The sequence below is a fragment of the Helicobacter cynogastricus genome, from assembly GCF_900197855.1.
Taxonomy (GTDB): Bacteria; Campylobacterota; Campylobacteria; order Campylobacterales; family Helicobacteraceae; genus Helicobacter; species Helicobacter cynogastricus.
On sequence record NZ_FZMQ01000004.1, the window covers coordinates 127,316 to 174,688 of the forward strand.

At 43.9% G+C, this 47,373-nt stretch carries 43 protein-coding genes, 2 tRNA genes, 1 rRNA gene and 2 pseudogenes (1 of these 48 running past the window's edge); 20 read left to right on the plus strand and 28 right to left on the minus strand.

Annotation, left to right across the window (positions count from 1 at the left end; all coding sequences use genetic code 11):
* Positions 1-607, plus strand: the 3' portion of a protein-coding gene (gene gmd, locus C6H00_RS00975) for a GDP-mannose 4,6-dehydratase (protein WP_104749189.1). It extends 491 nt beyond the left edge of the window; only the last 607 of its 1,098 coding nucleotides appear in the window; its start codon lies off the left edge, out of view; its stop codon occupies positions 605-607.
* On the opposite strand, the gene C6H00_RS00980 is transcribed toward gmd, so the two are convergent.
* The 3 genes from C6H00_RS00980 to C6H00_RS00990 form a co-directional block, all read right to left on the minus strand.
* On the minus strand, positions 604-1,923 hold the full coding sequence (locus C6H00_RS00980) for an MATE family efflux transporter (protein ID WP_104749190.1): 1,320 nt from the start codon (positions 1,921-1,923) through the stop codon (positions 604-606). The genes gmd and C6H00_RS00980 overlap by 4 nt on opposite strands.
* A gap of 71 nt (positions 1,924-1,994) precedes the next feature.
* Complete coding sequence (locus C6H00_RS00985; protein WP_041303382.1) at positions 1,995-2,198, minus strand: hypothetical protein; 204 nt, start codon at positions 2,196-2,198, stop codon at positions 1,995-1,997.
* An 80-nt stretch (positions 2,199-2,278) separates the two neighbouring features.
* Positions 2,279-3,736: a catalase gene (locus C6H00_RS00990; RefSeq protein WP_104749191.1), complete on the minus strand. Its 1,458-nt coding sequence runs from the start codon at positions 3,734-3,736 to the stop codon at positions 2,279-2,281.
* A 316-nt stretch (positions 3,737-4,052) separates the two neighbouring features.
* On the opposite strand from C6H00_RS00990, the gene C6H00_RS00995 reads away from it, so the two are divergent.
* The 4 genes and pseudogenes from C6H00_RS00995 to C6H00_RS01005 all read left to right on the plus strand — a co-directional run bounded on the left by C6H00_RS00995 (position 4,053) and on the right by C6H00_RS01005 (position 7,938).
* Complete coding sequence (locus tag C6H00_RS00995; RefSeq protein ID WP_104749192.1) at positions 4,053-5,411, plus strand: outer membrane family protein; 1,359 nt, start codon at positions 4,053-4,055, stop codon at positions 5,409-5,411.
* 604 nt (positions 5,412-6,015) lie between these two features.
* Positions 6,016-6,255, plus strand: a pseudogene (locus tag C6H00_RS09105) (methyl-accepting chemotaxis protein); the annotation flags it as partial.
* Positions 6,256-6,822 carry a CZB domain-containing protein gene (locus tag C6H00_RS09110; RefSeq protein ID WP_233702421.1) on the plus strand — a complete coding sequence of 189 codons (567 nt, stop codon included), beginning with the start codon at positions 6,256-6,258 and terminating at the stop codon, positions 6,820-6,822. It abuts the pseudogene before it with no gap.
* Entirely contained in the window at positions 6,823-7,938 is a 1,116-nt protein-coding gene (locus C6H00_RS01005) for an aminotransferase class I/II-fold pyridoxal phosphate-dependent enzyme (protein ID WP_104749194.1), read from the plus strand. It begins immediately after the preceding gene.
* Between the two features lie 174 nt (positions 7,939-8,112).
* Here the strand turns inward: C6H00_RS01005 and C6H00_RS01010 are convergent, their stop codons facing one another.
* From C6H00_RS01010 to C6H00_RS01020, 4 genes are read right to left on the minus strand one after another with little or no spacing between them, the layout of a single operon-like run.
* Positions 8,113-8,337: a hypothetical protein gene (locus C6H00_RS01010; protein WP_104749195.1), complete on the minus strand. Its 225-nt coding sequence runs from the start codon at positions 8,335-8,337 to the stop codon at positions 8,113-8,115.
* An 8-nt stretch (positions 8,338-8,345) separates the two neighbouring features.
* On the minus strand, positions 8,346-8,474 hold the full coding sequence (locus C6H00_RS08935; protein WP_267891071.1) for a hypothetical protein: 129 nt from the start codon (positions 8,472-8,474) through the stop codon (positions 8,346-8,348).
* 9 nt (positions 8,475-8,483) lie between these two features.
* Entirely contained in the window at positions 8,484-8,870 is a 387-nt protein-coding gene (locus C6H00_RS01015; RefSeq protein ID WP_104682783.1) for a molecular chaperone DnaJ, read from the minus strand.
* Between the two features lie 38 nt (positions 8,871-8,908).
* Entirely contained in the window at positions 8,909-9,211 is a 303-nt protein-coding gene (locus tag C6H00_RS01020; protein WP_104749196.1) for a hypothetical protein, read from the minus strand.
* Positions 9,212-9,359: 148 nt separating this feature from the next.
* Between C6H00_RS01020 and C6H00_RS01025 the strand changes: the two genes are divergently transcribed.
* On the plus strand, positions 9,360-10,115 hold the full coding sequence (locus tag C6H00_RS01025) for an SDR family oxidoreductase (RefSeq protein WP_104749237.1): 756 nt from the start codon (positions 9,360-9,362) through the stop codon (positions 10,113-10,115).
* A gap of 1,500 nt (positions 10,116-11,615) precedes the next feature.
* Positions 11,616-13,115 (plus strand): 16S ribosomal RNA (locus tag C6H00_RS01040).
* A 271-nt stretch (positions 13,116-13,386) separates the two neighbouring features.
* On the opposite strand, the gene C6H00_RS01045 is transcribed toward C6H00_RS01040, so the two are convergent.
* From C6H00_RS01045 to C6H00_RS01070, 6 genes are all read right to left on the minus strand, one after another.
* Positions 13,387-14,331: a tetratricopeptide repeat protein gene (locus C6H00_RS01045; RefSeq protein ID WP_104749199.1), complete on the minus strand. Its 945-nt coding sequence runs from the start codon at positions 14,329-14,331 to the stop codon at positions 13,387-13,389.
* 11 nt (positions 14,332-14,342) lie between these two features.
* On the minus strand, positions 14,343-14,816 hold the full coding sequence (locus C6H00_RS01050; protein ID WP_104749200.1) for a tetratricopeptide repeat protein: 474 nt from the start codon (positions 14,814-14,816) through the stop codon (positions 14,343-14,345).
* A gap of 390 nt (positions 14,817-15,206) precedes the next feature.
* Positions 15,207-16,055: a hypothetical protein gene (locus C6H00_RS01055; protein WP_104749201.1), complete on the minus strand. Its 849-nt coding sequence runs from the start codon at positions 16,053-16,055 to the stop codon at positions 15,207-15,209.
* Between the two features lie 8 nt (positions 16,056-16,063).
* Positions 16,064-17,086, minus strand: coding sequence for a uroporphyrinogen decarboxylase (gene hemE / locus C6H00_RS01060; protein WP_104749202.1), 1,023 nt, complete (start codon positions 17,084-17,086; stop codon positions 16,064-16,066).
* Entirely contained in the window at positions 17,073-17,738 is a 666-nt protein-coding gene (locus C6H00_RS01065; RefSeq protein ID WP_104749203.1) for a 3-methyladenine DNA glycosylase, read from the minus strand. The genes hemE and C6H00_RS01065 overlap by 14 nt, the downstream gene beginning before the upstream one ends.
* Positions 17,735-19,045: a M99 family carboxypeptidase catalytic domain-containing protein gene (locus C6H00_RS01070; RefSeq protein ID WP_104749204.1), complete on the minus strand. Its 1,311-nt coding sequence runs from the start codon at positions 19,043-19,045 to the stop codon at positions 17,735-17,737. The genes C6H00_RS01065 and C6H00_RS01070 overlap by 4 nt, the downstream gene beginning before the upstream one ends.
* Before the next feature lie 104 nt (positions 19,046-19,149).
* Between C6H00_RS01070 and C6H00_RS01075 the strand changes: the two genes are divergently transcribed.
* Complete coding sequence (locus C6H00_RS01075) at positions 19,150-19,665, plus strand: flagellar FLiS export co-chaperone (protein WP_199769134.1); 516 nt, start codon at positions 19,150-19,152, stop codon at positions 19,663-19,665.
* 8 nt (positions 19,666-19,673) lie between these two features.
* Positions 19,674-21,791, plus strand: a complete 2,118-nt coding sequence (locus C6H00_RS01080) for an AAA family ATPase (RefSeq protein ID WP_104749206.1) — start codon at positions 19,674-19,676, stop codon at positions 21,789-21,791.
* 231 nt (positions 21,792-22,022) lie between these two features.
* Here the strand turns inward: C6H00_RS01080 and C6H00_RS08690 are convergent, their stop codons facing one another.
* From C6H00_RS08690 to C6H00_RS01095, 4 genes are all read right to left on the minus strand, one after another.
* The gene (locus C6H00_RS08690) at positions 22,023-22,277 is read right to left on the minus strand and encodes a hypothetical protein (RefSeq protein WP_233704341.1); all 255 of its coding nucleotides are present in this window, start codon (positions 22,275-22,277) and stop codon (positions 22,023-22,025) included.
* Complete coding sequence (locus tag C6H00_RS08940) at positions 22,277-22,405, minus strand: hypothetical protein (RefSeq protein WP_267891966.1); 129 nt, start codon at positions 22,403-22,405, stop codon at positions 22,277-22,279. Before C6H00_RS08940 ends, C6H00_RS08690 begins: the two co-directional genes overlap by 1 nt.
* Positions 22,406-22,415: 10 nt before the next feature.
* Complete coding sequence (locus tag C6H00_RS01090) at positions 22,416-22,739, minus strand: hypothetical protein (RefSeq protein WP_233704342.1); 324 nt, start codon at positions 22,737-22,739, stop codon at positions 22,416-22,418.
* A gap of 772 nt (positions 22,740-23,511) precedes the next feature.
* The gene (locus C6H00_RS01095; protein ID WP_104749208.1) at positions 23,512-23,835 is read right to left on the minus strand and encodes a hypothetical protein; all 324 of its coding nucleotides are present in this window, start codon (positions 23,833-23,835) and stop codon (positions 23,512-23,514) included.
* 1,197 nt (positions 23,836-25,032) lie between these two features.
* Between C6H00_RS01095 and C6H00_RS01100 the strand changes: the two genes are divergently transcribed.
* From C6H00_RS01100 to C6H00_RS01150, 9 genes are all read left to right on the plus strand, one after another.
* A complete protein-coding gene (locus C6H00_RS01100) occupies positions 25,033-25,767 on the plus strand; it encodes a hypothetical protein (RefSeq protein ID WP_104749209.1) in 735 nt (244 codons plus the stop codon).
* Complete coding sequence (locus C6H00_RS08610) at positions 25,767-29,378, plus strand: tetratricopeptide repeat protein (protein WP_199769135.1); 3,612 nt, start codon at positions 25,767-25,769, stop codon at positions 29,376-29,378. Before C6H00_RS01100 ends, C6H00_RS08610 begins: the two co-directional genes overlap by 1 nt.
* Before the next feature lie 36 nt (positions 29,379-29,414).
* On the plus strand, positions 29,415-30,377 hold the full coding sequence (locus C6H00_RS01110; protein WP_104749210.1) for an HrgA protein: 963 nt from the start codon (positions 29,415-29,417) through the stop codon (positions 30,375-30,377).
* Positions 30,378-30,505: 128 nt separating this feature from the next.
* Positions 30,506-30,709 carry a hypothetical protein gene (locus C6H00_RS01115; RefSeq protein ID WP_104749211.1) on the plus strand — a complete coding sequence of 68 codons (204 nt, stop codon included), beginning with the start codon at positions 30,506-30,508 and terminating at the stop codon, positions 30,707-30,709.
* A 1,877-nt stretch (positions 30,710-32,586) separates the two neighbouring features.
* Entirely contained in the window at positions 32,587-33,096 is a 510-nt protein-coding gene (locus tag C6H00_RS01125) for a hypothetical protein (protein WP_104749213.1), read from the plus strand.
* Positions 33,097-33,169: 73 nt separating this feature from the next.
* Positions 33,170-33,418: a hypothetical protein gene (locus C6H00_RS01130; RefSeq protein ID WP_104749214.1), complete on the plus strand. Its 249-nt coding sequence runs from the start codon at positions 33,170-33,172 to the stop codon at positions 33,416-33,418.
* A gap of 90 nt (positions 33,419-33,508) precedes the next feature.
* Positions 33,509-33,811: a hypothetical protein gene (locus C6H00_RS01135; protein WP_233704343.1), complete on the plus strand. Its 303-nt coding sequence runs from the start codon at positions 33,509-33,511 to the stop codon at positions 33,809-33,811.
* A 165-nt stretch (positions 33,812-33,976) separates the two neighbouring features.
* On the plus strand, positions 33,977-34,795 hold the full coding sequence (locus tag C6H00_RS01140) for a hypothetical protein (RefSeq protein ID WP_104749216.1): 819 nt from the start codon (positions 33,977-33,979) through the stop codon (positions 34,793-34,795).
* Positions 34,796-35,593: 798 nt separating this feature from the next.
* The gene (locus C6H00_RS01150; protein WP_104749218.1) at positions 35,594-36,883 is read left to right on the plus strand and encodes a hypothetical protein; all 1,290 of its coding nucleotides are present in this window, start codon (positions 35,594-35,596) and stop codon (positions 36,881-36,883) included.
* On the opposite strand, the gene gltX is transcribed toward C6H00_RS01150, so the two are convergent.
* A complete protein-coding gene (gltX, locus tag C6H00_RS01155; RefSeq protein WP_199769143.1) occupies positions 36,880-38,262 on the minus strand; it encodes a glutamate--tRNA ligase in 1,383 nt (460 codons plus the stop codon). The genes C6H00_RS01150 and gltX overlap by 4 nt on opposite strands.
* 61 nt (positions 38,263-38,323) lie before the next feature.
* Between gltX and C6H00_RS01160 the strand changes: the two genes are divergently transcribed.
* On the plus strand, positions 38,324-39,124 hold the full coding sequence (locus C6H00_RS01160) for a 3'-5' exonuclease (RefSeq protein ID WP_104749220.1): 801 nt from the start codon (positions 38,324-38,326) through the stop codon (positions 39,122-39,124).
* On the opposite strand, the gene C6H00_RS01165 is transcribed toward C6H00_RS01160, so the two are convergent.
* The 3 genes from C6H00_RS01165 to guaA are packed head-to-tail and all read right to left on the minus strand — an operon-like array spanning position 39,121 to position 42,006.
* Positions 39,121-39,876: a tetratricopeptide repeat protein gene (locus tag C6H00_RS01165; protein WP_104749221.1), complete on the minus strand. Its 756-nt coding sequence runs from the start codon at positions 39,874-39,876 to the stop codon at positions 39,121-39,123. The genes C6H00_RS01160 and C6H00_RS01165 overlap by 4 nt on opposite strands.
* Positions 39,866-40,480: a thiamine phosphate synthase gene (thiE, locus tag C6H00_RS01170; protein ID WP_104749222.1), complete on the minus strand. Its 615-nt coding sequence runs from the start codon at positions 40,478-40,480 to the stop codon at positions 39,866-39,868. Before thiE ends, C6H00_RS01165 begins: the two co-directional genes overlap by 11 nt.
* Positions 40,471-42,006 carry a glutamine-hydrolyzing GMP synthase gene (guaA, locus tag C6H00_RS01175; protein ID WP_104749223.1) on the minus strand — a complete coding sequence of 512 codons (1,536 nt, stop codon included), beginning with the start codon at positions 42,004-42,006 and terminating at the stop codon, positions 40,471-40,473. Before guaA ends, thiE begins: the two co-directional genes overlap by 10 nt.
* 71 nt (positions 42,007-42,077) lie before the next feature.
* Here guaA and ccoG point away from each other — a divergent pair, with 71 nt between their 5' ends.
* Complete coding sequence (gene ccoG / locus C6H00_RS01180; protein ID WP_407645511.1) at positions 42,078-43,496, plus strand: cytochrome c oxidase accessory protein CcoG; 1,419 nt, start codon at positions 42,078-42,080, stop codon at positions 43,494-43,496.
* Between the two features lie 95 nt (positions 43,497-43,591).
* Here the strand turns inward: ccoG and C6H00_RS01185 are convergent.
* The 7 genes and pseudogenes from C6H00_RS01185 to C6H00_RS01210 all read right to left on the minus strand — a co-directional run.
* Positions 43,592-43,668 (minus strand) — tRNA-Met (locus tag C6H00_RS01185).
* 3 nt (positions 43,669-43,671) lie between these two features.
* Positions 43,672-43,746: transfer RNA gene (locus tag C6H00_RS01190), tRNA-Gln, on the minus strand.
* A gap of 16 nt (positions 43,747-43,762) precedes the next feature.
* On the minus strand, positions 43,763-44,884 hold the full coding sequence (hypD, locus tag C6H00_RS01195) for a hydrogenase formation protein HypD (protein ID WP_104749225.1): 1,122 nt from the start codon (positions 44,882-44,884) through the stop codon (positions 43,763-43,765).
* Positions 44,877-45,110 carry a HypC/HybG/HupF family hydrogenase formation chaperone gene (locus C6H00_RS01200; RefSeq protein ID WP_013469991.1) on the minus strand — a complete coding sequence of 78 codons (234 nt, stop codon included), beginning with the start codon at positions 45,108-45,110 and terminating at the stop codon, positions 44,877-44,879. Before C6H00_RS01200 ends, hypD begins: the two co-directional genes overlap by 8 nt.
* Entirely contained in the window at positions 45,110-45,844 is a 735-nt protein-coding gene (gene hypB, locus C6H00_RS01205) for a hydrogenase nickel incorporation protein HypB (RefSeq protein WP_104749226.1), read from the minus strand. The genes C6H00_RS01200 and hypB overlap by 1 nt, the downstream gene beginning before the upstream one ends.
* A gap of 301 nt (positions 45,845-46,145) precedes the next feature.
* Positions 46,146-46,280 carry a hypothetical protein gene (locus C6H00_RS08945; protein WP_267891967.1) on the minus strand — a complete coding sequence of 45 codons (135 nt, stop codon included), beginning with the start codon at positions 46,278-46,280 and terminating at the stop codon, positions 46,146-46,148.
* A pseudogene (locus C6H00_RS01210) lies at positions 46,258-47,373 on the minus strand (Eco57I restriction-modification methylase domain-containing protein); the annotation flags it as partial. The gene C6H00_RS08945 and the pseudogene C6H00_RS01210, both read right to left, overlap by 23 nt.

Consider the following 47,373-nt stretch of genomic DNA (forward strand, 5'->3'; position numbering starts at 1 on the left):
TTACATCACCAAAAACTATCGCGAAGCTTATGGGTTCTTTGCCGTCAATGGGATTTTGTTTAATCATGAAAGCCCCGTTAGAGGAGAAACTTTTGTAACCCGCAAGATTACCATGGCCATTAGTCGTATGCTCTTGGGCTTACAAGATTGCTTGTATTTGGGTAATTTAGATGCCAAACGCGACTATGGACATGCAAAAGACTATGTAAAGGCGATGCATTTGATTTTACAACACAAAGAGCCAGTAGATTTTGTGGTCGCTAGTGGGGAGACGATGAGTATTCGGGAATTTACCCGGCGTTGTTTTGCGCGTGTAGGAGTGATCTTAGAATTTAGAGGAGAGGGGTTAGAAGAGGTGGGGGTGATTCGTGGATTTGAATCTAGCGATCTGTGCGCTGATCTCAAGCATTCTCTCAAAAAAGATCAAATTGTGGTGCGTGTAGATGCCCGCTATTTCCGCCCCACAGAAGTGGATTTACTCCTAGGCGATCCTTCCAAGATCGAGCGTGAATTAGGCTGGAAGCGTGAGTTTAGTGTAGACGATCTCATTACAGATATGTTGAGAAGCGATTTGGTTTTGGCCAAGAAAGAGGCGTTAGTGCGCTAGGGTGCAAAACGCCCGGGTTTTTTCCACCACCCTTGTCTATAAGCCCAATAAAAAATCCCTGAACGGATATAGGTTTCTACACAGATAACCACAAAGAGCCATTTAATATCCATGCCACTTTTGAGCAAAACATACATGGGGGCAATGCGCAATAGCCACAGGCTAGCCGTGTTGATATACAAAGAAACCTTAGCCATCCCCGCCCCCCTAAAAACCCCATCCAGCACAAAGAGAAAAATCAAAGGCATTTGAGAGATTCCTACAGCGGTCAGATACCACGCAGCCACCTCGATCACCTTAGGGTTTTTTGAGAAAATCTCTGCGAAAGGTTTAGCAAAAACCACCATGAGTATCCCTAAAAACCCTAAGAGAGACCCTGCCACCTTTAAAGTCGTGCGCACATAATCTTGCGCTACCTCTACACGATTAGCTCCTAAATTCTGCCCAACCAACACCATGCAAGCAATGGTAAAACCTAGTCCGGGCATAAAGCTAAAGGTTTCCACGCGCAAACCCACCTGCATCCCTGCCAAAATGACATCACCATAACTTGCAACAAATTTAGACACCAACACCATAGAAAAGAGACTTAAAAGCCGCTCAAATCCAGAAGGCCAGCCCACATGCCAAGCGCGCTTAAAAAATTGCCAATCAAATTTCCAGCGGAATTTAAGAGGGGTGTTTTTGATGGTAATCACTCCAAACAAGATTGCCAATTCTAAAAACGCCACAATCACATTAGCTAAAGCCGCACCAGCAATGTCTAAGCGCATAAAACCATACTTGCCAAAGATAAGCGCATCGTTTAAGAATAAACAGAGCACGCTCATGGCCGTTTTGATAAGCAGGGGAGTTAGAGTATCAGAGAGGCTAGCCAGAGCGGCCACCATGACATTTTTGACAAAAATGGCGGGCATGGCAAAAATAAAAATGCGCAAATATTCTTGAGCTAGGAGGTTCGCCTCTCCACCCACACCCATCCAATGCACAAAGGGGGCGATCCCCAAAAATCCCAGCGCACAAGCTAGCGCACAAATGCCCATCGCCCCTATAAGGATACTTGAATAACCCACTGCCAAGTTTTCCATATCTTGCGCCCCCACTAGACGACTCAAAATAGCATTTGTGCCAATGAAAAAAATCGAGTTGATACAATAAAAGAGCAAGATATACTGCAACCCCACTCCCAACCCTACAATATGGGTGTCTGAGAGTCGTCCCATAAACACAGTAGAAATAGCAATGACAAAAATTTCCAAAAAATTATTACTTGCTGAGGGGAGGGCTAACATCAGAATTTTTTTAAGCTTTTCCATAAGTATATGCTACCATAAATGCGTTTTAGCCACCACAAAGTAGTTTATAGCTAAAAAGAATTCGAGGAATATTAGTCCTGTTTGCGGAAAATAAACTTGTCAATCTTAAAAAAGATGATTGCACCGATTGTTTGACCAATAAAGAGATTGAGCCAAAGGGGTGTGTGCAACCACTCAAACAAGAGCATAAAGGGTAGCATCACCACCGCTGAAACCATCCAACGCACCCAATAAATGAAAAACAAGCGAGTTTTATATTCCTCAAAAAATTTCATTAACTCTCCTAAGATAATTTCACACAAGGATAGCAAAACTAGGCGTATGGTTGGTTACCCCCTCCCTTAAAGGCTAAAGGCTAATGTTTTTGCAGCAACTCTTGGATGCGCTGGCCGTAGTGGCTGTCCGCCTTTTTAAAGTGTTCTAGCTGGCGTTTGATGATGTCTTCAGGCACACCTTGCATCGCATCGGCGATATTTTGACAAGTGCGCTCCTGCTCATCTTTGGGCATCAGGCGGAAGAGATTGCCTGCCTGCGTGTAGTAATCCGTGTCATAATCGCGGAAGTTGTAGGCATAAGCTGCCATTTCATCCTCAAGCTTGCCAAGATCGAGTTTGGGCTCGCGCGCATGAGGAGCTTCTTTGTAGCCGGGCAGAGAGCTAGGTTCATAGTTGCGCATCGCGCCGTCATGCCCATTATTCATAAAGCCATCGCGTGAAGAGGTCGCAAAAGGACAACGGGGCGCATTTACTGGTAGCTGACTATGGTTAATCCCTAACCTATAGCGGTGGGTGTCTCCATAAGCAAAGAGTCGCCCTTGTAGCATGCGATCAGGGCTATAACCCACACCGGGCACCACATGGGCAGGGTTGAAAGCGGATTGTTCCACCTCAGCAAAATAATTTTCGGGGTTTTTATTGAGCTCTAAAATGCCCACTTCGATCAAGGGGTAGTCTTTATGACTCCACACTTTGGTAACATCAAAGGGGTGGAATTTGTAGTTCTTGGCATCGCTCTCAGGCATCACCTGCACACAAAAACGCCATTTGGGATAATCTTTTTTCTCAATGGCTTCAAACAGATCGCGTTGGTGCGAATCCATGTCGTGCATGCGAATCTTAGCCGCTTCTTCGCTAGTGAAGTTTTGGATACCCTGCAAAGTTTTAAAGTGGAATTTCACCCAAAAGCGTTCGTTTTTTTCATTAATAAGACTAAAAGTGTGGCTACCATAGCCATTCATATGGCGGTAGCTCTTAGGAATCCCTCGATCGCTCATCAAAATAGTGACTTGGTGCAAACTCTCAGGCACTAAGCTCCAAAAATCCCAAACCATCGTGGCATCTTTTAAATTGGTCTTGGGGTGGCGTTTTTGGGTGTGGATAAAATCAGGAAATTTGAGAGGATCGCGGATGAAAAACACGGGGGTATTATTGCCCACAATGTCCCAGTTACCCTCTTCTGTGTAGAGCTTGAGCGCAAAGCCCCTAGGATCGCGCTCGGCATCTGCTGATCCCTTTTCACCCGCCACGGTGGAAAAGCGCAAAAAGCAAGGGGTTTTTTTACCCACCTGATTAAAAAGTTTGGCTTTGCTGTATTTGGTGATTTCTGTGTTAGTGATGGTCAATGTCCCATAAGCTCCACTCCCCTTAGCGTGCACCACGCGCTCAGGAATGCGCTCGCGATCAAAATGGGCGAGTTTTTCTAAAAACCAAGTGCTTTGGAGTAAAACAGGTCCTCTAGGTCCTGCTGTCAGGACATCTTGATTATTGCCAACAGGCGCGCCAACGGCATTGGTAAGAACAACATCTTTATCCATGAAAATCCTTTCAAAATAGATTTTTCTTTGGGGAAACCCCGTTAAAATTATAACGCAGGATAGATAAACGCGTCTATTTTGGGCAGGAAAAATACGCTAGCTTATTTAATAAATCGTTACTCATTGTAATCTTTAGCAATTACCACCCCTGCTTTTGACAAAAAATTAAACTCGGTTGCCCTTGTTGGCATTGTGCGCATATTTAAGTCGCTATTACTAAAGTAATGGGCAAAAAAGTAATAAAAAAATAATTAAAGAATTAATTTTATCCGTTGTAGTTTTATCTTCACATTTTTAGTGTAAAATCGCTCCGATTATGTACAAGGTTGATATTTTGAATCTTAAGACCGCCTTGTTCTTTTTTCCTCTATGCCTTTTAGCTTTCGACTATAAGATCAGCGGGCGTGTGGGGTCATTTTCTCGTGTTGGCTTCAATAATTCAGCGATCAATTCAGATAAAGGGATTTACCCTACAGGTACTTATGTTACTGCTGTGGGGGCACTACAAATTGATGTTAACTTGTTGCCTAAGTCTGTAAGCGCACACAAACTAAGCGCAGGACTTGGGGGTGAGTTGGGCGGATTGGCTTTTGACTCCACTAAAACACTCATTGATCAAAGTAAGCCGAATGCAGGATTTCAGCCGGCTAACTGGTATTACATTGGGCGTTGGCAGGGCTATTTGATGGATGCCCCATGGCATCGCTCTTTTTATGGCAATAGTGTCAATACACATGATTATATTCTCTACAATGCCTACATTAGTTATTCCTACAAAGATATTGTAGGTTGTCAAGCGGGGCGTTATCGTAGCCACGCGCTTTTTTTAAGCGGTTATAATCAAGGGTTTGAATGCTTTGCACGGAAGGGGGCTTGGCAGATGGAATGGTTTAGCACTTATGGGCGGGGGCGGGCGAGTTTGCAATATATCCGCGATTTTTACGCTCCCGTGCAATACCGCTACGCAAATGGGGCGCGCACTAATTACGGGATGCATACCATAGACTTGCGTTGGCATCAAAAATCTTGGGATGTTCGAGCCTTTTTGTGGTTTTACCCTAAAAATTTTATCGCCCCCGGAGGGCAGATTTCTTATGACACCCAGAATAAGTTAGGAAATTGGCGTATCCAAACCCACCTTTACTGGTGGCTGCCCATCTATAGCCGTGCTTTATCCCATGTATATTGGCGCGGTAGCCTCATTGACCATGTGAGTGCTTCTTTGCTGATTCAGCAGAATTTTTTGATTCATGATTACCACTTTGGTTGGAGTGTTTATAAAAATTTTGGGAACGCTAATGCCCAAGTAGCGCGCTTTGGCACTCCTATTAAATACGATACCAAAGACGACACATCCTATGAAGGCCGTTTGGACAATCTTTATAATAGCAATGCGCTAACTTTGGTCGCTCGGGGTGGGGGAGCTTATGCTAAGTTTTCTTGGGAGCTTTTGGGGAGACTTACCTATTCTCCTAGGGCCAATGAAGAAAGTTTGGGCTTGACTTGTTTTTATAACATGAATAAACATGTCCGCATGATGCTCAGATTTAATTACTATGAAGTGTTCATGCATCGAGGCTACAAGGTGGCTGACTTTGGCGCGCCTAATCTAAGCTTTGCTCCCACTACTCAAGACCGCTCTTACATGATGACTTCCATTCGTTACCAATTGTGAAAGAAATTAGACAACAACTTCGCCTTTTTAAGTTTAACCGCTATGTGCCATAATATAATAAACAAAAATAAAAGGCAGTGCCATGTTTGACTTTTTCTCTAAAGAGCGTACGCATCAGATGAGTGACAAGGACGCGCAAATCCGCTCACTACAGAAAAAGCTAGATGTTTACAAGCAACTTGTAGATTTGTGCGCTCATGAAGGCCTTATTGGGATCAAGGATGACAAGATCGTGTTTAAGAGTGGAAACATCGCAGAAATAGCAGGTTTAGAGCAAAAAGCAAGCGAGTTGGCCCATGCCAATCAGACTTTTAGCTTTAATGATCGCACTTACACGCTCACGAGTAGGCGTATTGATGATGTGCTTTACTACTCTTTTACACAAAATACGGAATGTTTAGAACAACTAGGCAAGAGCAGTATTTTTAACCTCTATTATGAGAACATGAAAGATGGAGTAGAGGGTATCCAACAAACTTTGCAAAATATTCTTACAGACTCTAATGCCTTAGTAGAAGCGGCTACTAATGGCAGTAAACATGCTCAAGGGGCTTTAGACCAAATTGCCAATACAGGCCAAAGAATTGACACTCTTTACACGAAGATGCAAAATGCAATCGTGCTTGCCGATTCTCTTAACCAGCGCAGTAGCGAAATCACTCAAGTTATTTCCCTTATCGATGACATTGCCGAACAAACCAATCTATTAGCACTCAATGCTGCTATTGAAGCCGCACGCGCAGGCGAACATGGAAGAGGTTTTGCAGTGGTGGCTGATGAGGTCAGAAAGCTGGCCGAAAAAACCCAAAAAGCCACCAAAGAGATTGCTGTAGTGGTCAAATCTATGCAACAAGAAGCTAGCGACATCCAAAGCAATACAAACGAGACTAATACTATTGTTGGGGACATCAAGGATGATGTGAGCAATATCCAAGTTTTTGCATACAACAATGGACTCGTGGCCGATGCAGCTCTCTTTTCCATTGAGAATTTAAATAATAGAGCTTTTTGCGGATTAGCTAAAGTGGATCACCTTGTTTACAAAAGCAATCTTTATGGTTTGGTTTTCAACGCTCCAAATTCCTTTAAAGTTATCAATGGCCATGAGTGTCGCTTAGGCAAATGGTATCATGAGGGCAAGGGCAAAGAGCAGTTCTCTGACACGCCCAGTTACCGCAATTTAGAATCTTGCCATAATGGTATCCATGATGAAGCTAATGCGTTGGCCAATTTGCTTAAAGAGCCCAGCAGGGCAACCTCTCATGCCATTGAGCAAGGAATCCGCACAGTAGAACAACATGCTAGAAGTGTGCGCGACACCATTGATAAGATGTTTCATGAAAAACAGGATCAGCTTAATAAAAAGGTCGCCGACATGCTTGCAACCCTGAAAGAAGTCCCAGAGAATTAATTGTTTTCCTTTTTACCTGAATTGCGCGCACTCAAACACGCCCGCTTGTATCGCGAGCGTGTCCTTTATCCCGATCATTTGGCTGATTTTGCCTCTAATGATTATTTGGGCTTGAGCAGTTATACCCCTCTTTTAGATCAAGCCTTTGAAAAGTTGCGTGCATTTCCTAGCCACGCCCCTAAAGCCTCCATGTTGCTCAATGGCTACCACCCACTCCATGCAGAGCTAGAAGAGTTTTTAAGCATGCACTTGGGATATGAAGCCTGCTTGTTGCTAGGAAGTGGCTTTTTGGGCAATGTGGCTCTGATCGATTCTTTAGTGCGCAAACAAGACAAACTCTTTATGGACGCGCATTATCACGCTAGCGGGCAATTCTTGGCTAAAAAATTATCCAACGCCTGCTTTTTTGCCCATAACAGCGTGCAAGAGTTAACCCAAAAACTCCAACAACACCGCGCGCACAACACTAAGGGACGGATTTTTATCGCCATTGAGGGCGTGTATTCAATGGATGGGCATGTGGCCCCCAAAGAGTTTTATCATCTAGCCCAAGAATACGAGGCCTATTTGATTTTAGATGAAGCCCACAGCTTGGGCGTGCTAGGGCGGGATTTAGGGGGGTACTTGAGTTATTACCACCTAAAGCCCATGTCTAATTTGATTGTTTTAGGCACTCTTTCTAAAGCTTATGGAAGTTATGGGGCTTTTATTGGCGCGAGCGCGCAGGTGATAGATTTTTTATGCAACCGCGCTAAGAGTGTGATCTACACCACAAGTCCCTCTTTACTTGAGAGTGCCCTAGCTTTAGCCCACCTAGAATATCTTTATGATCATCTGCCCAATTATGTTGCCATGTTAGATCGCATGCGCGCGCTGTGTGCGCAAGAGCTAGGTTTTAGCACCCCTAGCAACATCTTAACACTTCCTTTTCCCAACATACAGACTCTATTAGAGGCGCACCAAAGCCTACTCCAACAAGATTTATTATGCGCCCCCATCCGCCCCCCCACCACACCCAAACCCCTTTTAAGAGTGTCTTTAAATATCCAGCCTCAAAACACATTAGAGAGATTGAAAAGATTATGCGGAGCGGTCGGGGTTCTCTTGCAGAGATAAAAGGCTCGGTAATCCAAGTATATTTCAGGAGATTTATAAAGTCTTGCTTAGGAGAGCTGGTTAAAATCCAGCCCATCAAACAAAACAAGTGTAGCTTGCAACTCACCTAAAATAGCTCCACACCTCAAGCTCCCTTAGAAATGGGCTTTAAATCAGAGAGGAAACTTTTTAAATTCACTTGCCTTTTATTTTATCCCGAATCTCTAAGCCAACTCCAGTTGCCATCGCGCCAATAGCGAGCGCAGTTCCTACAACGGGCACTCCGGCCAACAAAAGACCCCCAATTACACCACAGGATGCTTTGGGAGCCATGTCAAAAACCTTGTTAACCGATTCCTGCAAGCCATCTCTAGCTTCATTGTAGCGTTTTCGATCTTCTGGTGTCATTTCTTTTGCCATTTTTTCTCCTAATTTTTCTTAGAACTAGCGACCGCTGCACCGACTGCGCCCGCCGCAAGGGCTGCACCCGCTAAAGGTGCCATGGCGGCTAGAGCCCCTACTCCAACAACACCCGTCAAAACTTTAAGCACTGCCATTTTTTCCTCCTAATCTAACAATTTGACCGCTTCTTGATAAAGCATAAAATTTTTCACCACCCAGTCCTTAAACTGATCCACCTTTTGGGTAGACACGCCCATCTCTTTGGCATAGGAGTAAATGACATCCCTTTCATTGTCATGCCAGCGACTATCGGCGAGCGCAACAGAAACCAATTCTAGCAATGCGGCGTGTTTGGCGTGGTTGGTGATAAAAATTTGCCCTAGAGAGCTTACGGGCACTTCCTTTTCACTAATGCCATATTCGCATTGTTTTTTGATCACATCCAACGCGCCTAGTTGCAATTCGTGCAACACCCCATCAGCCTCAATGACTTTTCTTGCTAAATACAAGAACACTTGTTGTTGTTCTACGCTTAAATCTTGTATAAACATGTTTGCTCCTTATTGTTTGTTTGATATTGCCGTGCCGACTACCCGTTTTCAGGGTCTTTTACAGCGCGTGTGCCTTTTTTGACATTAATCTCCTCATTAGTGCGAGGGTTGTCGCTAGAGCACATAGGGACAATCCAAATCCCCCTACGCCCTCTAATTTCCACATGTGCCCCCAAACTTGCAGAATTAGAACAACCAAACTGCGCACATTTCGGGCTAGAAAGATTGGATTTATCTTTATAATATTCGATCCAAGAACTATAACCCGATGGAAGACTAAAACCACTGCTACCCACATAATGCGCGAGTATCTGCTCATCAAGCTCAATATAATTAGCCAAACTAACTCCTTTCAAAAAATCTAAAAACACAAAAAGCATTTTAGCGAGAGAGAGAGAGTCAAGGCGTAGAATAAAAAAGGGGTGGCGTGTTCATTTGTCTAAACACGATCTTTTTGCGCTACGCTATGAGTATTTAGCAGAGGTGCGTATGAAAAATATCTTAGTAACGGGGGCGACATCCGGATTTGGTCGCGCGATCGCGCTAGCCTTTATCAAGGCAAATTATTTTGTCATAGGGCTTGGCAGACGCAAAGAGCGCTTAGAAGAGCTAGAAAAGGCGTATCCTACGCAGTTTAAGCCCCTTTGCTTAGACATACAAAACAAGCAAGAGCTAGAGGCGGGGATACAAAATATTTTGCAAGAAAAGCCCATTCATTTATTAGTGAATAATGCGGGCTTGGCTTTAGGGCTGGACAAGGCATTTTGTGCGCATTTGCAGGATTGGGAGACCATGATAGAGACCAATATTAAGGGCTTAGTGCGTGTCACGCGCTTAGTTTTGCCCTTTATGGTGGAGCGCAATGAGGGGCATATTATTAATATTGGCTCGATTGCGGGAGCTTACCCCTATCCGGGCGGGAATGTTTATGGCGCGACTAAGGCATTTGTCAAGCAGTTTAGCCTGAATTTGCGCGCAGATTTAGCCGATACAAAGATCCGTGTCAGCAATGTGGAGCCCGGATTATGCGGGGGGACGGAGTTTAGCCATGTGCGCTTTAAGGGCGATATACAAAGAGCAGAGGAGCTATACGCCCATGTGCCCTATGTGAGTCCAGAGGATATTGCCAATGTAGTGCTGTGGATCTTTGAGCAACCCGCGCATGTCAATATCAACCGCATCGAAGTGATGCCCGTAGCCCAAACCTTTTCCCCGCTGTATGTCTCTAGGACGCTAGAGGATTAAGCCCTGAAGCTTTTACCCCATAGCCGCTTTGGGATTTAAACTTTATGGAGAGTTTGATCCTAACTTAGAGTGAGTGCTGGCAGCGTGCCTAATGCATGCAAGTTGAATGATGAAGCCTAGCTTGCTAGGTGGATTAGTGGCGCATTGGTTTAATTGTGAAAATGTGTTTGAAACTATTTTGCTGGAGCGTTTAATGTAAAATTAAGATTAAATATTTATAATGGTGGGTTCCTTGCAACATGTCTAGTGTCGCAAGTGTTCTTTGACTTTCCAAACATCTAACGGGAGGATAAGATGGAAAAAATTCGTTACAAGCGATACCACCAAGAAGGGTATCATCACACCAAGCGTAGATCGCCTCGATCAAAGCTAACCAAAATGTTACGCAAGCGTGGTGTCATTAAGCGGCAGAAGTCAACTAAGCTCGACAATGTCTTAGATTTCATTGATAAAGGTTATGCCATCTATAAGGTCATAAAACCCTTTATCAATATACGGACATCTAAGGAGCAACGAGCAATCGAGTCTTGTCTTGACTTTGTGTGTGGCTTAAGGAATCGGCATTAATCATGCCCTGGCCACCAATGAGTCTATCTTGGTGGCCACAAAGTTATAAAAATTATAACAAAGGAAAAAAATGAAAAAAGGTTATCAACAAAAGAGAAGAAGTTATCGTTTATACAAATGATAACAATAAACGCTGTAAATCAGCCCATCGCCCAAATCGGGCTCCAAGTTGGGCAGATAAACAGGTTTCCTACTATAGGGGGGAGGTGCTCAAGGGGTTTAAGAGGGATCTTAGGAATCAGTCTCTTCGAAACGAGATAGAGAGATTCTCGACTCGACTCGAAATTGAGAGTAAAATTGGGGAGCGTACTAGGGACTTCCACAAGGCTCTTGAATCTCTTGTAGGTTCTAAGAGGGCTTTAAGAGAGGCTAAAAACTTAGATATCAAACTTAGGTTTCTTAGTAGAAGTAGGGGCATTGAGGTCGGAAGAGAGGATGCGCATTGGGGTATATTGGAAGGTTTACGCGCTCTCCGGAAAGTTTTTTAATAGACTCCTAGGCAAACTCTAATATCCTTTGTTGCACTCTCCTTGAGAGTGTCTTTAACCCCCCTGCTTTGGGGGGTTTCCCTCGTGATTCGTTCTTAGCTGTTGTTTTCTCGATTCAGGTTGCGGGATTCACTCACGACTTAAAACACACCTTTTATTTAAGCCCCCCTTAAGCTTTAAAATCCTATAATCGCGTTTTGCCAAAGTTAAAGCGGTTGAAAAATCCAAAGGTTGAAAAGCCAAAGCGGTTTTAAAAAGCTTCAAACAAACGCAACGATCTTTGACATTTAAGCAAGAGAGTCTTGTAGCCAAAATTTGTTTTTTGATTTTTGTTTTTGGCTAAAGAACTCTAGTTATTGACACAACTTGTCTAATACAGAGTAACTTAATTTTGTGGCGTGGAGAAATCCACAACACAAGAGCCAGTTTAGGATTTAAACTTAACTTTATGGAGAGTTTGATCCTGGCTCAGAGTGAACGCTGGCGGCGTGCCTAATACATGCAAGTCGAACGATGAAGCCTAGCTTGCTAGGTGGATTAGTGGCGCACGGGTGAGTAACGCATAGATGACATGCCCTTTAGTTTGGGATAGCCACTAGAAATGGTGATTAATACCAAATACTACCCTATGGGGGAAAGATTTATCGCTAAAGGATTGGTCTATGTCCTATCAGCTTGTTGGTGAGGTAAAGGCTCACCAAGGCAATGACGGGTATCCGGCCTGAGAGGGTGAACGGACACACTGGAACTGAGACACGGTCCAGACTCCTACGGGAGGCAGCAGTAGGGAATATTGCTCAATGGGCGCAAGCCTGAAGCAGCAACGCCGCGTGGAGGATGAAGGTTTTAGGATTGTAAACTCCTTTTGTCAGAGAAGATAATGACGGTATCTGACGAATAAGCACCGGCTAACTCCGTGCCAGCAGCCGCGGTAATACGGAGGGTGCAAGCGTTACTCGGAATCACTGGGCGTAAAGAGTGCGTAGGCGGGGTTGTAAGTCAGATGTGAAATCCTATGGCTTAACCATAGAACTGCATTTGAAACTACAACTCTGGAGTGTGGGAGAGGTAGGTGGAATTCTTGGTGTAGGGGTAAAATCCGTAGAGATCAAGAGGAATACTCATTGCGAAGGCGACCTGCTGGAACAATACTGACGCTGATTGCACGAAAGCGTGGGGAGCAAACAGGATTAGATACCCTGGTAGTCCACGCCCTAAACGATGGATGCTAGTTGTTGGGGGGCTTTGTCCTCCCAGTAATGCAGCTAACGCCTTAAGCATCCCGCCTGGGGAGTACGGTCGCAAGATTAAAACTCAAAGGAATAGACGGGGACCCGCACAAGCGGTGGAGCATGTGGTTTAATTCGAAGATACACGAAGAACCTTACCTAGGCTTGACATTGAAGGAATTTGCTAGAAATAGCGAAGTGTCTAGCTTGCTAGACCCTGAAAACAGGTGCTGCACGGCTGTCGTCAGCTCGTGTCGTGAGATGTTGGGTTAAGTCCCGCAACGAGCGCAACCCTCTTTCTTAGTTGCTAACAGATCATGCTGAGCTCTCTAAGAATACTGCCTGCGTAAGCAGGAGGAAGGTGAGGACGACGTCAAGTCATCATGGCCCTTACGCCTAGGGCTACACACGTGCTACAATGGGGTGCACAAAGAGATGCAATGCCGCGAGGCTGAGCCAATCTTAAAAACGCCTCTCAGTTCGGATTGCAGGCTGCAACTCGCCTGCATGAAGCTGGAATCGCTAGTAATCGCAAATCAGCCATGTTGCGGTGAATACGTTCCCGGGTCTTGTACTCACCGCCCGTCACACCATGGGAGTTGTGTTTGCCTTAAGTCAGGATGCTAAAGTAGCTACTGCCCACGGCACACACAGCGACTGGGGTGAAGTCGTAACAAGGTAACCGTAGGTGAACCTGCGGTTGGATCACCTCCTTTCTTAGAGAATTGCCCTTGGCATTTGCTTGTCTAGGGAAAAGGCACAGGACTCTCTTGCTTAGGTGTTGGAGATGTTTTAAAATCTTTCTAAATTTTTCACATTTTTCGCTGAATTTGATAGGATAGGGTAGGATAGGTTTCAAGGGTACAGGCTAGGTGAGATTTTCCAAAGACATTTAGATAGTTTTAAAATTTCACAGGATTGTAAAATCATGATACATGTAGTCCTTTATCCCCCAGCAGGTAAGATTCCGTCCTTACTGTGAGGTCCCTAGTATATACGGGCATAGCCATCAGAATCGCCCGCATCAGCAGCTTCTTGGTAAAGATGAATGGCGTTATTATAACTTTGCGCCACCACCCCCTCTCCATTTTGGTATGCCTTAGCCGCAGCATTGAGAAGTCTAATGAAGTTTTTTTTGGCCTCCTTATCCCCCGCTTCAGCCCCTTCTTTGTAATAGGTGGCGGCTTTTTCACCATCTCGTTTGACCCCATAGCCCCCATTTTCGTAAATAGAGCCCAATATGCGGTTTGCTTCTCCAGCAAAATCTCCCGTCGTAACTACATTCAAATATTCTACAGCCTTCGCATAGTCCTTTTCAACCCCCAAGCCATTAAAATACAAACGCCCTATGCTCCAGTATGCCCCCACTACAGCGCCTCCATCTTTGCCTTTTTTGCCTTTTTGATAATATTCCATCGCCTTAGCATAGTCTTGTTTCACCCCCCACCCATTTTCATACATAAATCCTAATTCAAGAAGTCCTGCAACATTTCCCTTTAGCGAAGCTTTTTCAAAGTATTTAAACGCCTTGTGGTAGTCTTTGGCAATCCCCAATCCACTGCTATACATAGTCCCCAATTGAATCATCGCGGCATCATCGCCCTTATCTACGCCTTTTTGGTAGGCCTCTAGGGCTTTTTTGTATTGTTTGGCTTCTTCGTACAATTCTCCTAAGTTGGCGTAGGCTGTGGGAACTCCTGCCTGTGCAGCCGCTTTAAAACACGCGATGGCGTCTTCCTTGCGAAACCCTAATTGTTCCAACCTCGCAGACTCAGCATTGCGTACAGCACTGACCATCATCTCGTAAGCCACATAACCCACATCAGGCACCTCAACACCGCATTGTTTGGGATCATCAGCAGAATTTCTTGCCCCTAAAACACTCGCCCCCAACACCAACGCACACACTGCCACTTTCATTTTTGTTTTCATCAATTCTCCTTTTATTGACCTATTTCATCCAAAATTTGGCAAGCCTGTTTGATATTAGCCTTACAGGCAAGAGTGAAATGTTCCCTGGCTTTGTTCCCATCTTCGGGCACACCAATCCCATTAATATACATAGACGCTAAAATAAGATGAGCGAGCATGTACTTTCCTTGAATAGCTAGGTTGGCATACTCTAGGGCCTTTTTGCTATCTTGTTTTGTGCCTAAAGCAGAAGCATACATGTCTGCTAGTTTGCCATATGCTGCGGCTACTTTCTTATTGGTTGCTTGGGTGTAATAGTCAAGAGCTTTAACATTATCTTCTTTTACACCTTGAGCATTAAAATACATATCGCCCAAAGCCACAAGCGCATCAGCATTGCCAGCCTCTGCAGCCCTTTGGAAGCCCGCTAGAGCTGCTCCATACTCTTTGTATTCCAATCTTTTTAAGGCAGCTTCGTATTCCTGTCGACTTCGTTCTTCCCGCATTTTTTGTTGTAAGTTATTTTCTGCGACCTATTTTCTTTCTTGTTGTTGTTTTTGTGGGTGTTGCGCTAGCATCGCTTGAGATTTTGAATTCCCAAACAATTCACCCAAACACCCACTAAGCAAAGGGGCTAACAAGCATCCACTAAGAATTAAAGCATGCGATTTAGAGAGTTTCATAAGAGCCCTCCTAGAATGAGGACTAAAGAAGAAGTAATAGAATTAGAGAGAGTTACCCTCCCCCCTCCCCCCCCTCCCCCCGCAAGGCGCACAAAACTAAGTATAGCAATCCTTAGGGGATAAAAATAAAGAGGAGCTTAAGGGTCGCACAATTTAGCCCTATGGAAGGGCTTTGAGAAACTTGCTCTAGATCGCGCTTAAGAGGGCGGGGGTTTAGCCCAAATTGTGAATATTGGTGAGTAAATTGTATAAAAACCAGCTATCCCCATTGTAAAAGACTTGGGGTTTAGCACTCGCACCCTCTTTGTGCACACTGACCCCATCCTCATAGGGCGCAATGGAGATGAATTTAGCAAGCGGAAGGCGGACACTCTTAGCCTTCCCGCCAAAATATAAATTCTTGGTAGTGATGGCCAATATCCCCGTGTCAATATATTGTAATTGATCCTCTTGGATTCTGTGCCCCTTGAACGCTCCCACGCGGTAATACACCCCCTTCATAATGCGCACACTCATCCCCTGCGACCCTCCCACATAGCGACTCGTGGTTTTAGTTTCATAATATGCCACACCCTGCTCGACCCAAATGAGTTTTTCGCTCTTTTGGAACACGAAAGGAAGGGGCGCACCTGTCAAGTTGAGAGACTGAGGAATCACCCCCTCCATCACTTGGCGTAAGATATGGGCTTGTGTGAGCCGTGTATAATACCTCCATTTGTCTAAAAGCTCTTGTGAGAGCTGGAAAAAGGCAATCAGGACTCTAATTCTCTCCTCCTCATCCACGCTTAATAGACCATCTTCTAAGGCTTTTTCAATGGCGCACCCCACCCCTTGAGCGATCAAATCCTGTTGTAAAGGGGGGTTCACAAACGCATTTGTGGCCAGTTGATTGAGATAATTCTGTAAAACTTCCAACTCTTGGGGCGCGATTTTATTTTGTTGATACGCCTCTTGAATGGCATACTTGATCTGCTCTTGTGCTTCTGTGTGTCTTTGCAAACATTCCTTATGTTGTTTGCGCAAAAAACCCGCGGGGCGGTTGCAAAATTGACAATCTCCCATATTGCCTCCTAACGCCGACTTTTTTGACGCACCAAGCGCACTAATTCGATCGCTTGGGCGCGGGGTAGATCGGGCAACATTCCATGCCCTAGATTAAAAATAAAGCCCGGAGTTTTGCCCATCACTTCTAAAATGCGATCCACGCCCTCTAGCATCGCCTCTGGGCTATATAGGCGTGCGGGTTCCAAATTCCCCTGCAAGACATAGCGATCCCCTAAAATTTCTTGTGCCATTTTCAAAGGCGTGCCCCAATCACAGCCAAAGACCTCAAAATCTCCATTCAAATGCGCCAAATACGCCCCCACACCCTTAGGGAAAATAATTAGGGGGGTTTTAGGGTGTTTGGCTTTGAGCGCGCGCGCGAGCTTTTGAATATAATTCCAGCCAAATTCTAAATAAGCCTCTAACTCCAACGCGCCCGCCCAAGAATCAAAGATCATCAGCGCATCTGCGCCCGCCTCCACTTGCGCGCTCAAATAGGCAATAATCTCTGTGGTGAGCTTTTCTAGCAGAGCGTGCACAATGGTAGGTTGGGTGTAGAGCAGTCTTTTGGAATTTTGATAGGTTTTGCTCCCCTGCCCTTCGATCATATAGGTCGCCAAAGTCCATGGCGCGCCACTAAAACCGATTAAAGCCTTAGAGCTGTCCAACTTGGAGCGCACGCTAGAGACAATTGTATAGACATAGCTTAGCTGTTGGTGTGCGCCTGTGTGCAGGGCGTGGATGTCCTCTAGGTTGGCGATGGTGCGGGTGAATTTGGGGCCTATGCTTGGGAGAAACTCTAAAGGTAAGCCCATCGCGTGAGGTAAGAGTAAAATATCGCTAAAGAGAATAGCCGCGTCCACATCTAAAATTTCTATGGGTTGCAAGGTTACCTCTGTGGCGAGTTTGACATTGGCGCACAAGTCTAAAAAGTTTTTGGCTTGTTGGCGCACCTCTTGGTATTCGCGCAGATAACGCCCCGCTTGGCGCATCATCCAAATAGGGGTGTAGGGGGTTTGCTTTCTAAAACACGCGTCAATAAAGATCATAGCAATCCTTTAAATGGGGTTTAAGGTCGATTTTAGCGCGCATGCACTCTACAATTTTGCCATGCAAACGCGCGTAAATGCTGGCTAAAGGCAGTTTGTGGTTGTAGAGGGCTAGGGTGGCCTCTAAATTTTCTTGCAGGGCGTGGGTAAAAAATTCTTGCAGGGCGTGGTAGTCCTCTAATTCTATACCCAACGAGGCGAGCAACTTATAGGTATAAGCATCCACCACCAACACGGGGCGCAAACAGGCGTAATTGAGAATGCTATCCGCGCTCTCAAAACCGATCCCCTTTTGGCCCAAAAGCCAATCTCGACTCACTTCTGCTTGGAAAGTCTCAAAATCTTTAAAATCCTCTAGGATGTGTTGGCTCAAAGCGATCAAATAGCGCGCTTTTTGTTGGTAAAACCCGCTAGGGGCAATGAGGGGGACTAAATCTTGAGGCCTACACTGGGTTAATTTCTCTAAGTTTAAAAGTTGGGCTTTTTGTAGATTGTCTAAACTCACCTGCACCCTCTCCCAACGTGTGCGCTGGGTCAAGATAGCCCCTATCACCACCTCAAAACTCCCCGCATTGGGCCACCACAGGGGTGGAGAATTAGTGAGTAGGTTTAAACTTTTGAGGGCTTTAAGTAGGCAAAAGGGCCAATTCACAAGAAACGCACCAACACCATGCCACAAAAGGCATTGCCCTTATACACTTCTACGCGGTACATTTTGCCCTTTTTGTCAATGGAGAAACGATGACTAAGATCTTTGTAGGCGATCTTAAATCCAGCTTCATTGGGTTGCTCACCTTCATGGGGGAGCGCAAAGCCAATCACATTCACGCGATAGCCCTCTAGGGGGTGGACTTTAAAGGCGTGCTCGATATTGACAATACTCCCCAAAGCCACCTTTTGTGTCTGCCCATCAATTTCTAATTCTAAAGTTTCAAGACTGGAGTCAAAGTCCATGTATTCAGGCACAAAACGCGTCATCACTTTATTGCCATATTTGAGCCAAACTTGCCCTTTTTGGGGCAGTAGACCTAAAATATAACTTTGGGATTCTAAAGGAATGCTATCTAGGCTGGTGTTTTTGGGGAAGGGGAAGAAATTAAGATAGGGGCGCAGACCATAGAGGGGCAAAATCGTGTTGTGATTGAGGATTAGAGTGAGCTTGGAGTCGTTAATCAGACGATAGATGGCCAGTGGGGTCAGGGTGAAGTCTTTAGAATAGGTGATTCCTAGCTGTTGTAATAGTCCTTCCACACTCAAGAGGTGGTAGTAAACCCGTGTGGCTAGATTGAGCTCTTTGCTGGCTTCATTGGCAAAGGCGGGTTTTTGATGTTTGATAGCAAAGTAGGTCAACGCCTTTTCCATTTCCTTATCCCCTTTAGCCGTGTGGGTGTTGTGGATATGGTAGCGGTGCAGGGGTTTTAATAAAAAGGAGTTGGTGTGTGCAGTGGTCTTTTCTGAAATATTTTTCAAATGCCCAAAGGGGACATTGGGTAGTTCCTTTTGATCGATGATGAAAGAATTGCCCCAACGCTTGGGATTGCGCAAAGGGGTTTCATAAGTGGGGCGGTAAAATCCGCTCCCATCGTGCAGGTGCAAGATCGCGTTCACTTGAGGAGCAGTGATGGCCGCTTTGATGGATTGAATGAGGGGGTATTCGGGGTCTTTAGGACTCAAATAAGCAAATTTGCGATTCAAATCTCCATAAATCCCGCGATGATTGCGTAGCATTGAGTAGCGATTGAGCACAGGCACGACCCACACAGAGCCAGATAAAACTTTATAATGGGTTAAAAAAATATTAGTAGTGTTAAAGCCTCCGGGCTCATCGCCTTGAATGCCTCCAATCAAAAGTAAAGTAGGGCCTTTCTTTTCTCCGTCTTTATGCACCACATGCACGGCTTGATCGACTTGAGCCAAACAGGGCAATAACAATGACAAGCATAGAAAAACAGCTTTCATAATGTTCTTTCTTGGTGATTTAGCCCGCCATTATATCCAAAAACCACGACCTTTTAAGGAATAAAAAATGCTTGTAAACTATATCTTTTTAGCAAAGGATCAAAATGTCAACACAAGCAATGTTGCAGGCTTTTCAAAAACATTTAGGGAACATTGACACCCAATCCCTAGAAATGTTAGACACACAAGGTAAGGCGCACAAGATCGAGAGATTTAACCATGAGATCAAAAGCATCAATGAGAGTATCGGGGCGTTGCAAATCTTACAGATCGCTTGTCAAAAGCTCCTTAAATTAGAATCTGAAGATCGAGCCAGCATGCAAGAAGCGATCAATAAGGCGCGTTTTAAAGAGCAGGCACTCTTTGGGGTGTGTTTGCGCATTGCCCTAGATTCTCAAGAGCCTTTGGAAGTGCAAGTGCCCAACCCCCTAGAGGTGTTTGAATCGCAAGGTTTTAACGCTATGCGCGCCAGCTTAGAACAGGGTTTGAGCAACATCAAAGGGGCTTTAACCTCCATTCAAGAGAATATCGCTACTAAGCAGGTGTTCCAAAAAACTCCTACTCTCAATACACCTAGCTTTAGCAAAGACGCATTGCTGGCCATGATGAAAAGCTCTTAGGGGGCATTATGAGTGTGGTTGGTACGCGTAAAATTGTCTTTGAAAACTTTAGGAATTTGGGGGTTTATGGCTCAGAACAGGCAGAGACTAGACTCGATCTAGGCGTAATCAGGACTGATGGACTGGGTGGACTGCTTTGTCTGATTGGGGCAAACAATGAGGGCAAAAGCAATGTATTGGAGGGGATTGCAGAATGGGGAGAGGGTAAACTTGCTGATAGGGATCGCCCAGATTTTGGAGTGGAAACCGGCGAGCCAAAAGTGCGGCTAGAATATTCCATTAAAACCAAAAATCCCACCAAAGAAGAAATTCAAAAGGCTAGGGAGGAACTTTTTAAGAAGACTTTTATCTTTACTTTTTCTCCCCATGCAAAAGAAATGGCCCATGATAGGCTTAAGTTTGTTACGCATGATAGTGATAAAGCCTATCAAGAGGCTTTTTGTGAACCCGTTGAGGTGGTTTATGGTGCAAATGATAAGGGCGAGGCGATCTTTATTCAGCTGTCGGAAAAATTTGGCGGTCTCATTTTTACATGCATTATTGATAAATCTTTCTGTGTCCGTGTTAATAACAAAGATGTCAACGATAAAAATGATAAAAAAAGAGAAATTGTTACTGAACATATCCGTCAAACTGGTATTAAAGTTAAGGTTATTGAACCTCATGATCGCTACCAATACCAAGACTCTGGGGACTATGGCGATCTCTCCGATTTAAGGAAATTGCTAGAATTGCTTGGGTCATTTGCTTTAGAAGAAGAGCAATCCTTGCCAAAGGAAAAAATGGCTATCTTTAAAAAAGAATTAAGCTTGAGCGGGTGGACACAAGCAGATAAAATTCCTCAAGGGATTGGCACAGATTTTCCTAAAGTTTTCTTTTATCGCGAACAAAAACTTAAAGATCAAGACCTCAAGATCACCTATCGAGAAATGGAGCAGTCTGCATTTTTCCAAATGCTGTTTAAAATTTTGGATACACAATTGCTTGAAAAAGTGAAAACGGCCTATGAAAAGAGCAAAGAGGGGAGTAAGAACGCTCTAAAACAAATAAAAATGGATATCCGTAAACTTGTCAGCAAAAAGATCAACGACCCGTTTAACAAGCTTTATCGATTCTACGAGCAAGAACAAACCTATACTTTTGATGTAGACTTAGAGAGCAGTGGCTACATGGAGTTTTGCATTTACAAAGATGAAACCATTGTTTCTTTGAGTCATCAAAGTACAGGATTTCAAAAATTCTTCCACTTCTTTTTTAATTTTCTTTACAAAGATGAAATTGGAGAGGGCGACATCGTACTTATAGACGAGCCAGAAAATAGTCTTAGTGTTCCCGCTCAAAGAGAGTTTAGAAGTTTTCTTAGAGACTTTGGGAGAAAACAGGGCATTATTTTTATTGTTAGCACACATTCGCCCTTTATGCTTGACATGGATCATTTAGATGAAGTGCGGATGATAGTTAGGAATACAAAAAGGGAATCTAAAGGCTCATGGATTGCCAATAATTTTTCTACCCTCAATTACGGCCAAGTTGACACCTTGAAAAAACTCTGTGAGGCTTTGGGCATCTCTAAAATCAGCCTCAAAGATGAGCAGGTGATCTTTGTAGAGGGAATTATGGATTATAATATTTTTAGTGCCTACCAACAAACTTACACGAAAGACAAGCCTTTCACATTTTTGCCCATTGGCGGACTTGGTCAAGATGATGGTAAAGAACGAGAAGTCAAAATTAAAGCTTTGGTCCACTTCATTAAAGAGATGGACATTCATCACCCTCTCTTATTAGTAGATGGCGATCAGGCTGGCGAAGAGATCAAAAAAGAGGCACAAAAACAGGGGGTAGTCGCGATTACGCTTAAAGAAGCTCTAGGGAGATCGGAGCAGAAAATCACTCTAGAATCTCTATTTGACCTAGAAGATCGCCAAAAATTCGGCTTTCAGGATTGCAAAAAACTAGGGGTTGCAGGGGTTGTCTCTAGTGCGTTTAAAAGCGTGCTTGAACTCCAGCTTGAGAGCATGCCCAAAAATTTAGACACCCTGCTTGCCAAGGACACACAAGACAATCTAAACGCCCTTTTTACTTTTTTAGAAGATAGATTAAATTCTCCTCTGGCCAAGTCTTAATGTGCTTAACCCCCAACTTGGGAGCGCGCTTTTAATCTCTCAAAAACCCGTATTGCCAAACTTTGGGAGTGATGTGGGCGCGCAAGAGCTCCAAGCTCTCTTGCAAGCGCGCGTATAAAATTCTCTATAGCGCGCATCTGTAGCTTTACTTGGGGGGTTGAGCTTGCCCTTAGAATCCCTCCCGCTAAAAAACTCTTTGATGTCATACAGACTAGCGTTGGGGTTAGAGTTTTAAAAAGTGTGGTAGTAGGCATAGAGATCGCGCCCTGCTTGAAGCACACCTAAAGCAGGAGGGCCAAAGGTGGGCAAAAGAGACTTAGTGGGGGCAAAGAGCGCGCTTGTTTCTGACTCTAATTTGCCCTCTAGAAAGTCTAATGGAGTGTGGTGGGTGTAGCGCGCTTTGGGTTGGACTTCTTTTTCTGTAAAGGGGATGAAGTGATTAGTCCCGTGCTGGCAAGAAACGCGGTTTTGATTGTGAAAGAGCATCAAATTAAATAATCGTCCAAAAACTCTATATCTTCTTGCCAACTTTCATTATAGGAGGAGTAAAACTGATCGCGGTCATTGATCCAAGTGGGTTTAATGCAGTGTTGCGCACTGAAATATACGCTCATGGCGTGTAAGTTAGTGGCGTTGATATAAAGGGCGGGTGTATATTTTGGGTGCGGTATTGGACAAGTTAATATAGCTTGTGTGTTGTACATCACCTCTGCCCTGCTCCACATAACCCCAACCCTCCTTAATTTTACTAAAACCTCGCACCCACTCATTGATACTAGGCACGCCCTCTAACGCGTTAAAACTTTTCAAGTCGATAAACTCCTCGCGCGCGTTGTAAACATCATTTTGTGGGAGTTCTTGTACCACTTCTTGGACAGATTCTTCATCATTTATGATTTGTTGGCTTTTGTGGACTTGGTATTTGGCAGGCAATTTTGTCAAAAGCACTTAGATTTTCTGTATATGCAGTCAATCCCCCGATCTGTTCTGTCGTTTTCTGCGATAACTCCTATTGCAACTCTTGAGTGACGCCTTGTTTAGCCAAGAGCATTTGTATAAGTGTATTTAGGCATAACTCAGCCTGAGCTACTATCTTTTTATCTCCGTTAGCCTACTCATAATCTCTTTGGCTTCGTTAAATTTTTGTACGAGGGTTAAACCTTGCGAAATAAGGTCTTAATTATCCACATTTTGTCTTTTTTCTTTAGGTTTATGCCAAAATTCGACGGATTATAATACTTTTTTAAAAAATGTAGTAAAATCGGAAAGAATAGTGATAAAACACTTGTCTTTACAGAATTTGTAGTTAAAAAGCCTTCGTGTAACCATACATGCATTGAGTAATTATGACATAAGAGAAAACTTTCTAAAGAACTGCGCGCGTGCATGTGCGCCCGTGAGTCTGTAGTTTTTTAAACAAAAAACATTTGAACTTGGATCAAATATGAGAAAATTGAGATTAGAAGGTCATAGAACGCTTTTAGGGTTAAGTAGGTGAGTGGGTTATTGGTGGGTTGAGGGTGTTTTGTTGATTGTAGAGCTTCTTGAAGTGGTTTATGAAGGTATTTGGAATAGAGGAGAGAAAAAGATGTGCTTTGAAAATGTAAACTGGGTTAAATCTGTGGGATTTGATGACATAATCTCTCAACCACCAATTCTCTTTTCACATATTTTGGAAGTAAAGAGGGATGGAGTAAAGACAAGCATGGGGCATAGCACATTAGAGAAACTTTGTAACATACCCATGCAGTTTGGGATAGACTTTAGAGATTGAGAGATTGAGAGATTGAGAGATTGAGAGATTGAGAGATTGAGAGATTGAGAGATTGAGAGATTGAGAGATTGAGAGATTGAGAGATTGAGAGATTGAGAGATTGAGAGATTGAGAGATTGAGAGATTGAGAGATTGAGAGATTGAGAGATTGAGAGATTGAGAGATTGAGAGATTGAGCAGTGTGGGGCTAGACAACAACACTAGGGGTTTTGGTGATTGGGTGAGCTTGGGGAGTGAAGGCTCTTGGACTATATTTTCCAAAATGCTCATAAATCGATTTTAAGTGCTATTGTGGGATAGAGAGATTTTTCTCTAAAATTATGGTTTTGTCTAAGTTGCGTTATATGACCCCTCTGTGGGGCTGAAAACGCTATGTATTCTCTTAAGTGGTGTATTCCTTTCATTGTGTGGTTTTGGGAAACTGGATGAATTCTAAAGAATCTTTTGCTGGCTATGGGGAATGTATCAAAATCAGGGATAGCAAAGATTTAGCGTAGTGGGTGGACTACTAAATAAATCGCACCTAATTTTTAGGGTGCTTATGCCTTATTTAAGTCCATATGCCATCGTTCCATCCAAATACTAACGCTTCTACCTATTTGCTGAGTTTTGTCAATGTAGCGCCCTAGTTAGAATGTTGCTTATTATTAGACTTGAAGCCCTAAAATAGGGGTTTTACGCCAAATGGAGCATGGAAATACAAGCATCAAGCGAATTTAAAAATGGTTGGGTAGCCTCAAGATGATTATGAGCAAGCCGTCATTTCGCCTCGCATAAGGTTTTTATAGAGCGGGGGCACTTTGGTGAGCACAAGTACATCACGGGTGCAATTTTTGATCTATAGATACACACAAGACCGAGTAACGGGGCGAGACTTTGATGGTTTTGCTATGTGGAGACGATAAAAGCACACAATAAAAGGTATAATTAAGACACAAGAAATCTAAAAGAAGAGTTTTTTAGCATGGCTTTTAAACTCTTTAGTATCCCTAAAGCTTTAAACACAGGGGGGTGATGCTTGGCGTATCTTGATGCCGTTTAGAGGATGGCGACTTGACGGAGATCAAAGAAACTTTAGAGATTATCGTCGAGTCTAAAAACATTAAGAGCATCGATTTATCTGAGGGCGATACTCTTGAGTTTGCAAGATGTTAAAACTAGGCTTTGGTTTGCAGTCTTTGAAAGAGATATTAAGATGCCACGCAACTAAAATTCTCTCAACGGCCCAACAATGTTTCAGCGGTAGCTTTTAATCCAATTCACAAAAAGTGCATTTATGCATGGGCATGCATCCACTTAATGCCAACAAACCTATTTTTTATCCCAAAACCGCTAGAATAGTCCCATTATTTTCTAAAAGGACATCTATGCTTAACTTTGCTTGTGTTGTGCGGGGGGGGGGGGGGGGGTAACTCTCTCTGGTTTTGTCGCTTTAAAAGTTTGTGGTTCTAGTGTGGGAGGTGGGACATGCTAGATCTCTTTGAAATTGCTGATTGGTTAGTAGCTAGTGCTTCTCCCACTTCTTTGCAGACATCCACGGATTTAAACACCCATTACAAAGCTTTAAAAGAGAGCGGTTGGGAAAAATACGCTCCTCTTGATCACAAATGTAAGCTACAAGAGAAAGTGTTTGGACAAAAGAAGAGACACTTAAATCGTCCCTTAAATGATCTTAGAGAGATTGTAAGCCTTTATGTGCACTATGCGCCCCAAAGTGCAGACTGGCAAAAAGTGCAGGAGGCTGTAGAGAGTTGCCACTCCCCAGCCTTAAAAAATTACAACACCCAAAGATTCAAATTCCAAAAGGCTTTTGATGCGCTTTGCCAACATTTAGAGCCCCTTTTAAAGGACACCCCCCAATTCTCTACAACAGAAGAATTGCAGTGTTGGTTTGTGCTTGTGGAGTTGGAGCGGGGGCGGTGTTTAAAGGCATGGAAAGCGTTTTACAAGGTTTACAAAGAGGAATGTAAAGCTGAAGGTGAGAGCAAACTTAGCAACTTTGACATGAGCGAGGCGACTAAGAGTGCCTACGATGTCTTTGCGGACTCTTTGGATACTCTAAAAGCGCGTGTTGATGACCTTTTAGAGCGTGCAGATCGCCTTTCTGGCGTGCATCTCTTGGCTCAAATCTCTTTTCATATCTTATGTGATGAAGAGGGTTTAAACACGCTCTTAGAGATGAGAGAAGCTGTGGGGCAGTAGTGAGCACAGATGCTAGAGTGTGCGAGGCTAAAAAGGTGGTTGAGCTAAAAATTGCCCAATGTCAAGAGGAATTGCCAAAATGCCTCGCCCTTTTGGAGCAGGCTAAAGATAAAAGTTTAAAAGAGCAAAATACAATTAAAAAACCCTTTGAAAAATTGCAAGAGAGCCTAAAAACAGACATACAAACCCTATTTGAGGCTAGTGATGAGAGTTTGGGCGTGGCGGTGGTGCGCCGTGTTAAGGGGATTAAAAAGATAAGATGGGCACATAGTTACGATAAATTTGGCTTTAAGAGTGCTTTAGAAAAGGAAGTACTCAAACCTTTAGAGGAGCATTTTAAAGCGTTGGGATTGGTCGTTGAACCTAAGCGCGCTTTGGACATGCTCCAAGCAAAGATGCAAGAAAACATAGCCACAATCCCAGAAGCTCTTTTAGAGCTAGACAAGACTTACCAAGAACTTGACAAAGAGGGGATTGTTGCTGATAAAGAATTAAGAGCCATTCGCAATTCCGTAGAGCCATTTTTAGAGTCTTTTGAGGAAAGCTTGCAAGCTTTTGTAAAAAGCACTAGGGATAAAGCCGTTATCGCAGCGGGCACACGAATTTTAGAGGGTTTGGAAGAAGCTTGGTTGTTGGGTTTAGAAGAAATCCTGCCTGATGTGGAGGAGTTTATGCAGGTTACAGGCAAGAGCCTACATGGATCAACAGCCTCTATGGATCCAGAACAAATACACACCTTTGTAACAGAAAGGCTACACGCAGAGTTAAAACGCAACAATATTTGCGAACATTTGGGTAATCTTGAGGGAAAATTAAAAACCTTGCAAGACAAGGCACAAGAGTTACAAACCGCTATCCATCAAAACAAAGAAGATAGCATTACACCCTACATCAATAGTTTTCAACAAGCCCACCAAAACACCCTAAAGGAGCTTAAACATCTTTTAGAACTCTTAGACCAAGGCACTTCTAAGGAACTGACAGCTTTAAGTGCCGAGTTAGATGCTTTAGATAAAGATTTGAGATTTCAAAGAGAGGACTACCAGCAAGAGAGCTCCCGCCAAAAGGATTACCAAGAAGACGAAGACTTAGAGGATACCCTAAAAATTTTAAAAAAGGAGTTTAGAAAAGGTGTTTTAAAGGTGTTGGAGGCACTAGAGCCCAAAATATCTAGCCTACATACCGCCCTAGAAAACCTTAAAACTAGCCCCTTTTTTAAGGCACTCATCAAACCCCTTTGGTTTTATCAAGGCGATAACTTCAAAGCCTATGAAGACTATCTAGAGGCGAGCAAAAAGAATAACGCCCAAGCCTATTTAGAGCTAGGTAAAATGTTCTTAAATGGCGTGGTGGTGGTGAAATCTTTAGAGAAAGCCAGAGAGCATTTTAAAAGGGCAGCGACTCTAGGCTCAATTCGGGCAATTACACAGCTAGGGCTCTCTTATCTAGGGGTTGAAAAGATTAAAGATGAGAATGCCCAAGAAGCTTTGGATTACCTCAAAAAAGCTTTCATTCTAGGCGATGGCATGGCAAAGGCTGGGCTAGAGCGACTCTATCATCTTGGAGCTTCTAAATGGGAGGGAAATAGGGGAGATTTGATTGATTTGGTTAGCGACATCGAGGCATCTTTGTATGCTAAGGAGATTAATGGAGAATGTGCCTATGTCCATTATTTTGAAGCAAATGCACACATTGACAAACATGATGGCATCGATCCAGAATACAGAGAATACTCCATTGAGCCCTTCTTTAAGGGTGAGGGTTTTGGAGACACGGGTTTGTTTGATGAGGGCTTTTGTGCTACGATGCAAGGGCATAACGCCCGCTTACATTTGAGCATTTTAAAAACCATTGAAGTGGTCTATGGCAAGCCTACAAAAGATGACTATGAAGTGGCATATAGCGATGCCAAAGAAGCGTATTTAAAGGGCATTGCTTTAGGCAGTGGGTGCTGTGCTTTAGAGTTAGCGCATTTGGAGTTAGAGCAACTCAAGCACTTTAAAATGAAGCCCGAGAAAAAGCAAAATGCTATTTTAGAGGCAAACCATAGAGCAATCAGCTATTTTAAACAGGCGTTAGAGTGGGGCTACAACGCTGCTCTAGTGCCTCTTACCAACACGCTAGGCAAACAAAAGGATTTATTAGCCAAAGCCTCTGATCACCCCTTAAACGCCTTTTTAGCTAAGTATGAGAGCGACTTAAAAGAAGTGGCTAGTCTTACGCCCACATTTATAGATAAGAGCATGGGCTTTGGGGAAAAACTAGGGGTCAAAGATCACCTTTCGCCTGAGTTTTGGCAACACCCAGATTTAAAAATCCTAGAGGTTAAGCAAGAGGAAAAACCCAAAAGCGTGCTCAAACCCCTATGGGAATATGGCAAAGACACTAAACAAGCCTTTAAAGACTACATGGAGGCTAAGGAAAAGGGCGATGCTAAGGCGTGGCTGTGGCTGGGGGTGATGTGCTTGCAGGGTGTGGTGGTCCCGCCGGACTATTATGCGGCAACTGCATGCTTTGACAAAGCAGATATTTTAGGGGAACACTTGGGGCTATATGGTGGGTATTTAGCATCGTGTCTTAATGTTTGTAATTCGGCTTATATGGAATGTTACATGGAGCGTTTCTTTGAGGACCAAGAACTTGATTACGAGGATTCCCTCAAGCTAGCACAGACACAAGGGGGCTTGGAGTGCATTTTTTCCTTAAGCGACTTTACAGATATACGGCAACATGGTTTTGGTTGGTCTACGGATTTTCGCGATGGAGTGGAGTGGGTGTATGATAGTGCGTGGGTATTTGAGGAGGGGCAAATGCGGGGCAGGTGGTTTGGTTGTTACGAAGATGGAGAGGACACTTGGGAGCAGGACGAATTGGCGCATATTTTGGAGGCAATGCACGACCAGGGCAGGGACGATAAATCTATGTATGCGTGGGAGGGATTTTTGCGCATGGCAATGGGGGTGTATGACTCTGATACTTGGGGCTTGGGCTATGTGAAACACTACGAGCAGGTAGCACAACTGCATTGGGAGGCCAACAAATCTTATAGGAATATCCAAGAAGCCATAAGGGCGGGCTTTGTGGATGGGTATTACTTATTGGGGGCTAAGTCTATCCACAATTTATATGGCTTTTATGAGAGCCTAAGACTCTTGCGTGCTGAAGTGGGCGATGATGATGGGATGGATGATAGGGAGTGTGAGTATTTAGCAGAATTGATCCCTGAAAATCACGAGGATGATGGTAAAGAGTTTTACGCTCAAAAACGCCAAGAGAGTTTAGAGGCAGGCGCAAAAGCGGGCTCGGTTCTGTGCGCTATAGAATTGACAAGAAAGCTTTTAGGGCAAGAAAATGGTGCAAACTTTGACAAATGCCAAGAGTTGCTAGAACTGCTCACCCCCTTTTGGGAAGAGCAACGCCACTATGGGGCTTTAGCGATGTTGCTTAAGCTCTTAAAGGTGCAAATCCCCCAATGCAAGGACAAACAGGCTAAAGAGCTCCAAAGTAGGCTGGATGCCTACCTAGCCCACTTGAAGAACATAGGTTACAACCCTAGCGTCTTAGAGGAACTCTATTGCGAAACGGACGCTCTGGCGTGGATGGTGTTTTAGAGCAAGAACAAAATTAAATTTAACAAAGGAGAACAGATGAAAAAAGAAACCATGGAAATCACGCTAGAAATATTAAAAGAAGCAAAAGGTCCTGTGTCGATCTACGACCTTTACGATCGCGCTGAAGAGCTATATAATGCAGGCAAAATCCAACACATGTATAAGAACAGCCAGAGGGCATCTGAGCCTATCTCTCGTGCTTTTAGATTTGGCGAAGACTTGCCCTTTGTGAAGGTTGCTGATTACCCCATCACCATTGCGCTTAAAGAATACGCGGGGGATACGGGTGTGGAACATAACACACAAGCCAAACCCAAAAAAAACGATGACTACGAACGCCGGTTACACCCCTTAGTGGCTTACTTTGCCCACTATAAATGGGGTACACATACTAGAACAATTAAACACGAAAGGGCAAACAAGGCAAGAGCAGGCAAATTTGAGTGGCTCTACCCTGATATGGTCGGGGCGAGTTTTACCTATAAGAGTTTTGACCCCGCTTTGCGTGATTTTGTGGAGAAGTTTGACAATTTGCCCTTGAAACTCTTTTCCTTTGAGCTTAAAAAAGAAATCACGCTGGGAACTTGCCGTGAATACTACTTTCAGGCGATTAGCAACAGCTCATGGGCGCACGAGGGTTACTTGGTGGCAGAGAAAATCAACACCGAAGATAACGATTTGATGGATTTGTTAAAACGCTTGCATGCCAGCTTTGGGATCGGGGTCATTTTGTTAAACATTGAGGACATGCCTAAAAGTCGTGTGCTTTTAAACGCCCACTTTAAGGACAATTTAGACCACACCATGTTAGGCGAGTTGTCTAAAAACTCTCCTGATTTTCAAGAGTTCTTAACAACTTTGAGCCTTTACCATAGCACGATCAAGGCAAATATGAGCGAACAGGCGATCTTTCAGGGCTTTGATAGCGTCCCAAGCCTTAAGAGCCTAGAGGAATACATCAAGGTGGAGATTTTAAAACAAGAACCCCAAGAGGACTAGCCCACCTTAACCTACAAAGGGAGTGCCTATGCTTAGCAGTTTATCCCCTTAAAAAGGGTAAGTCCCTAAGGGCTTTGGGTGTTGGTTGTTGTGAGAAATGAAAAAGAAATAGAATTAAAGGGCAGGTAATGGCAATTGCAACGGCGATCATTAAAAATAACTTTCTTGAAGTGCGGGATGAAAAAGGCAAACAATTGTTTATAAAGTCCGCTAGCACAAGCGATGCGGCGGTGTTGGGTTTTACAACGACTTCTGTAACGCTCAGAAAGGCTGGGATGATCTATACTTACGATGAAAAAGGACGCCAAATAGGTGCTCCTCGTGCCGGCTGAAACGCGATTTTAAGTCCTAACTAGGGCGTACCTTTAGGGCAGCCACAAGGTTGCCTCTCCATAAAAAATTTAAAAATGATAAGTCATGAAAACCACACAAAAAGCTGTTGCCCTAAGACAAATGAGGAGTTTGCAAAGCTTGTGGAGGGTGATATATCCATTTGGGAGAAATTAATGTGAGTGGGGATGGATGATATGAACAGAGTATTTGAAAATAGCAAGTGCCAAAACTTTGAGGGGTTAAAAAGTTGGGATGTACCCAAGGTTGCGGATGTGCAGAGCATATTTTATGGTTGTAATGCGCTTGAAAACTTACCTTCTTGGTATCAGGAACAAGAGGATGAAAAGGATGATTAATTATAGCAACCCGTGGGTAAACTAAGGCAACAAGCTTGCGCTGTGTCTCTTGCTTTTCAGGGGCGCATAATTTTTTATACACTCCTAAAGAGGAACGCTTGTAAGTTTCTTGATTGTGTGCCATTCCCCGTGGTGACTAAAATTAATATACTCCACATGGTTAAAGCTAAAAGTTTTATAGCACAGTTGGTAGAGTATCCAAGCCTATGCAAAAAAAGGAAGTTATAAGAGGTTTTTGGTTAGTTCTAGTGGTATAGGTAACCAGATAGGCTTAAGTCGTTATGAAAAATCTCAAACAACTTTCAAGGGCGCAAGACAAAATCTGAATAGGGAAGTCGGGTGGTCTTTATCTCACAAGCTAGACTAAGAGTTGAACCATATTGAATGGATACATTTTGCTCTAACTTCTTAAATTTTGTTTCTTGTTCCAACTGCACTTCTTTGATTTGAGCCGGTATTTTTTCTTCTAATTTTGTTTCCTAGCTTGTTGTTTTGTTTCTTGTTATGTCTGAAATTCTTGCAAATCTTGCTGTCTTGTATTGCCTTGTTAGTGCAAGGCACAGAAGCGTAGATACTCAGAAATATTTAATCTGCTCTAACTCACTAGGAGTGAAACGCACATTAAAACTTAAGGTTTTATTCTCTTTAGACATCGATGAGAGTTCTTAAAACAGTAAAAATTCGTATTATGCAAGCATTATAGTCTAAGATGTTTGTTGAATTTTTTGTGTATACAAAGTTTCACAATTTATATATTCATTTTCGCAGAAGAAAAGCCCTAAAATAGGCACTTTGAAAGATTTTTTAATACACAAATTGCCTCTCATAGAGATATTTTTGAGACATTTTACAGGACAAGGTGACAAGCATTTTTATTTTGTTTTCACCTGCCAATGTTGTTTGGTTGTTCTATAGACTTGAGTTTATTAGGGTAATAGAAGTCAATAATGATGAATGTATAACTAAATTACTTGGTCAACTTAGTTTTACTTAGCTCTTATTGAGTTTGACGCAGTGTTAATCTGTAAGTAAGCCCTTAGGGCTCTTTAGCTACAATGGTGCTAGTGGTTTCCCCCGCCCTCAAAGGGCAAGGGGAGGTTTTAATATAATGGTTGGATGAGAACCACTAAAACCAATAACACCACGAATATTTTCATGGTAGGGTCTCCTTTCTAGGAGGCCACCCTCTGCAACTCCCTAACCCTCAGCTAAAAACTGATACGCCAAATCATCCAAAAGATAACCCTACCACTGCGGCTAAGCTTATTCTAGCATGTAAAAAGTCTATAGCAGAGCTTTAAGGGGCTTGCTAGGGTTTTAAGATGGCCATAACTTAGTAAAAGCACGCGTTTAAGGGATTTACTAGAGCTTACAGCTTTTGCCTTACTTTAGCTTAGTTCTACTTGGTTTGTTGCTGCACTTCTTTAAAACCACGCCATGCGTGTCTGTAAGTTAACCGCGGTTGTTAACCCTTTTTTTACCTTCTAAAAGCTTTAAGATGGGGAATAAAAGGGGTTAGAATGCAACGTTATAGCAAGATTCAAGAGCTGATAGAAACTAGCAAGCGCACTAAAACAGAAAGTTTAGAGCTCTTAGAATTGGCTAAAAGCACTCTAGCTAAACAAGCAGAGGAATTAATACAAAGCAAGGAGGAAGCTTTAAGTAAGCAGTTAAGCCAACAGCTCAAAGAGGAAGTTCAAACCAAATTTACAGAGCTAAAAGCTCAAGACGCGCTTAAAAATGCCCTTCAAGAGGCTTTATCTCAGATTCACTCTGAAATAGTTCAACAAAGTTCTCAAGAGCTCTTAGAGCGCATGGATGCCCAAGAATTAGCCAAGCAGTGGGGGGCGGAGTTTATTAAAGAGGTGCGCTTAAATGAGCAAGATGAACAAAAAATTTTAGAATCTGTGCAAACCTCTATCTTACAAACTTTGCGCGCCCAAGAGGAAAATATCCGCGTAGAAATTAACCAGCGCGTGCAAGTATTTTTAACCCATAAAGATATGGATATTCAAAGTGAGGTGCGCTAAATTTTAAGCACCCTGTATCAAGAGGTGCGCTCTACAATAGAGGCACAATTACAAAGAGCTCATCATCCAAGCTGTGCAGAAGTTAGATTTTAGCTTTTTAAAACAAGACTCCCAACTATTTATTCTTATTGGCTATTTCAATGTAGCCAAACTCATCTACCTTACCTTGGTGGGTCCATCAGTTTTGGGGATTTTATCTCTTTACCCCATTTTTAAAATTTACAAACGCCGTGCACCTAGCGAAGTTTGGGCCTGGCGTTGTGTCATTAGTGGGGTTTTTAATGCTCTAGCTGTGGTGCTGTGGTATGTCTTATTTATTTAAGTCTTGCGTTTTATGCCCTAGTAAGGATAAATGTTGGAAATTTTTTTCTTGTTCTTGGGGTTAGTGTTGATATCCCTTATCATTTTGTTTGTGTATGATAGGTTGGGTTTGGAGCGTTACAGCAAGCGGATCGATCGCCTAGAGAGGTTTTTATTAAGATTTGCATTAGGGCTTTTGCTTGGCATAACACCCTTTCTGACACTCTTTTTATGCGCTAGAATAGGGGCTAGATTAGCTTATTATGGGCATGAGATTTTAGCGCTTTTGAGCGTACTCCTTTGTGGTTTGTTCTCCTTTTTGACAATTCATGGGGTTTATGATGACACAAAACCTAGCAAGGTGTGGAAGGGGGCTTGTTTGGCAATAGCCGGGCTTAATGGGGTGATTTTATAGGAGGCATGGGCTTTGCGGCATGGGTTTTCTTTGGTCCGCACAACTAAGAGAATTGCATTAAAAAGAGTAGTAAAGCCAATTTTTTATTACTCCTCTTTATCACACTGGAGCACTATATTTTGCCTGTGCATAAGAAGGCTGTATAAAAGATTCAGGAGAAGAGCGGTGTCAAGAGTCAAGGTCATTTATGAGGTGGGTTATCCTATATTTTTTTATAAGCGTGGTGGTAGTGGATACTGGAATGATGAAGTGTTAGATGTAGCCTTGAATGGTCCAAATTACGAACGCGATCTTTCTGGAATGGACATTTTTTTAACCTATTTGTCCAAACGCGGCAAAGCGGAAATAATGCTGGCATTTGAGTATTTCTTTTTATGCGTCATTGATGGGGAATTTTTTGCAAGGCATGAATTGGACTTTGCAATCATTGAAACATTCACCCAAGATCATCTTCACCCCACACTTTTAACCAACACACCAAAGCCTACCTATACCAGCGAATACATCCACACCATTGGGCAACTATTCTTAGCAGGCTATGTGGATTTTCTATGCACCTGCGATGATGATTACCACAGGATAGATTACCCCACCAACCTATCCTACTACAAGGAGGACAAATACCAAGCGTGGGTGTATTTTAGGGACAACTTTTTCTATGCCAATGTCTTGAAAAAAGGTTTAGATGAGGATATTTTGATCTATGAGGGCAAGGAATATTCTGAGAAAGATTGCCCTAGAATAGAAAAAGATGGAGGCATACATTTTCTTGGATACAGCACGATGTATAGCGATACCTCTTGGGACACTCCTAAGTATTGGTCTGCTTATAATATCCTTGTGGTTAGAACCCCTAAGGGTGATGACTACTTCAACCACATCCTAGCCCCTAAATTCTACGAAAAATACAAGGATTTAGAAGTAGAAATAGACAATCAAGGGAATATTTTGGGGTGGTATGATGGTGGGGTTAGGGTTTTATAGGTTCTCTGATCTTTAAGAGCTGTGGAGTGGGTAGAAAAATGCACCAAGGATTCTCATGGACAAAGCATTTATTAAAAAAGCTTTGCATTTTGCCAATACAATTTGGTTCTTTGCTATTGTCAATATAATGCTGGCCCCTAACCACTCTCATGGGGTAGGAGGTGGAATGGCAATCATGCTATTTGGCTTGCTTGCCTACATAGGTGCTATCATTCTAGTGTTATGCCCTGACAAACGCATTTCTCTAGGAATCATCGCTCTGGGGTTTGTACTGTGTTGCTGTGTATTTATGCCTCCCATAAGAAAGTATATGGGATATGTTATAGGGAGTGTAGGGGCTCTTGTTTTTTGGGCGTGTTTTGGGGATAAAAAATGGTGGTTTTTCCCTATACCGCTTTTAATCAGCATTGTTTTTTCCTTATACGGGTGGCTTAAATGGGGTTCAGTATCAGAGACACTGGTAATGTATGTCCTCCTGCTTTTTCCCATGCTCTGCACATACCCCATTAGGAACGCCCATTGGTATTTGAGGTTCTTAGGCGTTTTGGTTGCTACATGTGTTTTGTGGTATATATTGATTGTTTTTGAACCTTTAAAGTATTTAAAGCCATATATTGGGACTTAAGTTTGCCTAGGAGGGCTCTCTTTTTTTCAAATACACAAGCTGGTTTTTTAGTTGTACGCTGGAAGGCGTTTTTGAGGTGGACTTTTATTTTTTATAAGTTTAATGGAATATATTTAAGTTTATTTAATTGTTGCTCATCTATAATTCAGATCTACAAATGTTTAAGGTGCGCGATGTTTAAATCACTTGTATCGAAGGTGTTAGTGCCCTGTGGGCTGTGGGTTGCAGGGGCGGAGGCGGCGAGTTTTGCCTATGATCTGAAATTTGTCAGCTTCACCTACAACTTGGCGGCAAAAAGTAACCCCTACTGGAATAGTCTAGTCAACATGAAAAATAGAATTATGCCAGAGATTGGGATTCAGTTTGATAAAAACCAGTCCTTAATGTTTGGGGGATGGTTCATTCAGAATTTGCATACCCATTATAGCTACTTCCCCTATTCTTGGGGGGTTACGATGTACTATAGCGCGGTGGGGAAAAATTTTAGAGCCTATGTGGGAATCATCCCTAGAACTTATTCGATCTCTAACTACCCCCTAGCTGCTTTCAAAAAGCTCTTTTGGTTTAAAGACCCTACTGCTAGGGGGGCAATGTTCCAATACAAGCCGGCCTACGATCCCAACCGCTGGTGGAATGGCTGGGGAGAGTTCATTATTGACTGGTATGGAGGGCGCAACTGGAATAATGGCCCTGCAGCAAAAAATTATAATTTTAACCAAATGCTCTATTTTGGCTCTAGTGAGTGGTCCTTTTTAAAGGGCTATTTGGGCTTTGGAGGCAGAGTTGTGGCTTTCCATAACACCAGTCCCTATAGCATGGGAGATAAGTATCCCTTTGATGGAAAATCCAATTTAGCTCAGGGTGATGAGACACCCCTTTGGCCCAATGGTTATCCTTACTTTAGTGGTGAACCTCAAGGGGGTGAGCCCGGGAAGTATTCCAACCCCACGGTACTTGATCGCATTTACTACTACGGCTATATTAAAACAGATTTAAAACAACTTATGCCTTATATGGATAAAATTTCTATGCAATTTGGCACAATGTCTGAACAAGAACATTATTGCGTGCGTTCGGCAAAAGCCTGCGGACCGAGCCAATGGTATAATAGTTTCGGAGGGCAGTTTGATTTCGTGGCACAATATAAGGGCTTTGGGTTCTATAACAAATACTATTTTTCAGACAAGCCTCAAATGAAATTTTACGCCACTTACGGGCAATCGCTCTATACTGGCTTGCCATGGTACCATGCGCCCAACTTCGAACGACTTGCGTTTTATTATGTTTACAAAAATAAATTTATGAGTTTACGCGCGGATGCATTTTTTAACTTTTTGGGTGGAGGCAATGGGTATAGTCTGCATGGCAGAGGAGGCAAATGGTACACCACTTTCCAGCAATTTGTTACCCTCTCCATCGACACACGAGAGCTAATAGACTTCGTGCGTAGCCACCACCACTAGGTGCGCGCTAAAAAGGCTTGCAAGCGTGTGTGTGTCTGATTGCCTAAAATAAAAATCGCCTGCTTGAGGTCGATCCCCCCCTTTTTTCCTAACAACGCCACGCGCAAGGCAGGCATGAACGCCCCGGGTTTGAGCGCGTGCGCTTCTAGGAAATTATGCAAGAGAGTGTGTATACTCTCTAAACTCTGCAAATGCGTGTTTTTAAGTGCGCGCACGAAATCCTCTAGCAGGGCTTTAGCTTCAGCGGCGTTTTTGAGCGGGTCGTAGGTGGTCGGAGGGATGAGCAGATGGGTAATTTCTGTGCTCAAGGCTTTTAGCGTGGGCGCGCGCTCCTTGAGAGCCTCTAAAAGCATGTTTTTTTGTTGCGCACTCAAAGTATCAAAAGCAGAGGGGAGCTCAAAGTCTTTTAACAGGGCTTCTAATTGATTGTTGGAGGTGCTTTTGAGGTAGTAGGCGTTGAGCCAGTCTAATTTATGGGGACTAAAACAGCTGGGCGCGCTGTTGAGCTCTTTGGGGCTAAAGTGTTGCAACAATTCTTTTAAACTGAAAATTTCTTGATCGCCATAGCTCCAACCCAAACGCACCAAGAAATTAAGTAAAGCCTCTTTGAGATAGCCCAAAGATTTATAATCCATCACCCCCATCGCCCCATCGCGCTTACTCAGCTTGCGCCCCTGTTCGTTTAAAATCATGGGGACATGGTAAAAGTTAGGCAATTTAAAACCTAGAGCTTGGTAGATAAGGATTTGTTTAGGGGTATTGCTGAGGTGATCGTCTCCGCGAATAATATCGGTGATTCCCATCAGCGCGTCATCAATGGTAACTACAAAGTTATAAGTGGGCGTGCCATCCGCGCGCGCAATGATGAAGTCGTCTAACTCTTTGGCCTGCACTACCACCGCGCCCTTTACTCCGTCTTCAAAAGCAATTTCCCCCTCTAAAGGAGCTTTAAGACGCACCACAGGGGTAATTCCTTGTGGAGGTGTGCCCTTAAAATCACGATACCTGCGATCGTAGCGTGGGGTTTGTCCTTGTGCGCGCTGAGAGTCTCTAAGCGCATCTAATTCCTCTTTACCCATGTAACAATAATACGCTTTGCCAGCTTCTAAAAGCTGTTGGATATAGCGTTGGTAGATTTCTAAACGCTCAGATTGGTAGAGAATTTCCCCATCAAAGTCTAAGCCCACCCACTCAAAGGCTTGTAAAATCGCCTCTGTGGCTTCTTGGCTATTGCGCGCTAAATCCGTGTCCTCAATGCGTAAATAAAACTTTCCCCCCGCCCCGCGTGCATAGAGGTAGTTAAATAGGGCGGTTCTCAAGCCTCCGATGTGCAAATGTCCTGTAGGAGAGGGAGCAAAACGCGTTACAACCATACATATCCTTTAAGTCTAAAAGTCCTAAAATGCGCATTCTAATACAAGCTAACTTAAAAGGGTGTGCATGCTCTGTGTCCTAGATATTGAAACCGCGCCAGATATTGATCTGATCAGACAGGATTTAGACCCTGAAAATACTTTAGAACCCTTAGAGCTTTGCGCTAAAGCTTTTGAGTGGCAAAAGGCTAAGAGTGGCTATGAGTTTTTGCCCCTCTATTGGCATAAGGTGGTTTCCATTGCCGCTGTATTAGCCGACACGCATGGGCATTTTATTAAGGTGGGTAATTTTGGCAGACAGGGGCAAAAAAGAGATGAAAAGCACTTAGTCGCAGATTTTCTAAGCTTTTTCAACCATCAAAAACCCATGCTCATTAGTTTCAATGGGCGTAATTTTGATCTGCCCGTGCTCATGCTCAAAGCCCTCGCTTACAACCTAGACGCGCATACCTTTTATAATCAAGATAATAAATGGGAAAATTACCGCTACCGCTATAGCGAAGCCTTTCATACCGATCTGCTCGATAGTCTTTCACAATTTGGTGCGCAAAGACTTAAACTCGATGGGGTGTGTTCTATGGCAGGTTTGCCGGGCAAATTTGGCTTGAGTGGGGAGTGCGTGCATGAAATTTATTATAGTCAAGAGAGTGATCGCTTGGAGCGCATTGATCTTTATTGTCAGGGCGATGTGCTTAACACCTATTGGCTCTATCTTAAATACATTCTTTCTAAGGGCGCGCTTGCCAAAGAACATTACCTAAATATTCTGGTAGATTTTAAAAACAAACTCCCCCAAGATAAACCTTACAGCGAAGTTTTCACCCAAGCCCTAGAGCGCGAAATCCAAACCGAAATGCAAGAGGATTAAGGCTTAACAATGTGCCACTCCACTTTGAGGATATCACAAGACCCTTTAAAGCCTAGATCGCAACCCTTTAGAAAGTATTTTTTAGCTTTTTTGCGGCTTTTACGCACACTCTGAACATCCCAATAAATCACCCCTAAGCTATGGCAAGCATAGGGGTCGCCTAATTTTGCGCCCCGTTGGTAATACTTGATCGCTTGGTCTATGTCTTTGCGTACACCCAATAAACCCTGCTCATAAATCCAGCCCAAAGTGTGGTAAGCCTGCACATCTCCCATTTGACCCGCTTTTTTGTAGTCCATAATAGCTTGCTTGGGATCGCTCTTCTCTTCTAATAACCCACGAGCCAAATAGGCGCGCGCGACCCCCATTTGTGTCATCTTGTTTAAGTAAGCCATGATCTTGGGGCGATCGTTAGCATAACCAGCTTGAAGCAAGCCTTCTAAATAGGTATTTGTTTGACTTTCAGGGGGGCGTGCCACCAGCGCGCAAGCCTGTTTAGAACCTAATTGACACGCCCTTTTAAAAGAAACAACGGCTTTTGTGATGTCTTTGGGCGCACCCTCCCAATAGAGCATGCCTAATTTTTCATACGCCCGCGCACTGCCTAACTCTCCAGCCCTTTGGTAGTCTGTAATGGCCTTTTTAATGTCTTGGGCATAGCGCGCCTTATTGCCATTCTTTAAATACGCTTCTCTAGCACACCCACCCAATAACAATGCTCCCAAAAGGCATAGAAAAATCTTAATGTGCATGCCAACTCCCTAGTAAATTTTGCGCGTTGGCGCGCACATCGCCCTGCCAAAGCGCGCTAATGAGCGCAATCATATCTGCGTGTTGGAGTTGGGCGATATTGTGCGCATTCACCCCGCCAATGGCACACACCGGGATTGTTAAGCACGCCTTAGCACGCGCCAAGACTTCTAAATCTATACAAGGTGCGCTAGGCTTGCTAGACGATCTAAAACACGCCCCAAAAGCGACATAATCCGCTCCCTGCGCTTGGGCTTGTTTGGCGCGCTCTAAGTCCCCATAGCAAGAGACTCCAATCACGCCGCTAAATAGAGAGCGCGCCTTACTTAAGGGCACATCCTCCTCTCCCAAGTGCAAACCCCACGCGTTACATTCTAGGGCTAGAGAAAGACGATCATTGATCACAAAACCCACGCCCTTTTTGGTGCACAAATCGCTTAGTTCTTTAGCCAAGCCTAAAAGTTCGCTATCGCTACTCTCTTTGTCCCGTAGCTGTAAAAAGCGCACTCCCCCCTCAATAGCACGCTCGGCTAGATTGCGTAGGCGATCATAGGGAGTGAGTTTGGGATCGCTAATGCCATACAAACCTTTAAGCTCTATTCCCATTCAATGGTCCCCGGAGGCTTAGAAGTGATGTCATAGACCACGCGATTAATTCCGGGCACTTGATTAATGATGGCATTAGCCACGCGTTCCAAAAACTCAAAGGGCAAGGGCGCACAATGCGCGCTCATCCCATCGCTAGCCTGCACAGCTCTAAGCGCGATGGTGTTATCATAAGTGCGCTTATCTCCCATTACCCCTACTGAAAACACATTGAGTAACACACAAAAAGCCTGCCACACCTCATTATACAGTCCCTCAGCGTGCAAGGCTTGCATAAAAATAGAGTCGGCTTGGCGCAAGAGCTCTAGGCTGGGCGTATTCACCTCGCCTAAAATACGGATGGCTAGACCGGGACCAGGGAATGGGTGGCGCGCTAACATCTTTTCAGGTAATCCTAAACGCGCTCCTAGTGCGCGCACCTCATCTTTAAAGAGTTCTCTTAGGGGCTCTAAGAGTTTGAGATTCATTTTCTCAGGCAGTCCGCCCACATTGTGGTGGGATTTAATCACCGCTGAGGGACCTTTAGCACTCACCGATTCGATGACATCCGGGTAAAGTGTGCCTTGAGCTAGCCATTTAATGCTTCCCTGTTTAGAGAGTTCTTGTGCTTTTTGTTCAAAGACCTCAATAAAGGCATGTCCGATGATTTGGCGTTTTTTCTCAGGCTCCACCACCCCCTTAAGACGGCTTAAAAATAAATCTTGCGCCTCTAGCACATGCAAGGGGATTTGCAAATCTGCAAACATGTTTGCCACTTGGTCGCGCTCACCAGCTCTTAACAAGCCATGATCTACAAAAACCACTTCTACCTGCTCTTTTAGCGCGCGTGCGCACAAAGCCGCGACTACGCTTGAGTCTACCCCCCCGCTCACCGCGCATAGCACGCGATCGCTCTTGACCTGCTCTTGAATGGCGCGTATTTGCTGGGTCAAGAAGTCTTGCATATTCCAATCTTGCGAACAACCACACAGCCGCGCGAAATTGGCAAGCATGCGCCCTCCTTGCGCGCTGTGCGCAGACTCTGGGTGGAATTGCAAGCCATAGAAGGGTTTATGAGCGTGGGCGATCGCACAAAAGGGAGCATGCGCACTCTTAGCTAATACCTCAAAATCTGTAGGCAGGACCTCCACACGATCTCCATGACTCATCCACACCACGCTAGAATCCTCAATCCCCTCTAAGAGGGGATGATCTTGTAAATCCTGCAAGTGCGCACGGCCAAACTCTTGAGAGGACGCACGCGCCACGCGCCCCCCTAGAGTGTGCACCAACCACTGCATGCCATAGCAAATCCCTAAAATGGGAATATTGAGATCAAGAATCTTAGCATCGCAGTGGTAGGCTTGTGGGTCGTAAACACTAGCAGGCCCCCCGCTTAAGATAATCCCTTTAGGAGTTTTGGTGCGAATCTGCTCTAAGGGAAGATTATAGGGGTAAATCTCTGTATATACCCCGCATTCACGCAGACGGCGCGCAATAAGCTGGGTGGTTTGACTCCCAAAATCTAGGACTAAAATCTCTGCCATGCTCTGCCTTTTTAGGCTTATTATAGCGCAAGGGGGGCGTGTTCAAACCTCCTTAAATAAACTTTGCTAACATGAGCTTACTTACTCTCAAGGAATTTACTAGCATGTCTAGCTTCTCTAAAACCTCTTTCTACAACTCCTTGCGTTTTAAACGCTATATCACCTATTTCTGCATTAGTCTTTTTCCTGCTCTTCTTCCCTTTATCCATGTGGGCGATGGACAAATCTTTTTAATCTCCTTTGAGCACCGCCAAATCCACCTTTTGGGCAAAATTTACAGCGCACAAGAGATGTATTTGTTACCCTTTTTGGTGATCTTCATCTTCATCTTCATCTTTTTTATGACCTCTATGCTGGGGCGGGTGTGGTGTGGCTGGGGCTGTCCACAGACTATTTTTAGGACAATCTTACGCGATCTCATTGAAACCAAGCTCTTAGGTTTGCATGCTAAGATTGCCAATAAGCAACGCCCCATTTCTCCTACCTTGAGCAATCGGCTTAAAAAAATTATTGCTTTAATTCTTTTTGCTCCCGTGCCTTTAGCCTCTATGGCGGTATTGCTCTTTTATTTCGTGCCTCCCGGAGAGTTTTTTACCCACTTAGCACAACCTCAAGATCACGCCCTTTTGTTCAGTATTTGGGTAGGCTTGAGCATAATTGTTTTCTTAGATATTGCATGGGTGCAAGAACGCTTTTGTATTTATCTATGCCCCTATGCACGGGTGCAAAGTGTGCTCTTTGATGATCACACCCTCAATCCTCTTTATGATACACGCAGAGGAGGAGCAATTTATGATAAGGATGATGTAAAAATCCCCTCTTTGCCTCAAAAACGCGACCCTAAAAACGAGTGTGTGAGTTGCAACCATTGCGTATTGGTATGCCCCACCCATATTGACATCCGCAAGGGCATGCAACTTGAGTGCATTAATTGCTTGGAATGTGTGGATGCCTGCACTAACACGATGGGTAAATTGGGCAAAAAGAGTTTGATTAATTGGTCTTCTAGTGAGGCGCAGGCTACAGGAAATCCGGTCAAATTTTGGCGGGCTAAGACTTTGGCCTATTTGGGAGTGTTGTTGGTCGTGTTGGGTGCGTTGGTAGTAGGCACACTCAAAAAAGCCCCCATGATTTTGGACATCACACATGGGGGGCGTTTGTATGCCATGCATGAAAAATTTGTGGACAATAGTTATCTCTTTTTATTCCAAAATACGAGTGGCAAGGCGCATGCCTACACTTTCAATGTGGACGATCCTAATATTAGCATTTTGCGTCCTACTGGCACGCTCACCATTGAGCCACAGGGCAAGTTAAAGGTGGTGGTGATCTTGCGCATGCCTGTGCAAAAAGCCAAACAGGCCTATCTAGCCCATGAGGTAACTCAAGCTAAAAAGGGTATCTTACCCATCACAATCAAGGCCTATAGTGTGGACGATCCTAGTATCGTTTTAGAACAGAAAACAATCTTCATCGTGCCTCATTTTTGAGACTATGGGAGGGGGTTTCGAATCAACAACAATTTTAAACACAAAACAGACTAAATTCCAAAAAAGAAAAACATAGAAAGAAAAGAGTGGAAAGATGGTTGCGGGAGATGGATTTGAACCACCGACCTTTGGGTTATGAGCCCAACGAGCTACCGGACTGCTCTATCCCGCGTCATGGCTGGAGTACAAGGATTCGAACCTCGGAATGGCAGGACCAAAACCTGCTGCCTTACCACTTGGCGATACTCCAAAGTAAAGCGCGTATTCTAGCCTATTTTTTTAGAAAAGTCAAGCCCATATTTATGATAAGCGGCACAAGCCCCCTCAGAGCTGACCATACACGCTCCCACAGGGTGGCTAGGTGTGCAGGTTTTGTTGAACAAAGAACAATCTAGGGGTTTGGCTTGCCCTTTTAAAATCTGTCCACAAAGGCAGTTTTTAGGCTCAAGCGCGCTTTTCTTTGGCAAAACCTCTTGAAACACCACCTCTGCATCAAAGTTAGCAAACTCCGCGCGCATTTGCATCGCCGAAAAAGGGATCTCCCCTAGCCCGCGCCACTCAAAACTTTGACGCACCTGCATGGTTTGCTCTATCAAACTTTGGGCTTTTAAATTGCCCTCAAAACTCACTACACGGCGGTATTGAATTTCTAAGCGGGTTTCTTGTTGGCGTGCTTGGCGCACAAGACACAACACTCCCTCGAGTACATCCACCGGCTCAAAGCCAGCCACCACGATGGGCATTTGAAAACGCTCCAAGAGAGGTTGATAAATCTTAGCCCCTGTGATCACACTCACATGCGAGGGGGCGATCAGGGCGTGAATTTTAGAGTTTTGAAGCACGGCTTGCACACTGGGGGGCACAAGCACATGGTTATTGTGCACGAAGAGATTTTTTAGCCCCTCTGCTTGAGCCTGCAATAATAAACTAGCTGTCATAGGCGTAGTGGTTTCAAAGCCGATTGCCACAAACACGACATTTTTTAGCGGATTTGCCCTAGCGATCTCTAGGGCTTGCAGGGGGGAGTAAGCAAAGCGCACATCAGCTCCTAGCGCGCGCGCTTTTTGCAGACTTAAGACACTCCCGGGAATGCGCATCATATCTGCTAGAGTGATTAGAATCGTCTCTGGCATTTGAGCTAGGGCGATGGCTTCATCAATGCGCAATTTGGGCATCACGCACACCGGACACCCCGGACCATGCACAAACTCTAAGGGGGTATCTTGTAGCAAATCTAGCAAACCATAGCGCATTAAAGAATGGGTGTGTCCCCCGCACACTTCCATAATTTTAAAAGGAGCTTGTAATTTAGAACTCTCTTGTTGGATTTGGCGCGCGAGGGCTAAAATAGTCTCTTTGTTTCTAAAAGCGTGGATGAAATCAGTCATCTGTCTCCATTTTGGCGATCATCTGCTCATATAGAGCTAGAGACTCTAAAGCTTGTTGCGTGTCGATCTTGCCCACCACAAAGCCAATATGTAAAAGCACAAAATCCCCCACTTCTATAGATTCGTCCATTAAATCTAAACTTGCCTCTCTTTGCACGCCCATAGTCTCTAGGGTCGCTACATTGCCCTTCAGGGCGATCACTTTAGAGGGAATGGCCAGACACATTAGAAGATATAATCGGACTGGTAATTTTGCGCGCGTCTTGAAACAAGGAAGTCTTTAAAGGCTTCTAGGCTTGTGCGATCTTTGGAGCTCAAAGTAAAAATAGGCGTGCCGGGTTTGAGTTTGTCCATATCCTCTTGAACTTGAGAGAGTCTAAAGTTAAAAACCTCCATCAAGTCGGCTTTACTCACCACCACCGCATCGGCGCATAAAAACATGCTAGGGTATTTCAAAGCCTTGTCATCGCCCTCAGGGGTGGAGAGCAAGACAATATTCATCGCCGCGCCCAAGTTATAACTAGAGGGGCAAACCAAATTCCCCACATTTTCAATAATGAGATAATCACTTTGAGCGATCGCGCCCTTTTCCTTGAGAATGTCATAAGCCCCCTCCAACATGGCCGCTTCTAAGTGGCAGGCCTCTCCTGTGGTGATCTGTTGGGCGGCGACATTCTTTTTTAAAAGCCGATCGGCATCCCGATTAGTCTGTAAATCCCCCTCGATCACGCAGAATTTAAAATCCTCAAAGCTGGCCAGATTTTCTAAAAGCGTGGTTTTACCACTTCCGGGCGAACTCATAAAATTGAGCACATACAGCCCATCTTGTTTGTAACGATCTTTCATCTCAAGAGCTTTTAGATCGTTTTTACTTAAAATTCTCTCCACAACTTGGACATCTTTTTTACTCAAATTGGGGTTGTTATTGAGGCTTTGGCTTCTTTGAGTTGTTTCTATCATCATATCTCCTTTTCTTTTTCATACTAGCATAAAAGGTTTAATACAACTTGCCAAACTTTAGTTATAATTCTTTCTTATGGCGCACATGGTGGTCTGCTTTGGGTCATTTGGAGAATAAGACTTAGAGCTTAGGGTTGGGGGGATAGTGGGCGATCCCCCGGAAAGGAGATCACCATGAGGCAAATGCTGATAATTCTAGCGTTGATGGTACTCTTCACCCAATACCTCCGCTAAAGCGAACGCCCCCTTTGGGGGGCAGTTGCGCTAGGATTATTGTGCCATAACTTCTTTAATTTTCCCCTTATTCTTCCCACAAACTCTTTAAAAGGGCGATAAAACCCGGTTGTTTGTTTTGCAAGACTCTAAATGAATCTAGTAGGTGCAAGAATTGCTCGCGGCTTAGGGCGTAAATATCACGGGCGATGAGAATATCCAACTCTGCGCGTTTGGTGTTTAAAAGCTTTTGGGTTTTTGGGGATGTCTAAAGGGGTTGTAAAGAGAGTTTTTAGCCCGCTAAAGTGCCCTGCTTTATCGTAATAAAGCTGGCATTCTAGGGCAGATTTAGCGATAGCCAAGTAAAGGGGGTTGTCTGCGATTTTTTGGGCGGTGGGCTGGGGGAGGGGGAGTTGGAGCAAACAAACTTTAGTGGCGTGCAGTTGGGTAAGAGAGCGTAAGTAAAAATCTAACACTAAAGAATTAAACAAGCCCAAAGCGAAAAGAGTTTGCAAGGGCGGGGTTTCTAGTATGCCCTTTGGGGTGTAAATGTAGGGCACACTAACCCATGTCGTGTTGCTCGTGGCGTGGTTTTTAGGCATTAAGCTAGCAATAAAACTTCTTTCATTCGTATCGCATGCAACCTCTCTATACCCCAACCTCAAATATTGATACTCATAGGCAATCGCCCCGCTATATCCCCCTTTTTTGGCGCGGTGTTGTTCTCTGCTTTTAAGTCTCTCTTGGAGTGCCTCTGCTTCCACGCCATAACGCGCAGGGGCAAACTCTGCATTGAATTGGTGGATATGTTTACCCTCTAGCAGGGGCAAAAGCGTAGCTTTTGCTTGGGTTTTGCCCTGCACTTTGTTAGGGGGGATAAACAAGTCTTTATCGGTTGTCATGTTGAGTTCTTGCCTAAAATCCAACCACCCCTCACTTAGCCTAGAAAACTGAGCGGCACAATGATCTAAAATCTCTAAATCTAGGGCGTTTCGCACTTCCTTAAGCGCGCATTTGGGGGTTTCTAGTAGAGCTGTCGGGGAGATCAAAAGGGGTTTTTGCTTGGTGATGTCGCTGAGATTTTCTAAGTAAAAGAGTGTTTTAATGGGCTTAGTGTGCTTTTGTGCGCTAATGCCTAGCAAAGCGAATTTGTAACGGCTATCCACATCGGGGAAAATGCCTTGGCGGTTTTCAAAGCTGTAGAAAAACTCTAGGGCATGTGCTTTTAAAATATGTTCTCTTAAATGCAAACTCCCCTCTTCTAGCATTAAGGCACTTGGAATGACTAAGGCTAGCTTGGCTTCAGGAGCTAACAG

Coding starts and splice junctions, on each gene's coding strand:
- C6H00_RS00980 (WP_104749190.1), bottom strand. CDS start 1,923: ATGGAAAAGCTTAAAAAAATTCTGATGTTAGCCCTCCCCTCAGCAAGT.
- C6H00_RS00985 (WP_041303382.1), bottom strand. CDS start 2,198: ATGAAATTTTTTGAGGAATATAAAACTCGCTTGTTTTTCATTTATTGG.
- C6H00_RS00990 (WP_104749191.1), bottom strand. CDS start 3,736: ATGGATAAAGATGTTGTTCTTACCAATGCCGTTGGCGCGCCTGTTGGC.
- C6H00_RS00995 (WP_104749192.1), top strand. CDS start 4,053: ATGTACAAGGTTGATATTTTGAATCTTAAGACCGCCTTGTTCTTTTTT.
- C6H00_RS09110 (WP_233702421.1), top strand. CDS start 6,256: ATGCAACAAGAAGCTAGCGACATCCAAAGCAATACAAACGAGACTAAT.
- C6H00_RS01010 (WP_104749195.1), bottom strand. CDS start 8,337: ATGGCAAAAGAAATGACACCAGAAGATCGAAAACGCTACAATGAAGCT.
- C6H00_RS08935 (WP_267891071.1), bottom strand. CDS start 8,474: ATGGCAGTGCTTAAAGTTTTGACGGGTGTTGTTGGAGTAGGGGCTCTA.
- C6H00_RS01015 (WP_104682783.1), bottom strand. CDS start 8,870: ATGTTTATACAAGATTTAAGCGTAGAACAACAACAAGTGTTCTTGTAT.
- C6H00_RS01025 (WP_104749237.1), top strand. CDS start 9,360: ATGAAAAATATCTTAGTAACGGGGGCGACATCCGGATTTGGTCGCGCG.
- C6H00_RS01045 (WP_104749199.1), bottom strand. CDS start 14,331: ATGAAAACAAAAATGAAAGTGGCAGTGTGTGCGTTGGTGTTGGGGGCG.
- C6H00_RS01050 (WP_104749200.1), bottom strand. CDS start 14,816: ATGCGGGAAGAACGAAGTCGACAGGAATACGAAGCTGCCTTAAAAAGA.
- C6H00_RS01055 (WP_104749201.1), bottom strand. CDS start 16,055: ATGGGAGATTGTCAATTTTGCAACCGCCCCGCGGGTTTTTTGCGCAAA.
- hemE (WP_104749202.1), bottom strand. CDS start 17,086: ATGATCTTTATTGACGCGTGTTTTAGAAAGCAAACCCCCTACACCCCT.
- C6H00_RS01070 (WP_104749204.1), bottom strand. CDS start 19,045: ATGAAAGCTGTTTTTCTATGCTTGTCATTGTTATTGCCCTGTTTGGCT.
- C6H00_RS01075 (WP_199769134.1), top strand. CDS start 19,150: ATGTCAACACAAGCAATGTTGCAGGCTTTTCAAAAACATTTAGGGAAC.
- C6H00_RS01080 (WP_104749206.1), top strand. CDS start 19,674: ATGAGTGTGGTTGGTACGCGTAAAATTGTCTTTGAAAACTTTAGGAAT.
- C6H00_RS08690 (WP_233704341.1), bottom strand. CDS start 22,277: ATGCTCTTTCACAATCAAAACCGCGTTTCTTGCCAGCACGGGACTAAT.
- C6H00_RS08940 (WP_267891966.1), bottom strand. CDS start 22,405: ATGAGCGTATATTTCAGTGCGCAACACTGCATTAAACCCACTTGGATC.
- C6H00_RS01095 (WP_104749208.1), bottom strand. CDS start 23,835: ATGAGCATTTTGGAAAATATAGTCCAAGAGCCTTCACTCCCCAAGCTC.
- C6H00_RS01100 (WP_104749209.1), top strand. CDS start 25,033: ATGCTAGATCTCTTTGAAATTGCTGATTGGTTAGTAGCTAGTGCTTCT.
- C6H00_RS01110 (WP_104749210.1), top strand. CDS start 29,415: ATGAAAAAAGAAACCATGGAAATCACGCTAGAAATATTAAAAGAAGCA.
- C6H00_RS01115 (WP_104749211.1), top strand. CDS start 30,506: ATGGCAATTGCAACGGCGATCATTAAAAATAACTTTCTTGAAGTGCGG.
- C6H00_RS01125 (WP_104749213.1), top strand. CDS start 32,587: ATGCAACGTTATAGCAAGATTCAAGAGCTGATAGAAACTAGCAAGCGC.
- C6H00_RS01150 (WP_104749218.1), top strand. CDS start 35,594: ATGTTTAAATCACTTGTATCGAAGGTGTTAGTGCCCTGTGGGCTGTGG.
- C6H00_RS01160 (WP_104749220.1), top strand. CDS start 38,324: ATGCTCTGTGTCCTAGATATTGAAACCGCGCCAGATATTGATCTGATC.
- C6H00_RS01165 (WP_104749221.1), bottom strand. CDS start 39,876: ATGCACATTAAGATTTTTCTATGCCTTTTGGGAGCATTGTTATTGGGT.
- thiE (WP_104749222.1), bottom strand. CDS start 40,480: ATGGGAATAGAGCTTAAAGGTTTGTATGGCATTAGCGATCCCAAACTC.
- guaA (WP_104749223.1), bottom strand. CDS start 42,006: ATGGCAGAGATTTTAGTCCTAGATTTTGGGAGTCAAACCACCCAGCTT.
- ccoG (WP_407645511.1), top strand. CDS start 42,078: ATGAGCTTACTTACTCTCAAGGAATTTACTAGCATGTCTAGCTTCTCT.
- hypD (WP_104749225.1), bottom strand. CDS start 44,884: ATGACTGATTTCATCCACGCTTTTAGAAACAAAGAGACTATTTTAGCC.
- C6H00_RS01200 (WP_013469991.1), bottom strand. CDS start 45,110: ATGTGTCTGGCCATTCCCTCTAAAGTGATCGCCCTGAAGGGCAATGTA.
- hypB (WP_104749226.1), bottom strand. CDS start 45,844: ATGATAGAAACAACTCAAAGAAGCCAAAGCCTCAATAACAACCCCAAT.